The 57,671-nt window shown below is 43.0% G+C and carries 50 protein-coding genes and 1 pseudogene (1 of these 51 running past the window's edge); 21 read left to right on the top strand and 30 right to left on the bottom strand.

Annotated features, from left to right (window positions below; translation table 11 throughout):
* Window positions 1–443: the 5' portion of a beta-lactamase regulator AmpE gene (gene ampE, locus ACGF7G_RS09150; RefSeq protein WP_387464895.1), read on the bottom strand. It extends 412 nt beyond the left edge of the window; only the first 443 of its 855 coding nucleotides appear in the window; its start codon is at window positions 441–443; its stop codon lies off the left edge, out of view.
* A 316-nt stretch (window positions 444–759) separates the two neighbouring features.
* On the opposite strand from ampE, the gene nadC reads away from it, so the two are divergent.
* The 7 genes from nadC (at window position 760) to yacG (ending at window position 6,651) form a co-directional block, all read left to right on the top strand.
* Window positions 760–1,650 carry a carboxylating nicotinate-nucleotide diphosphorylase gene (nadC, locus tag ACGF7G_RS09145; protein WP_387464894.1) on the top strand — a complete coding sequence of 297 codons (891 nt, stop codon included), beginning with the start codon at window positions 760–762 and terminating at the stop codon, window positions 1,648–1,650.
* 201 nt (window positions 1,651–1,851) lie between these two features.
* Window positions 1,852–2,277, top strand: a complete 426-nt coding sequence (gene ppdD / locus ACGF7G_RS09140; protein ID WP_133814813.1) for a prepilin peptidase-dependent pilin — start codon at window positions 1,852–1,854, stop codon at window positions 2,275–2,277.
* 41 nt (window positions 2,278–2,318) lie between these two features.
* On the top strand, window positions 2,319–3,764 hold the full coding sequence (gene gspE / locus ACGF7G_RS09135) for a type II secretion system protein GspE (RefSeq protein WP_387464892.1): 1,446 nt from the start codon (window positions 2,319–2,321) through the stop codon (window positions 3,762–3,764).
* Window positions 3,764–4,963 carry a protein transport protein HofC gene (hofC, locus tag ACGF7G_RS09130; protein ID WP_387464891.1) on the top strand — a complete coding sequence of 400 codons (1,200 nt, stop codon included), beginning with the start codon at window positions 3,764–3,766 and terminating at the stop codon, window positions 4,961–4,963. The genes gspE and hofC overlap by 1 nt, the downstream gene beginning before the upstream one ends.
* 91 nt (window positions 4,964–5,054) lie before the next feature.
* Window positions 5,055–5,678, top strand: a complete 624-nt coding sequence (gene coaE, locus ACGF7G_RS09125) for a dephospho-CoA kinase (RefSeq protein WP_387464889.1) — start codon at window positions 5,055–5,057, stop codon at window positions 5,676–5,678.
* Window positions 5,671–6,423: a cell division protein ZapD gene (zapD, locus tag ACGF7G_RS09120; RefSeq protein WP_387464888.1), complete on the top strand. Its 753-nt coding sequence runs from the start codon at window positions 5,671–5,673 to the stop codon at window positions 6,421–6,423. Before coaE ends, zapD begins: the two co-directional genes overlap by 8 nt.
* A 30-nt stretch (window positions 6,424–6,453) precedes the next feature.
* Window positions 6,454–6,651 carry a DNA gyrase inhibitor YacG gene (gene yacG, locus ACGF7G_RS09115; protein WP_133814816.1) on the top strand — a complete coding sequence of 66 codons (198 nt, stop codon included), beginning with the start codon at window positions 6,454–6,456 and terminating at the stop codon, window positions 6,649–6,651.
* Window positions 6,652–6,689: 38 nt separating this feature from the next.
* On the opposite strand, the gene mutT is transcribed toward yacG, so the two are convergent.
* From mutT to secM, 3 genes are all read right to left on the bottom strand, one after another.
* Window positions 6,690–7,082, bottom strand: coding sequence for an 8-oxo-dGTP diphosphatase MutT (gene mutT, locus ACGF7G_RS09110; protein WP_036842761.1), 393 nt, complete (start codon window positions 7,080–7,082; stop codon window positions 6,690–6,692).
* 117 nt (window positions 7,083–7,199) lie between these two features.
* Window positions 7,200–9,911, bottom strand: a complete 2,712-nt coding sequence (gene secA / locus ACGF7G_RS09105) for a preprotein translocase subunit SecA (RefSeq protein ID WP_387464886.1) — start codon at window positions 9,909–9,911, stop codon at window positions 7,200–7,202.
* Window positions 9,912–9,991: 80 nt separating this feature from the next.
* Window positions 9,992–10,516: a secA translation cis-regulator SecM gene (secM, locus tag ACGF7G_RS09100; RefSeq protein WP_387464885.1), complete on the bottom strand. Its 525-nt coding sequence runs from the start codon at window positions 10,514–10,516 to the stop codon at window positions 9,992–9,994.
* 32 nt (window positions 10,517–10,548) lie between these two features.
* Here secM and ACGF7G_RS09095 point away from each other — a divergent pair, with 32 nt between their 5' ends.
* A complete protein-coding gene (locus tag ACGF7G_RS09095; protein ID WP_387464883.1) occupies window positions 10,549–11,073 on the top strand; it encodes a DUF721 domain-containing protein in 525 nt (174 codons plus the stop codon).
* Between the two features lie 92 nt (window positions 11,074–11,165).
* Here ACGF7G_RS09095 and lpxC read toward each other — a convergent pair whose 3' ends face one another.
* From lpxC to leuO, 23 genes and pseudogenes are all read right to left on the bottom strand, one after another.
* Complete coding sequence (gene lpxC, locus ACGF7G_RS09090) at window positions 11,166–12,083, bottom strand: UDP-3-O-acyl-N-acetylglucosamine deacetylase (RefSeq protein WP_036839045.1); 918 nt, start codon at window positions 12,081–12,083, stop codon at window positions 11,166–11,168.
* Window positions 12,084–12,181: 98 nt separating this feature from the next.
* Window positions 12,182–13,342, bottom strand: coding sequence for a cell division protein FtsZ (ftsZ, locus tag ACGF7G_RS09085; protein ID WP_036842753.1), 1,161 nt, complete (start codon window positions 13,340–13,342; stop codon window positions 12,182–12,184).
* 63 nt (window positions 13,343–13,405) lie between these two features.
* On the bottom strand, window positions 13,406–14,662 hold the full coding sequence (gene ftsA / locus ACGF7G_RS09080) for a cell division protein FtsA (RefSeq protein WP_012777290.1): 1,257 nt from the start codon (window positions 14,660–14,662) through the stop codon (window positions 13,406–13,408).
* A gap of 39 nt (window positions 14,663–14,701) precedes the next feature.
* On the bottom strand, window positions 14,702–15,508 hold the full coding sequence (ftsQ, locus tag ACGF7G_RS09075) for a cell division protein FtsQ (protein WP_387464881.1): 807 nt from the start codon (window positions 15,506–15,508) through the stop codon (window positions 14,702–14,704).
* Window position 15,509: 1 nt separating this feature from the next.
* Entirely contained in the window at window positions 15,510–16,430 is a 921-nt protein-coding gene (locus ACGF7G_RS09070; RefSeq protein WP_133814821.1) for a D-alanine--D-alanine ligase, read from the bottom strand.
* The gene (gene murC / locus ACGF7G_RS09065) at window positions 16,423–17,898 is read right to left on the bottom strand and encodes a UDP-N-acetylmuramate--L-alanine ligase (protein WP_387464935.1); all 1,476 of its coding nucleotides are present in this window, start codon (window positions 17,896–17,898) and stop codon (window positions 16,423–16,425) included. The genes ACGF7G_RS09070 and murC overlap by 8 nt, the downstream gene beginning before the upstream one ends.
* Before the next feature lie 55 nt (window positions 17,899–17,953).
* A complete protein-coding gene (gene murG, locus ACGF7G_RS09060; RefSeq protein WP_387464880.1) occupies window positions 17,954–19,036 on the bottom strand; it encodes an undecaprenyldiphospho-muramoylpentapeptide beta-N-acetylglucosaminyltransferase in 1,083 nt (360 codons plus the stop codon).
* Entirely contained in the window at window positions 19,033–20,226 is a 1,194-nt protein-coding gene (ftsW, locus tag ACGF7G_RS09055; RefSeq protein ID WP_387464878.1) for a cell division protein FtsW, read from the bottom strand. The genes murG and ftsW overlap by 4 nt, the downstream gene beginning before the upstream one ends.
* Window positions 20,226–21,536 carry a UDP-N-acetylmuramoyl-L-alanine--D-glutamate ligase gene (gene murD, locus ACGF7G_RS09050; protein ID WP_387464876.1) on the bottom strand — a complete coding sequence of 437 codons (1,311 nt, stop codon included), beginning with the start codon at window positions 21,534–21,536 and terminating at the stop codon, window positions 20,226–20,228. The genes ftsW and murD overlap by 1 nt, the downstream gene beginning before the upstream one ends.
* Window positions 21,537–21,538: 2 nt before the next feature.
* Window positions 21,539–22,621, bottom strand: a complete 1,083-nt coding sequence (gene mraY / locus ACGF7G_RS09045) for a phospho-N-acetylmuramoyl-pentapeptide-transferase (RefSeq protein ID WP_387464875.1) — start codon at window positions 22,619–22,621, stop codon at window positions 21,539–21,541.
* A complete protein-coding gene (murF, locus tag ACGF7G_RS09040) occupies window positions 22,615–23,994 on the bottom strand; it encodes a UDP-N-acetylmuramoyl-tripeptide--D-alanyl-D-alanine ligase (protein ID WP_387464873.1) in 1,380 nt (459 codons plus the stop codon). Before murF ends, mraY begins: the two co-directional genes overlap by 7 nt.
* Window positions 23,991–25,478: a UDP-N-acetylmuramoyl-L-alanyl-D-glutamate--2,6-diaminopimelate ligase gene (murE, locus tag ACGF7G_RS09035; protein ID WP_387464871.1), complete on the bottom strand. Its 1,488-nt coding sequence runs from the start codon at window positions 25,476–25,478 to the stop codon at window positions 23,991–23,993. The genes murF and murE overlap by 4 nt, the downstream gene beginning before the upstream one ends.
* Window positions 25,465–27,231 carry a peptidoglycan glycosyltransferase FtsI gene (locus tag ACGF7G_RS09030; RefSeq protein ID WP_387464870.1) on the bottom strand — a complete coding sequence of 589 codons (1,767 nt, stop codon included), beginning with the start codon at window positions 27,229–27,231 and terminating at the stop codon, window positions 25,465–25,467. The genes murE and ACGF7G_RS09030 overlap by 14 nt, the downstream gene beginning before the upstream one ends.
* Window positions 27,232–27,258: 27 nt before the next feature.
* A complete protein-coding gene (gene ftsL, locus ACGF7G_RS09025; RefSeq protein ID WP_387464934.1) occupies window positions 27,259–27,579 on the bottom strand; it encodes a cell division protein FtsL in 321 nt (106 codons plus the stop codon).
* On the bottom strand, window positions 27,576–28,520 hold the full coding sequence (gene rsmH, locus ACGF7G_RS09020) for a 16S rRNA (cytosine(1402)-N(4))-methyltransferase RsmH (RefSeq protein WP_387464868.1): 945 nt from the start codon (window positions 28,518–28,520) through the stop codon (window positions 27,576–27,578). The genes ftsL and rsmH overlap by 4 nt, the downstream gene beginning before the upstream one ends.
* Window positions 28,521–28,522: 2 nt before the next feature.
* Window positions 28,523–28,981 (bottom strand): division/cell wall cluster transcriptional repressor MraZ, encoded by a 459-nt coding sequence (gene mraZ, locus ACGF7G_RS09015; protein ID WP_133814832.1) that lies wholly within the window; start codon window positions 28,979–28,981, stop codon window positions 28,523–28,525.
* Window positions 28,982–29,609: 628 nt separating this feature from the next.
* On the bottom strand, window positions 29,610–30,614 hold the full coding sequence (gene cra / locus ACGF7G_RS09010) for a catabolite repressor/activator (RefSeq protein ID WP_387464866.1): 1,005 nt from the start codon (window positions 30,612–30,614) through the stop codon (window positions 29,610–29,612).
* A gap of 88 nt (window positions 30,615–30,702) precedes the next feature.
* Window positions 30,703–31,194, bottom strand: coding sequence for an acetolactate synthase small subunit (gene ilvN, locus ACGF7G_RS09005; RefSeq protein ID WP_387464933.1), 492 nt, complete (start codon window positions 31,192–31,194; stop codon window positions 30,703–30,705).
* Window positions 31,195–31,196: 2 nt separating this feature from the next.
* Window positions 31,197–32,924 (bottom strand): acetolactate synthase 3 large subunit, encoded by a 1,728-nt coding sequence (gene ilvI, locus ACGF7G_RS09000; RefSeq protein WP_387464865.1) that lies wholly within the window; start codon window positions 32,922–32,924, stop codon window positions 31,197–31,199.
* Between the two features lie 1,757 nt (window positions 32,925–34,681).
* Window positions 34,682–35,709 (bottom strand): annotated as a pseudogene (locus tag ACGF7G_RS08995) (IS30 family transposase).
* Window positions 35,710–36,108: 399 nt separating this feature from the next.
* Window positions 36,109–36,675, bottom strand: a complete 567-nt coding sequence (locus tag ACGF7G_RS08990) for an RBBP9/YdeN family alpha/beta hydrolase (RefSeq protein ID WP_387464863.1) — start codon at window positions 36,673–36,675, stop codon at window positions 36,109–36,111.
* Between the two features lie 330 nt (window positions 36,676–37,005).
* The gene (locus ACGF7G_RS08985; protein WP_387464932.1) at window positions 37,006–38,805 is read right to left on the bottom strand and encodes an AMP-dependent synthetase/ligase; all 1,800 of its coding nucleotides are present in this window, start codon (window positions 38,803–38,805) and stop codon (window positions 37,006–37,008) included.
* A gap of 238 nt (window positions 38,806–39,043) precedes the next feature.
* A complete protein-coding gene (gene leuO / locus ACGF7G_RS08980) occupies window positions 39,044–39,988 on the bottom strand; it encodes a transcriptional regulator LeuO (RefSeq protein WP_387464861.1) in 945 nt (314 codons plus the stop codon).
* Window positions 39,989–40,926: 938 nt separating this feature from the next.
* On the opposite strand from leuO, the gene leuA reads away from it, so the two are divergent.
* From leuA to ACGF7G_RS08925, 11 genes are all read left to right on the top strand, one after another.
* A complete protein-coding gene (gene leuA / locus ACGF7G_RS08975) occupies window positions 40,927–42,489 on the top strand; it encodes a 2-isopropylmalate synthase (RefSeq protein WP_387464859.1) in 1,563 nt (520 codons plus the stop codon).
* A gap of 2 nt (window positions 42,490–42,491) precedes the next feature.
* Window positions 42,492–43,583, top strand: coding sequence for a 3-isopropylmalate dehydrogenase (leuB, locus tag ACGF7G_RS08970; protein ID WP_387464857.1), 1,092 nt, complete (start codon window positions 42,492–42,494; stop codon window positions 43,581–43,583).
* 1 nt (window position 43,584) lies between these two features.
* Window positions 43,585–44,994, top strand: a complete 1,410-nt coding sequence (gene leuC / locus ACGF7G_RS08965) for a 3-isopropylmalate dehydratase large subunit (RefSeq protein ID WP_387464855.1) — start codon at window positions 43,585–43,587, stop codon at window positions 44,992–44,994.
* Window positions 44,995–45,001: 7 nt separating this feature from the next.
* The gene (gene leuD / locus ACGF7G_RS08960) at window positions 45,002–45,607 is read left to right on the top strand and encodes a 3-isopropylmalate dehydratase small subunit (protein WP_387464931.1); all 606 of its coding nucleotides are present in this window, start codon (window positions 45,002–45,004) and stop codon (window positions 45,605–45,607) included.
* Between the two features lie 307 nt (window positions 45,608–45,914).
* Complete coding sequence (locus ACGF7G_RS08955) at window positions 45,915–46,340, top strand: hypothetical protein (protein ID WP_387464853.1); 426 nt, start codon at window positions 45,915–45,917, stop codon at window positions 46,338–46,340.
* Complete coding sequence (locus ACGF7G_RS08950) at window positions 46,321–46,503, top strand: hypothetical protein (protein ID WP_133814842.1); 183 nt, start codon at window positions 46,321–46,323, stop codon at window positions 46,501–46,503. The genes ACGF7G_RS08955 and ACGF7G_RS08950 overlap by 20 nt, the downstream gene beginning before the upstream one ends.
* A 629-nt stretch (window positions 46,504–47,132) precedes the next feature.
* Window positions 47,133–48,803: an HTH-type transcriptional regulator SgrR gene (gene sgrR, locus ACGF7G_RS08945; RefSeq protein WP_387464852.1), complete on the top strand. Its 1,671-nt coding sequence runs from the start codon at window positions 47,133–47,135 to the stop codon at window positions 48,801–48,803.
* A 622-nt stretch (window positions 48,804–49,425) separates the two neighbouring features.
* Window positions 49,426–50,112 carry a DNA mismatch repair endonuclease MutH gene (gene mutH, locus ACGF7G_RS08940; protein ID WP_387464850.1) on the top strand — a complete coding sequence of 229 codons (687 nt, stop codon included), beginning with the start codon at window positions 49,426–49,428 and terminating at the stop codon, window positions 50,110–50,112.
* 92 nt (window positions 50,113–50,204) lie between these two features.
* A complete protein-coding gene (locus tag ACGF7G_RS08935; protein ID WP_387464849.1) occupies window positions 50,205–50,924 on the top strand; it encodes a TerC family protein in 720 nt (239 codons plus the stop codon).
* 114 nt (window positions 50,925–51,038) lie between these two features.
* On the top strand, window positions 51,039–51,272 hold the full coding sequence (locus ACGF7G_RS08930; RefSeq protein WP_133814846.1) for a type II toxin-antitoxin system Phd/YefM family antitoxin: 234 nt from the start codon (window positions 51,039–51,041) through the stop codon (window positions 51,270–51,272).
* Window positions 51,269–51,655, top strand: coding sequence for a type II toxin-antitoxin system VapC family toxin (locus ACGF7G_RS08925; RefSeq protein WP_387464848.1), 387 nt, complete (start codon window positions 51,269–51,271; stop codon window positions 51,653–51,655). Before ACGF7G_RS08930 ends, ACGF7G_RS08925 begins: the two co-directional genes overlap by 4 nt.
* A gap of 150 nt (window positions 51,656–51,805) precedes the next feature.
* Here the strand turns inward: ACGF7G_RS08925 and speB are convergent, their stop codons facing one another.
* Window positions 51,806–52,732: an agmatinase gene (gene speB, locus ACGF7G_RS08920; protein ID WP_133814848.1), complete on the bottom strand. Its 927-nt coding sequence runs from the start codon at window positions 52,730–52,732 to the stop codon at window positions 51,806–51,808.
* 174 nt (window positions 52,733–52,906) lie between these two features.
* Complete coding sequence (speA, locus tag ACGF7G_RS08915) at window positions 52,907–54,811, bottom strand: biosynthetic arginine decarboxylase (protein WP_387464846.1); 1,905 nt, start codon at window positions 54,809–54,811, stop codon at window positions 52,907–52,909.
* Between the two features lie 635 nt (window positions 54,812–55,446).
* Between speA and metK the strand changes: the two genes are divergently transcribed.
* Both metK and ACGF7G_RS08905 read left to right on the top strand, forming a co-directional pair.
* Complete coding sequence (metK, locus tag ACGF7G_RS08910; protein WP_133814850.1) at window positions 55,447–56,619, top strand: methionine adenosyltransferase; 1,173 nt, start codon at window positions 55,447–55,449, stop codon at window positions 56,617–56,619.
* Between the two features lie 149 nt (window positions 56,620–56,768).
* Window positions 56,769–57,293: a SprT family zinc-dependent metalloprotease gene (locus ACGF7G_RS08905; RefSeq protein ID WP_387464844.1), complete on the top strand. Its 525-nt coding sequence runs from the start codon at window positions 56,769–56,771 to the stop codon at window positions 57,291–57,293.
* A 183-nt stretch (window positions 57,294–57,476) separates the two neighbouring features.
* On the opposite strand, the gene ACGF7G_RS08900 is transcribed toward ACGF7G_RS08905, so the two are convergent.
* On the bottom strand, window positions 57,477–57,671 hold a 195-nt coding region (locus ACGF7G_RS08900), incomplete at its 5' end, for a transposase (protein WP_387464842.1).

The raw sequence follows: 57,671 nt of genomic DNA, 5'->3' as shown, positions 1-57,671 counted from the left end.
ATCGGTGCCAGGTAATAACGAAAATTTATCCACAGAAGCGCATTTTGCAGCTCTCGTAACTTATTTTCTTTGCTGGCATCAGAGGGTAAGCCATGAATGATGGCGAGACGAACGAGATGTTCTCTTAACTGCGCCCTGTCACCCTGATGAACAATACGAAAATATTCACGATAATCATGTCGTAAGCGCCCCGCGCCTATGCACAGCAAACAAATCAACACCCATAAAATCAGCTCAAAGATCCCAAATATAAGATCATCAAGCATTTCAACCAGTAGCCATGTAAGTAGCATGACTATTAACGTCATCAATAGGCTTTTGCGTAGTGAAAAAGATTTCATATTGATAAAAAATGGCTCAAGGCGATGATCCAATTGCCAATGTTCACCCATTTTAAACACTCGTTCCCACGCCAACACTAACAACAGTATAAAGAGGGTCATTCTTTCCTACTCCTGCAACAATTGCTGATAATGTGTCCAATCGAAATAAGGCCCCGGTTCTGTTTTTCTCCCTAGAACAATATCATTGTGACCCGTGATATGCCCTTTTATATCCGGCTATTCCTGCATAAGTCACCTGCTGTATTCAATGTTCCAGTAGAGCTGATCAAGATAAAATCCACCAAACTTCACCCCGTATGCAACCGCATTTTTTACTCATTCAATCTGATGACAAAACCAAGATAGTAGTTGTTCACTGCACAACAGGGTAGCATGTTAAGACCATCAATATTGTTATCACTTCCGGAGCTTTTTAATGACAAAACAAAATTACAGTGTAGATCAGCGTCGTGCTGTTTTGATGGAACGCTTACAGAACGACATTCCTGCCAGTGTCACCCTCGCACTAAAAGAAGATCTGGGTGGCAACACCGATTTCACTGCTGATATTACCGGTCAGTTAATTCCGGTAGATAAACAAGCCACCGCAATAATTATTACCCGGGAAGAGGGTATTTTCTGTGGGCGACAATGGCTGAATGAAGTTTTCACTCAATTAGGTGACCAAACCTCCATTGAATGGTTGGTAAAAGACAGTGATGCAATTACAGCCAACCAAAAACTCTGTGTATTACGAGGCCCTGCATCTGTATTGTTGACCGGTGAACGCACCGCCCTTAACTTTATTCAGACTCTCTCTGGTGTTGCAACAGAAGTCAGTCATTATGTCCGCCTTCTTACTGGTTTAAAAACCCAGTTACTCGATACCCGTAAAACATTGCCAGGATTACGCACAGCCCTAAAGTATGCGGTACTTTGCGGCGGGGGCAATAATCACCGCCTTGGGTTATTTGATGCTTTCCTTATTAAAGAGAACCACATTATTGCCAATGGTTCTATTAAACAGGCAGTAGATAAAGCCCGTTATTCTCACCCTGATGTCCCTGTTGAAGTCGAGGTCGAAACCCTGGATGAATTGATCCTAGCACTGAAAGCCAATGTTGATATTATTATGTTAGATAATTTTACTATTCCAATGATGAAAGAAGCCGTCGCCATCACATCAGGTAAAGCCGCTTTAGAAGTATCAGGTAATATAACCTTGGATACCCTGCGCAGCTATGCCGAAACAGGCATTAACTTCATTTCCGTTGGAGCATTAACCAAACATATCAAAGCATTAGATCTATCTATGCGCTTTCAGTAAACATCAACAATAATATTGATGGTGGTGTAAATCCGCAATTCATCACTAACAGATTTGCGAGCACCACCGTAAATATTTCTGAAAATATTGCAATCCAAAAGTCTTTTTTCGAGCCAATTCCATAATCTCTCTATATCCTATTTTATTTTTTTCCTTTTCCTTCATTATTTATGGAGCAGTACAACAACACGGAGAAAAAACATGAGCCAACAACAAGGATTCACATTAATGGAAATTATGGTTGCTATTGCCATTATTTCCATTTTAAGTGCTATTGGTATTCCCAGTTATCAGGGATATATTCAGAAGGCCGCCTTAACCGATATGTTACAAGCTATTGTACCTTACAAATCAGGCATAGAACTTTGCAGTTTTGAAACTGAAGATTTTAAAGGTTGCAATTCAGGGGCAGTATCAATTCCCAATAACCATAATAGCAGATATATCGGAAGCATTTCAGTTAAAGATGGAGAAGTCACCATTAATGGTCAGCAAAGCCTGAAAAATATCCGGGTTATTTTGAGTCCGACACAAAATATACAAACAGGTACGATCAGATGGATGAATAAATGTGAGTCAGCAAGTGTGTCATTAAAGAACCGGTGTCAGGAAGTATTCAAGTTTTAATTCATCATTCTTATAAACATATATTTACGCAGGAAACAATAATGAACTCACCTTCGGAAACAGAAAATACATTGATGGAAAGAGAAATTCATGATATTTGTCAGCGTCATCAATCTATTGTGATAAAAAAAGATGATAATACGATAACAATTGCCAGCAGCGAATTACCTAATGATGATTTATTATCAGCATTACGCTTTATTTCCGGACGCATCGTTAATGTAGAGATTTGGCCACGGGCAAAAATTGAATCAGTATTGCATCAAAATATTTCACTCAATCACTTACCCGAGGAGGAGGCATCTTTATTACCCCTCACAACTGATATCAATGCAGATGGGAATGATGCACCCGTCATTCAATTGATTAATCAAACTTTATTAACTGCAATTCAACGGCGTGCATCTGATATTCATTTTGAACCATTCCAGCAAGGTTATCGTATTCGTATTCGGGTTGATGGTGCATTACATCTCTTGTCCTCTCCATCGCCTCAGATGAATGCAAGTATTGCCGCACGTCTTAAGATAATGGCGAAATTGAATATTGCTGAAAAACGACTGCCGCAGGATGGACAATTTGATTGGTATGACGCACGGCACAACTACGCTATCCGTATGGCTACCCTGCCAACAATACACGGAGAAAAAGTTGTGCTCAGGATCTTAAATACCATGCGGCAACTGTCACTGGATCAATTAGGTATTCCTGATCAATTATTAAAGCAGCTCCAACAAAAATTAGAATTACCACAAGGAATGATTTTAGTGACCGGCCCGACGGGCAGTGGAAAAACAGTGACTTTATATAGCTGTTTACAATATCTAAATCAGAATAAAAAGAATATTTGCAGTGTAGAGGACCCGGTTGAAATCCCACTTAATGGCATTAATCAGACACAGACGAACAGTAAAATTGAACTCAATTTTGCCAAAGTATTACGGGCATTATTACGACAAGATCCCGATGTCATTATGGTAGGAGAAATACGTGATAGCGAAACAGCCGAAATCTCAGTGAAAGCGGCACAAACAGGCCATTTAGTGCTTTCTACATTACATACTAATTCTACTGTAGATACATTATCCCGCCTACAGAATCTGGGTATTTCAGGTTATATGGCAGCGTCTTGTATCAAATTAATTATCGCTCAACGGCTTGTCAGAAAATTATGTCTTCATTGCCGCAATCAACAAACAGAAGAGACGATTGTTAGTATTGGAAATAATTCTTTATTTATCAAGCAATGGCTAGCCGTCGGTTGTGAACATTGCTTTTCTGGTTATTATGGCCGAACCGCTATTTATGAATTTTTAGAAATAACATATGAAATTCAACAAATATTATCAGAAAATAACCCTAAAAATGTAAAAAAAATTATTATGAATCAAAGAAAAGACACCTTACTTTCATCCGGTATTTCATTAGTAGAACAAGGGATTACTACACTGGAAGAAATTTATCAGGTCACAGGGCAGGAAGAGTAATGAAAGTTCATTATCTTTATAATTGGCAAGCAGTTAACAACAAAGGTGAAATATCAAAAGGTAAATCATTATGTGATAGCCGGAAAGTTTTATATCAGCAACTTATCCATGCCGGATTGCAACCTTATAATATAAAATGTGAGAAATGGATATTTTACCACCAACAACAAATTGGCTACCGTCTGAACTTTATTCGTCAATTGGCAACACTATTATCATCAGGAATGCCATTATTGAATTGCTTGAATATTCTTATTCGTGAATGTGGCAATCCATTATGGCATTGTGTATTGTCAGATATTAGTAAGAAAATTACCCGCGGAGAATCGTTCTCTGCCTCATTAAAAAATTATCCATTTCTCTTTCCACCTTTATTTTGCCAACTTATTGCTGTTGGAGAATTAACAGGGCAATTAGAAATCTGCTGTCAATTGTTGGTTAAACAACAGGAACAGCAAGACACGTTGCAGAAAAAAATAACAAAAGCACTACGCTATCCTCTGATTATTACTGTTGTTGCCATCATCATTATTTTATTAATGCTGATTTTTGTCTTACCTGAATTTGAACATATTTATCATTCATTTGACGCACAGCTTCCTCTGCTAACTCGCACTTTACTAATGGTTTCCAATTGGCTGATCCAATATGGTGTCTATAGCACTATTGGGTTAATAGCACTATTCCTATTTTATCTGCAATTACGCCAACGTTATACGATATGGATTATCCGTGAGAAAAATCTGATTTTACATTTACCCGTTATTGCAAAATTAATTAGCTGTCAGCAATTAGGGCAACTTTTTCATATTTTGTTTATGACACAAAAAGCCGGCCTGACACTCACCGCAGGGTTAGACAGTGCTATTGCATCAATAAATCACCCGGTCTTTTTAAAAGCGACTAAATTCTTACGAGTCCAAATTAATCAAGGGATACCAATGAGCGAAACACTGAAGCAACAATCTTGTTTTCCTGCATTGTGTCAACAGTTTGTCAGTGTTGGCGAAGAATCGGGTAATCTGGAACTGTTATTGGGAAATCTCGCTAACTGGTACCAACAACAAGCATTGGAAATTTCTGATAATATGACTCAGTTACTAGAACCAATACTTATAGTCATAATAGCCGCTATTGTCGGCATACTATTGCTCGCAATGTATTTACCTATTTTTCAGCTGGGTACGGTACTCACTTGAAGTAAAAACGATTCTCTGGTTTTGCCTCTAGGTCATCTGCCCCCTTTCGGTTACAATCCTGAAATACTATCAAGTAATATGAAGGGATAGGATGACTTATATTATTGCACTCACAGGTGGGATTGGCAGCGGTAAGACGACTATCGCCAACGCTTTTGCAGCTCTCAGTGTTCCTCTTGTTGATGCAGATATTATTGCCAGAGAAGTCGTTGCACCTGGAACGTCTGCTTTACAAGCCATCACAGAACACTTTGGTCATGACATATTGATACCAGATGGTAGCCTTAATCGAGCACTGTTACGCCAGAAAATATTCACAAATAAACAAGAAAAACAATGGATTAACCAGCTTCTTCATCCTCTGATACATCAAGAAACCAGACGGCAATTAGAACAGATAATTGCACCTTATGTTATTTGGGCTATCCCATTATTAGTCGAAAATAATTTGGGGCATCTGGCAGATCGGATCCTGGTCGTTGACACTCCACCTGAAATACAAATTAGCCGGGTAGCCATCCGTGATGGTATTAGCTATCAACAAGTCGAAAATATTTTGGCTGCACAAGCATCTCGTAGTGAAAGACTGGCTTATGCTGATGACGTTATCTCAAATCATGATAACGCACAGGCAATTGCTCCTCGTGTTGCCGAACTACATCAACAATATTTAAGATTAGCTGAATCAGTCAGACAGGATAATCATGATGAGTGACACAACTTCTACAATCATTTTTGAACACCCACTGAATGAAAAGATGCGATCATGGTTGCGGATTGAATCCTCCCTGCAACAACTCACCAGCCAGCGTCATTTAGACTCGCTGGCAAGCAGCCTCGCCTTCTTCCGCACGGTTGCTGAACTACTTGAAGTTCTTGAACGAGGGGAAGTACGTTCAGAATTGCTAAAAGAGTTAGAACGCCAACAGGCAAAATTAAAACAATGGGCTGAACTACCTGATGTTGATGTTAATATCGTCAATAGTTTCAGATTAAGATTGAAAGAGCGAGCTGCTGCATTAAGCAAAGCACCACGGCTAGGGCAATCCCTTAAAGAAGATAAAATTATCAGTATGGTGCGCCAGCGCCTCAGTATTCCAAGTGGCTGTTGTGGTTTTGATCTACCCACCTTGCATTTATGGCTTCACTTGCCACAGTCAGAAAGAGATAAAATGGTTTCCTTCTGGATTGATAGCTTGCTACCACTCCAACAAGCGCTGGAAAGTATTTTAGAACTCATTCGCCAATCTGCTATTTTCCGTTCTGAGGTCAGTAAAAACGGTTTTCATCAGGATACGGCAGAAGGTGCAGATTTACTGAGATTACGTTTACCATTAAAACCTTTACTGTTTCCTCAAATTTCCGGTCACAAGACCCGCTTTGCTATCCGCTTCTTACCATTGGATAGTGAACAAGGAGGTGTGCCCATTCATTTACCATTTGAACTAGCATGCTGCTAACATGACAAGCGAGTTATCAGGAGAGTGATTATGTCTGAATTATTGACGATTGAGTGCCCAACATGCGGTAAAAGTGTGGTTTGGGGAGAAGTAAGTCCATACCGTCCATTTTGTAGTAAACGCTGCCAGTTAATTGATTTAGGCAAGTGGGCAAATGAAGAGAAACGGATACCGAGCCAAAGTGAAAATTCCGATAGTGACGATTGGAGTGAACAACCGGAACAATAATAAGTAGCCGCGTTAATCATAATGCGGCTATTTGCAATTTAAGCAGTAAGTAATGCAACAATACTGCGATTAGCGGGTGGGAATTCGTCAGCAATTAAATCTTTCTGTAATACCCACCGGGAAAGTTGCCCTTCTTTGCCGAAAGGTTCATTCTCCCATCCATCCACCAAGAAGAAATACAGGGTAATCAACCTGTCAGGAAAATCATGTTCAACCGTTTTTACCAATTCATAATGAGTAGCAGTAATACCAACTTCTTCCTGTAACTCACGCACTAAAGCCTGTTCAGATGTTTCCTTTTTTTCGACTTTCCCGCCAGGAAATTCCCAAAAACCGCCCATATGAGTATCGGCATGACGCTGAGTAATAAAAATTTCATGTCGTGAGTTTCTAATAATCCCAGCGGCTATATACAGGTGTTTCTTTTCCATATTACTATCATCTTCATTTATTCGTTTCAGTTATTAAGCAACCAACAATCAAGGTTCATATTCAAAGTCACCCGCTTAAAGCCAACAGTAAAAAGGCGGTTTCCCGCCTTTTTATCATTACTGCAAGCGCCCGTGGCAATGTTTATACTTTTTACCCGACTCACAAGGACAAGGATCATTACGACCTACTTTACGGGTACCATTGGCAATCTGAGCTTCTGTTTTAGACATCAAAGCACCTTTTTCCACTTCATGGCTTAATTGTTGTTGTCTTGCCAAACGTTCAGCTTCCGCACGACGTTGCTGCTCTAGAGCCTCGACTTCTTCAGGTAATCTCACCTGAACTTTGCTCAATGTGCTAATCACTTCATATTTCAGTGACTCCAGCATGTTTGCAAACATGGCGAAAGATTCTCGTTTATATTCCTGTTTTGGATCTTTCTGAGCATAGCCACGCAGGTGGATACCTTGACGCAGGTAATCCATTGCTGCCAGATGCTCTTTCCACAACATATCCAAAGTCTGCAACATGATACCTTTCTCGAAGTTACGCATCATTTCAGGGCTGACAATCTCTTCTTTACGTTTATAGATTTCAACAGCCTGTTCAAAGATACGCTCACGCAAAGTTTCTTCGTGTAGCTCAGGCTCTTTATCCAGCCACTCTTTGATCGACAGTTCCAAATCAAAATCGGCCATTAAACGCTGCTGCAAACCTTCTACATCCCACATCTCTTCTAAAGATTGAGGCGGAATATAAGTATCAATAGTTGCTTTAAAGACATCTTCACGGATACTGTTGATAGTTTCACTAACATCACTGACATCCAGCAAATCGTTACGTTGGGCATAAATAGCACGGCGCTGATCGTTAGCAACATCATCGTATTCCAACAATTGCTTACGGATATCAAAGTTACGGCTTTCTACTTTACGTTGAGCATTGGCAATGGCTTTGGTCACCCACGGATGTTCAATCGCCTCGCCGGGTTTCATACCAAGTTTACGCATCATGCCGGTGACGCGATCAGATGCAAAAATACGCATCAGTGAATCTTCCATTGATAAATAGAAACGGGATGAGCCGGCATCCCCCTGACGACCAGAACGACCACGTAACTGATTATCAATACGACGGGATTCATGACGCTCGGTACCAATAATGTGTAAACCACCCGCCGCCAGAACGATATCATGACGCTCCTGCCATGCAGCTTTAATCTCTTCAATCTGAATTTCTGTTGGTTCCGGCAATTTAGCAATTTCTGCCTGCCAACTACCACCCAGCACAATGTCAGTACCGCGACCAGCCATGTTAGTCGCAATAGTTACTGCACTTGCCTGACCCGCTTGAGCAATGATATCTGCTTCCATTGCGTGGAATTTAGCGTTAAGCACGTTGTGCTCAATACCGGCTTTAGTCAGCTCACAGGAAACCAGTTCAGATTTCTCAATAGAAATCGTTCCCACCAATACTGGCTGCCCCTTACTGGTACATTCGCGGATATCTTCAATGATAGCTTCAATTTTTTCCGCTTCAGTCATATACACCAGATCCGGCAAATCACTGCGGATCATTGGGCGATTTGTCGGCACCACAATGGTGTCGAGCTTATAAATCGAGCTGAATTCAAATGCTTCTGTATCTGCCGTACCGGTCATGCCAGCCAGTTTTTCATACAGACGGAAATAGTTTTGGAAAGTGATTGAAGCTAGAGTTTGGTTTTCATTCTGAATTTCTACGCCTTCTTTCGCTTCAACAGCCTGATGCAACCCATCAGACCAACGACGCCCCTGCATAGTACGGCCAGTATGCTCATCGACAATAATAACTTCACCTTCTTTCACGATGTAGTCAACATCACGGGTAAACAGAACATGGGCACGCAGGGCAGCAGTAACATGGTGCATCAACATGATGTTAGTTGGGGAGTACAGAGATTCACCTTCTTCCATCAATTTCGCTTCCACCAACAATTGTTCAACCAGAACCAGACCGCGTTCCGTTAAGTTAACCTGACGGGATTTCTCATCAACAGAAAAGTGGCCTTCTCCCTGGAAAGTATCTGAATCTTCTTTTTCCTGGCGAATCAGTTTAGGGATCAGCTTATTGACCTTGATATAAAGTTCAGAACTGTCTTCAGCCGGGCCGGAAATAATCAATGGAGTACGCGCTTCGTCAATCAGAATGGAGTCAACTTCATCCACCAGCGCATAATGCAGTTTACGCTGAACACGTTCTTCCGGGCTAAATGCCATGTTGTCACGAAGATAATCAAAGCCATATTCGTTGTTAGTGCCGTAGGTAATATCCGCCGCATATGCTCCGCGTTTAGCGGGTGCGGGCATACCTGGCAGGTTGATACCCACACTCAACCCCAGAAATTCAAATAATGGACGGTTATTTTCAGCGTCACGCTGTGCCAGATAATCATTCACGGTGACTACGTGAACACCACGTCCAGTTAGTGCATTCAAATAAGCAGGCAAAGTCGCTGTGAGTGTTTTACCTTCACCGGTACGCATTTCAGCAATACAACGCTCATTCAGAACCATACCACCCAGTAACTGAACGTCAAAATGACGCATAGCAAACACACGCTTACTCGATTCACGTACTGTTGCAAATGCTTCAGGTAACAAATTCTCCAGCGATTCACCTTGTTCCAAACGAGCACGGAATTCGACTGTTTTACCCTTCAATTCTTCATCAGACAATTTTTCAAATTCGGGTTCCATGCGGTTGATGACATCAACAACTTTACGCATACGACGCAGTGTACGATCATTACGACTACCAAAAACCTTAGTTAATAATTTAATCAGCATAGTTAATTACATCTCAGATAAGGCCGTTATTTCGCAGCCAGCAAATAGTTATTTATTTCGAAATTTGTAAAAAAGAAGATTCAGAGGTAAGCAGCAGGGCCTGCACGAATACCTTGAGCTTTGGCAATCCAAAACACTGGGGTATGAGAAGATTGTGGTGCAACAGTCAGAAACTGTATATCTGAAACCGGCTCAGGTGGCTCAGGTTTCCTAATTAACAATGCATTCAGCGTTTCCAGCACAAGCTGCTGAATACTGGAAGAACTTAACCGGGTACTTTGTTTTGCTGTTTCATTGCTCATAGGCAGGGAAACAGAAAAAGCAAAAGAAAGCTGCCGGATAACATTGCGCACAGCATGTTGTTGCCAGTAATTAACCCCATTGGTAGGCTGACGTTGAACATTTTGCAATGAGAACAGGTTATCAAAAGCCGATAAAGCCTGATTTTGCCAATTCTGGCTGGATGACGTATTAGCTTGTGCAATATTCGCCGTAACACCCGCGAAAACGGTAGGAACGCCAATACTTGCTGCAACCACACCCAATAATAGATGTGACCAGAAATAACGTCTGCCAAATTGTCGCCAAAGATTTAGAATACCCATTAATCCTTCATTATATCGGAGCTATTTTTATTATGCGCGATAGCCGCCCACAATCATTAGATGTTCTTTTTGAAGACGCCGCTGCCGTTGAGAAAAACCCGCTACATGTTATCCAGCAACGTGCCGTCGCTTTGTTAAAACTTAACCGTGCCGTTACCAGCTTGCTTCCCGCACAGTTACATCCTTGGTGCCGGGTCGCCAATTATCGCAAACAAATTCTGGTACTGGAAGCAGGAAACGCCAGTTGGATGACTAGATTACGTTACGAGCTGCCAATGTTACTCTCTGCGTTAAGAAGCGAAATTCTACCATCATTGTCTTCCATCGACATCAGGATTAATCCATCACTAATGATTAAGCATAACAATAGTGCGCAGAGCTTCGCAAAAACAACGAGTGATAAGCATAAAACCTTACCGGTACGTCAATTAAGTCAGGAAAGCGCCAAGGAACTCATTATATTAGCGAATCGTAGTCCCAAGAAGCTGAAGGAAAGATTAGAACGATTAGCTGCACTGGCCGGAGAGAGTGCCAGCACAGCTAGGAAGAAATGTTAACGCTGAGTAAAAGATTATCAGCGAGAACTAAATCACTGATAGCATAACCCACTGAGATGCATCATTGAGTTATTCTCTGGCACACTAAAGCGTTATGCCATTACAGTCGATGGAGCACGAAAAGCCAGCGGCATTTCAGCTTCATCTTCGAAAGTGATGAGTTCCCATGCACTTTCTTGAGCCAGAACTGCTTGCAGCAGTTTATTGTTCAGCGCGTGACCCGATTTGAACGCAGTAAATGCACCAATGATGTTATAACCACACATGAACAGATCACCGATTGCATCCAGCATTTTATGACGGACAAATTCGTCTTCAAAACGCAAGCCATCTTCATTAAGTACGCGATAGTCATCAACAACAATCGCACAATCAAAGCTGCCGCCTAAACATAAGCCTTTAGATTGTAAGTACTCAATATCACGCATAAAGCCGAAAGTACGCGCACGACTGATTTGGCGAACAAACGCTTCCGCTGAAAAATCCAGACAGTAACGTTGAGAACTTGAATCAATCGCAGGGTGATTAAAGTCAATAGTGAAATCCAGACTGAAACCATTATAAGGTGTCATCTCTGCCCACTTATCGCCCTCTTGCACACGTACAGCTTCTTTAATGCGCAGGAATTTTTTAGATGTGTTCAGCTCTTCAATACCCGCATCCAACAGCAGGAAGACAAACGGGCTGGCACTGCCATCCATAATAGGAATTTCTGGCGCGTCAACTTCGATAATAATATTATCAATACCCAGCCCTGCAAGCGCTGCATTCAGGTGCTCGACCGTTGAGATTCGCACGTCATGCTCATTTACCAGACAAGTACAGAGCATAGTATCACGCACGGATTTTGCATCTGCCGGAAAATCAACCGGTGGATTCAAGTCAGTGCGGCGATAGATGACCCCGGTATTAGCCGGTGCTGGGCGCATTGTCAGCGTGACTTTCTTACCGGTGTGCAAACCGACGCCAGTCGCCTGAACAATACGTTTAAGTGTCCTTTGTTTGATCATCATTTTATCTCGCAATGTTATCCATCCTGCCAACCACTATACACTATGGCTGGCGGGGAAGTTTAGCACAAAAAGCGGAGAATCCAATTTTTTAGCTATTAATCGGCCTGTTTACGCAAAAATGCAGGAATATCCAAGTAATCGGGTTCTTTGCTAGTTTGTGCGCTTTGGTCATTCACCACTTTTGCAGCGGGTTTATTTTCTTCTGACAGCGAAGACATACCGCCAGATATTTGCTGATGACGGTGTTCCATGACGCTTGACTGAGATGCTTTATTGGTAACCAGCGTAATTTCAGGGCGCTTATCCATACCAATACCAGTGGCAACCACGGTCACACGCAACTCATCATTCATGTCTGGATCCAGAGAGGTGCCGATAACGACGGTTGCATTATCAGATGCAAATGCCCGAATAGTGTTACCCACAGTTTCGAACTCATCCAAACGCAGATCAAAGCCAGCCGTAATGTTAACCAGAACACCACGAGCACCTGACAAATCGATATCTTCCAGCAGTGGGCTGGAAATCGCCATTTCAGCCGCTTCTTCCGCACGGTCTTCACCCTGCGCAATACCCGAACCCATCATCGCGTAGCCCATTTCAGACATCACGGTACGCACGTCAGCAAAGTCAACATTCATCAAACCTGGACGTGTGATCAGTTCAGCGATACCCTGAACTGCTCCTTTCAAGACGTCATTCGCTGCCCCGAAAGCATCCAGTAGTGAAATGCCGCGGCCAAGCACTTTCAGCAGTTTGTCATTAGGAATGGTAATCAATGAATCCACATGTTTGGACAGTTCAGTGATCCCTTGTTCAGCAAACGCCATACGTTTCTTACCTTCAAAATTGAAAGGCTTGGTAACGACGGCAACAGTCAAAATCCCAAGTTCTTTTGCGATTTCAGCTACTACAGGTGCTGCACCAGTGCCAGTACCACCGCCCATACCCGCAGCGATAAATACCATATCCGCACCATCAAGAGCAGTGCGCAATGCATCACGATCCTCTTGCGCAGCAGTACGACCAACTTCCGGGTTTGCACCAGCCCCCAGACCTTTAGTAATACCATTACCAATCTGGATAGTCTGGCCGACAGCAGTTTTACGCAATGCCTGAGCATCCGTATTTACTGCAAAGAATTCAACACCTTCGATGCGCTCACGCACCATGTGCTCAACAGCGTTACCGCCGCCACCGCCGACGCCGATGACCTTAATCACCGCGTCATTGGTTAATTCTATTGGTTCAAACATAGTTTCTCTCCGCTTTGTGCCTTTATAGCGAGACCAAAAAACAGATGCAGTCTCTGTATAAAATTAAAACTCTTTTTTCAGCCAGCTACTGACTTTTTTAAACCAGCGACTCACTGAAGCATGTTTTTCAATATCCGCATCACCATTAAGGTGAGAGGCTTTTCCGTAATGCAACAACCCTACTGCTGTTGAATAATAGGGCTCCTGCGCATAGTCCGTCAGACCAGTAATATTAAGAGGTTGACCAATACGCACCTGAGCGTGGAATACACGCTGGGCACATTCAGCCAAACCATCAATCTGAGCACCACCACCGGTCAGGACAATACCCGCAGCCAGATGGTGTTTAACACCCTGCTGGCGTAACTGTTCCTGCAATCGCAGGATTTCATCATTCACTAAATTCAGTAATTCGATGTAACGTGGCTCAATGACCTCAGCCAGCGTCTGGCGCTGTAAGCTACGTGGTGGGCGTCCACCGACACTTGGTACCTCCACACTTTCATCTTTGCTGACCAACGAACCTAGCGCACAACCGTGGCGTACTTTTATCGTTTCTGCATCGCTTGGTGGAGTACCAAAGGCATAAGCAATATCGCTGGTGACGACGTTACCTGCATAAGGGATGACTTTGGTATGACGCAGCGCTCCGCCGGTATACACCGCAATATCCATCGTCCCGCCTCCAATATCTACCACACAGACGCCCAGTTCACGCTCGTCTTCAGTCAAAACAGCATAGCTGGCAGCCAGCCCGGAAAAAATAAGCTGGTCGACTTTCAAACCACAGCGCTCAACGGCTTTTGCAATATTTTTCGCCATATCATTATGGCAAGTAATCAAGTGAACTTTCGCCTGCATACGCACGCCGGAAAGCCCCACCGGATTTTTAATGCCTTCCTGATAATCAATAGCGTATTCTTGAGGAATAACATGCAGTATCCGGTATTCATCACGTACACGAACGGATTTGGCAGTGTGAACAACATTGTCTACATCTTCTTGGGTGACTTCCTCTTCAGAAATAGGAACCATCCCGATTTCATTCTGACAACTGATATGTTTTCCAGATAACGCTAGATAAACAGAAGAAATTTGACAATCTGCCATCAATTCAGCCTGATCGATAGCCCGCTGTACACATTTAACAACCGATTCCAGGTCGTTTACACCGCCTTTATCCATACCGCGGGATGGACAGCTTCCCACCCCGATAATATTAACCATACCATCGGGCAGAATTTCACCAACAAGGGCAGATACCTTTGCTGTGCCAATCTCAAGGCCAACTACTAATTTTCTGTCCGTCGATTTGATCATTGTTGTTCTGCCTGCCTCTATATTATTGCTAGTAACTGTTTATTGCCCATTGACCCGGGCATTAGGAACATCAATTGGTAAAGGTGCCCAACCTACAGCGGCACCACTGTCATAACGCAAATCCACATAATCTACTCTTTTCTTTGTGTTCTGCTGTAGCAGCGGATAAAGCTCGATAAAACGTTTAATACGGCCTGTTGTATCCATTCTTCCCAGCTTCAGCCTGATATCATTATCCAGTGTCAGTTGCCAGGAACGACGCGCAGTCATTGCCGCCACTTTCAATTTCAGTTTATTGGCAGCAAGAAGTTTAGCCATAGCCCGATAGCCATCAAGTACCTCTTTCTCGCTGCCTTGTGGACCATAAAGCATCGGGAAATTGCCTTTAGCTTCCCATTCAGCCGGTATACTAAATACCAGCCCTTCTGCATCCAGCATCTGTGAATCATTCCAACGCGCATAAGGAACATATTCTACCAGATGAATTCTCAGTTCATCAGGCCACTGTTTACGAACAGTGACTTGTCTTATCCACGGCATCCGTTCAATACGTTGCTGAATAATATTCACATCCTGCGTCATGAAAGTTCCCGGTTGCCCTAATGACAAAATTGCCTGCCGGATATCATCATTGGTAGTGTAGTGACGCTCACCCGTTACCACCAATTTTGAAATAGGCAATCTATTAGCATCTTTCATCCAGTTCAGGACGGCCAAGCCACCCCAAACAATGGTCCCAATGACCATCAGGAAGAAAATAAGCCCTGCCAAATAAGAGCCGTTACTGGGGCGGGAACTGTTATTTTCATTATCCCGCTCCCTTACTTTCAGGGCCGCTTGAGACATATCAATCAGCCAACTCCAAAATCTTTACCACCAACTGTGAAAAACTTAATCCAGCCTGACGCGCTGCTATCGGCACTAAGCTGTGACTGGTCATCCCTGGAGAGGTATTCACTTCCAGCAGATAGAAACCGCCATCAGTATCCATCATGACATCCACCCGTCCCCAACCGCTGCATCCAACTGATTTATAAGCTTTAAGTGCTATTTCTGTCAGTTGTTGCTCTTTTTCATCACTTAAGCCACTTGGACAAAAATACTTTGTTTCTTCAGACAGATATTTTGCATCATAGTCATAAAAAACAGCAGCGGGTTGAATACGAATAGAAGGTAAAGCCGTATCACCGAGGATAGCTACTGTGTATTCCGGGCCGTACAGCCATTTTTCTACCAGTAAGTCAGTGTCAAAATGAAATGCCGTTTCCAGAGCACCACGTAACTCTGAAATCTCATTCACTTTAGTCATTCCAACACTGGAACCCTCCAGGCTTGGCTTAACAATTAATGGCAAACCTAAATCGGCCACATACTCTTTGAGTTGCAAATCAGTAAATTGTTCAAATTGCTTAGAATTAATTGGAACATAAGGTGAAACAGTTAGCCCGATCCCTTGCCATAACTGTTTTGTCCGTAATTTATCCATCGACAATGCAGAAGCCATCACGCCACTACCGGTATAAGGCAGCTGCAAAAATTCTAAGACACCTTGCAAAGTACCATCTTCCCCACCACGCCCATGAAGCGCGATAAAGACTTTTTCAAATCCCGCCTCTTTCAACTGAGTTACAGGAAAATCCTTTGTATCAACCGGATGTGCATTAATACCTGCTTCTTTCAATCCAGCCAGCACGGCTTGTCCCGATAACAGTGAAACTTCACGTTCAGCGGAAGTTCCTCCCAACAGTACCGCGACTTTCTCAGCCATTGTGTTTTTCCTCATCCAAAGATGGTTGTAATTTTGTTTCAGCCAGATTACGCGCTATTTTGCCTATATTTCCGGCGCCCTGAACCAGAACTAAATCATTACCGTCCAGTACTTGTGCCAACACAGCAGTCACCTTTTCCGGATCAGATACCAGAATGGGATCCAACTTACCGCGGCTACGGATTGTACGGCACAACGAACGGCTATCGGCCCCTGGAATAACGGCTTCGCCAGCAGAGTAAACATCCAGCATCAGTAATACATCTACCTGATTCAATACATTGGCAAAGTCGTCATACAGATCACGAGTCCGGGTATAACGATGAGGCTGAAATACCATCACAATACGTTTATCCGGCCAGCCAGCACGGGCAGCTTTAACGGTTGCATCCACTTCCGTTGGATGATGACCATAATCATCAACCAGCATTGCACTGCCTTCTTTGCCGTTAACATGTTCCAGAGAGAAATTCCCCAGAAAATCAAAACGACGCCCGGTTCCTTGAAAACCTGCCAACGCAGCCAGAATATGGTTGCCAGCAATGCCTTCCTCAGTCGCAACAGCAACTGCTGCCGCTGCATTCAGCGCATTATGGCGGCCCGGTGCGTTCAATACGACTTTCAGATCAGCCATATCTTGACGACTGACAGTAAAATACCCCTGTGCACCTTTTTGCTCATAATGAGTAATACGTACGTCTGCTTCCTCACTAAAGCCATAAGTCGTGATATAGCGTCCCACGCGAGGGATTAACTCTTTGACAACCGGATCATCAATACACATCACCGCACGCCCGTAGAAAGGCAGGTTATGCAGGAAGTTAATAAATGTCTGTTTCAGGTTTTCAAAGTCACCATGATAGGTATCCATATGGTCCGCTTCGATATTGGTAATTACCGCCACCATCGGCTGTAAATGCAGGAAAGAAGCATCACTTTCATCAGCTTCCGCAATTAAATAACGGCTGCTGCCAAGACGGGCGTGTGTTCCTGCGGCTTTAACTAAACCACCATTAACAAAAGTGGGATCTAAGCCAGCCTGTGCATAGATGCTGGAAATCATCGCTGTTGTTGTTGTTTTGCCATGAGTGCCGGCAATAGCAATACCATGACGGTAACGCATTAGTTCTGCCAGCATCTCCGCTCTGCGAATGACCGGGATTCGGGCTTCACGCGCAGCGATAATTTCCGGGTTATCCACCTGTATTGCGGTTGAAGCCACAACAACACTGGCATCCAGTACATTTTCAGGACGATGGTTAAAGTAAATCTGAGCGCCCAGTTTAGTGAGTTGCCGAGTTACCGGATTTGGTGCCAAATCAGATCCACTAATCTGATAACCTTCATTAGCTAACACTTCGGCGATCCCCCCCATGCCAGCACCACCAATGCCGACAAAGTGGATATGCCTGACTTTTCTCATCTCAGGCACGAAAGCTCTTAATTTCGCCAATTGTTGTGTATTCACGTTTTTTTCTTCACTATATAGGTTTACTTCATCGTCCTGTTTAAGACGATCGGAATTATTTTTTCGCTGCATTGCTCAATGCCGCCGATACTCGCTCAGTTGCATCAACAATTGCTGCTGAACGGGCTTTCTCTGCCATTTTCAACAATTGTGGACGCTGCCACTGAATTAATAATTCGATTACTGCATCAACCGTAAATTGAGGTTGCTCCAGTATTTTTGCCGCGCCAGCCTTTTCCAGCGGTAACGCATTCCAGTATTGCTGGCGATCTTTATGCTGAAATGGGACAAAAATTCCAGGTAATCCAGCCGCTGCCATTTCGCTGACCGTCAACGCGCCAGAACGGCAAATCACCAGATCAGCCCAAGCATAAGCTTGCGCCATATCATCAATAAATTCAGTAATCTTATGTTCGCATTTAACTGAGTTGTGATGGGAATTATTGTTATAGGCATTCCGGACATTTTCTTCAGCCCCTTTACCTGTCTGATGCCAAACCGTAATTTTATCACCCATACGGGCAGCAATTTCAGGCATTGTCTGGTTCAGAATTCTCGCCCCCTGACTGCCACCAACAACCAAAATCCGAATTGGGCCTTCACGCTCTGCCAAACGTTGCTCAGGTGTGGGTAATGCCAGCACATCTTCGCGAACAGGGTTCCCAACAACAGGCGCTTTTGGGAACGCCCCGGGAAATGCCTGTAAAACCGTTGTCGCGATTTTCGCCAACCACTGGTTTGTCAACCCGGCAATGCCATTCTGTTCATGCAGGACAACCGGAACACCACACATCCACGCAGCAATGCCACCCGGACCAGAAACATATCCTCCCATTCCGAGCACAACATCTGGTTGATAGCGACGCATAATCACCTTTGCCTGATGGATCGCTTTGAAAATTCGTGCCGGAGCGACTAACAGTGCTTTGAGCCCTTTACCTCGCAGGCCAGAAATCTGAATAAATTCAATCTCAATGCCATGTTTTGGCACTAAATCGGCTTCCATGCGATCTGCTGTTCCCAGCCAGCGAACTTCCCAGCCCTGGTCTTTTAAATGATGTGCCACAGCCAGGCCTGGAAAGACATGCCCTCCGGTTCCACCTGCCATCACCATTAAACGTCGGGTTTTTCCACTCATCGTGGACTCCTTACAAACGCCTGTGCTTTTGCCAGGCGTGTTTCAAAATCAATTCTTAATAGCAATACGATAGCTGTTGACATAATCAGCAAACTTGAGCCACCGTAACTAATCAGAGGTAAAGTCAACCCTTTAGTCGGCAGCATACCCGCAGCTGCTCCAACGTTAACCAGAGCTTGAAAACTGAACCAGATACCAACCGAACAAGCCAGAAAACCGGAAAAACGCTGATCTATCTGCAATGCGCGACGACCTATAGTCATCGCGCGAAAAGCGACGAAGAATATCATTAACAACACCAAAACCACACCTACGTAACCCAATTCTTCTGCCAAAACAGAGAAAATAAAGTCAGTATGTGCTTCCGGCAGATATTCCAGCTTCTGAACTGAATTCCCTAACCCTTGCCCTAAAAACTCCCCTCGACCAAAAGCCATCAAAGATTGCGTTAACTGATAACCTTTGCCATACGGATCTTCCCAGGGATCCAGAAAAGAAGTGACACGGCGTATACGGTAAGGTTCAGCAATAATCAGCAAAACTACCGCAAATACCCCTGAACCAATAATCGCCAGAAATTGCCATAGTTTTGCTCCCGCCAGAAATAACATGGCTAATGTTGTTACAAACAGCACAACCACAGTTCCCAAGTCAGGCTGGGCCAGAAGTAGTACAGCCAACACGACCATCACTCCCATTGGCTTACAGAATCCCCAGAAGTTATTCCGTACTTCTTCTACTTTGCGCACCAAATAACTGGCGAGATAACAAAACAAAGAAAGTTTCGATAATTCAGCAGGCTGAATTCTCAAAGGCCCCAACGCAATCCAACGTGATGCACCGTTTACTGAGCTTCCTACCACCAGCACAACCAGCAGCAGAATAACGGAAATAAGCAGCATCAGGTTACTATAGCGTTGCCAGAAATCCATCGGAATACGCAGTGTGATTAATGACAATCCGAAAGCCAGCAATAGATAAATCGCATCACGTTTGGCAAACAGAAAAGGATCTTCTGCAAGACGCTGCCCAACCGGCATTGACGCCGAAGTCACCATGACAAAGCCGATAATCCCCAATCCGAGAGTCAGCCAAACCAGTGTGCGATCGTACAACACCATATTGGTGACATCAGTTTCACGACCACCAATAACCCAGTCTTTTAATCTACTGAACCCCGGAATAGACATCAGCCCAACTCCTCTGCCAAACGGGCAAACTCATGACCGCGCTGTTCAAAATTACGAAACTGATCAAGGCTTGCACAAGCGGGAGATAACAGCACCATGTCGCCAGCAACCAATCGCGGTGCAATATCACGTATCGCCTGTTCCATCGTTTCAGTCAATGTCGCCATTTCTGGATGTAGTTGCGCCAATCGTTTCCCATCACGGCCAAAGCAGTAAAGCCGAACTTTATTTCCACTAAGGAAAGGCTTGAGCGGAGAAAAGTCTGCCGATTTACCATCGCCGCCCAACAACAAATAAAGCGTGCCATCCAGCTTCAGACCATTAAGCGCCGCTTCTGTACTGCCAACATTGGTCGCTTTAGAATCGTTAATCCAGCGCACCCCATTCTTCATATGGACAAGTTGGAAACGATGGTCAAGCCCCGGATAAACTTTCAATGCCGCCAAACTGGCTTTACGGGGGATCCCAACCGTATCGGCTAATGCCAGTGCAGCCAATCCATTTACGTAGTTATGCCGCCCTGTCAGTTTGATTTCATTTGTCGCCAGTAGTGATTGGTTGTGAACTTTTAAAAGAACACTTTTACTATCAAGCTGGTAGTCGCCACAATCAACACCAAAGCTGACACAACGGTTATCCATACCCATTTCAGGCAATGTCAGAGGATCCTGAGCATTCACCACGCATCTCTTCGCCTGATGATAAATTCTCAATTTAGCTGCCCGGTACTGAGATAACCCCTGCGGATAACGGTCCATATGATCCTCAGTCACATTAAGCACAGTGGCTGCCGCTGCTTTCAGGCTATATGTGGTTTCCAACTGGAAGCTGGAAAGTTCTAAGACATAAAGCTGACAGGATTTCTTCAATAATTCCAATGCAGGAAGGCCAATATTACCGCCCACCCCTACCTGCCAATTAGCCGCTTTCGCCATTTCACCAACCAGGTTGGTGACAGTACTTTTACCATTAGAACCTGTAATTGCGACTATCGGTGCTGTTGCTTCACGACAAAACAACTCGATATCACCAACAATTTCAATGCCTGCATTAGCCGCAGCCTGCAACTCAACTGTTGTCAGAGCAATCCCTGGGCTTGCAACAATCAAATCAGCATCCATCAACCAGCCAGCATTCAGACTGCCACTATGACACTCAACATCATCAGGCAATTTATCTCCGCCAGGTGGTGCTGAACGGGTATCCATTACACGGGGGATCACACCTCGCGCCATAAAAAAGTCAACACAGGAGAGGCCAGTCAGCCCCAAACCGATAATGACGACTTTTTTACCCAAATAATTTGCCATGATTAACGTACCTTCAATGTTGCCAGGCCAATCAGTACTAATATCAGAGAAATAATCCAAAAACGCACGATAACACGCGGTTCCGGCCAACCTTTCAATTCATAATGATGGTGAATAGGTGCCATACGGAAAATACGCTGTCCACGCAGTTTAAAAGACCCTACCTGTAAGATGACTGACAGGGTTTCTACCACGAATACTCCACCCATAATGACCAGCAAAAATTCCTGACGCAGCAACACCGCAATGGTCCCAAGCGCACCACCTAGTGCCAAAGAACCCACATCACCCATGAAAACCTGAGCCGGATAAGTGTTGAACCACAGGAAACCTAATCCAGCGCCAACAATCGCAGTACAGACGATAACCAGTTCACCAGCATGGTTTAGGTAAGGAATATGCAGATAGTTGGCAAAATTGACGTTACCGGTTGCCCATGCCACCAAGGCAAAACCAGCCGCAACAAAAACGGTTGGCATAATTGCCAAACCATCCAACCCGTCAGTTAGATTCACCGCGTTGCTGGTTCCGACAATCACGAAGTAGGTCAACAGAATGTAAAGCACACCCAGTTGTGGCATCACATCTTTAAAGAATGGCACGACTAATTGTGTTGCCGGGGTATCTTTCCCGACGCTGTACATCGCAAATGCCACAGCCAATGCCAGAGCGGACTGCCAGAAATACTTCCAACGGGCAATCAACCCTTTAGTATCTTTGCGCACAACTTTGCGGTAATCATCCACGAAACCAACGATACCGTAACCAATCAGAACAATCAGCACACACCAGACATAGGGGTTATTCAGGCGTGCCCACAACAGTACAGAAATCGTGATTGAAAACAGGATCAACAGACCACCCATGGTCGGTGTACCACGTTTGCTAAAGTGAGATTCCGGCCCATCATTGCGAACAACCTGCCCAATTTGTAATTTTTGCAGGAAGGCGATTAAGCGCGGCCCCATCCACAATGCGATAGCCAGTGCAGTCAGCAGGCTGACGATAGCCCTAAACGTCAGGTAAGAAAAGACGTTAAAGCCGGTATGATACTTGATCAGATATTCGGCCAGCCAAACTAACATGTGAAGCTCTCCTGTAATGCGCTGACGACATCTTCCATTGCAGTACTGCGCGAACCTTTAACTAAAACTGAAATCACTTTGTGTTGTTGTAATAGTGGAACCAATGCTGCAACCAACGCAGTCTTATCCACAAAATGCTGACCACAACCACTCGCTTCACTAATATGAGCACTTGATGTACCCACACTAAATACGCTGTCGATACCACCAGAAGCTATAGCTTCACCAACCTGACGATGGTAGTCTTTTGATTGTTCACCCAACGCGCCCATATCGCCAACGACCATCGCTTTGTAACCTGGCATCTGTGATAATACTTGAGCCGCAACGGTCATCGAACCGACATTGGCGTTATAAGTGTCATCAAGTAGCAATTTTCCTTCTGCCAGTTTGATTGGAAACAACCGACCTGGTACAGGTTTCAGCTCGGATAAGCCAAGACGGATATCTTTTAGCGTTGCGCCAACAGAAATTGCCAACGCACTAGCAGCTAACGCATTGGCAACATTATGTTTTCCAGGTAATGGCAACGCGATTTCTGTGCTGCCAACTGGGGTATGCAGACAAAAGTTAGTCGTTAGCTGTTTGACCTGAATATCTGTCGCGTAAAAATTAGTGTCTGATGCTTGTTGTATGGAAAAACGCTGTACTGTTTTGTCACCGATAGCTTGTTGCCAGTGCGCCCAGTCATTACTTTCCATATTGATAATGGCAGTACCATTTTCTGGAAGACCGACAAAAATTTCTCCTTTCGCTTTTGCAATACCCGCCAGAGAACCAAAATCTTCCAGGTGTGCAGTAGATAGGTTATTTACCAGTGCCGTTTCTGGTCGGGTCATTTCCGTGGTATAGGCGATCTCACCAATATGGCTTGCGCCTAATTCAATCACAGCAAACTCATGTTGTTCTGTCAGTCTGAACAATGTCAGCGGCACGCCAATATCATTATTCAGGTTGCCCGCAGTATAGAGCGTATTACCGCACTGACGCAGAATCGCAGCGGTCATCTCTTTCACCGATGTTTTACCGGATGACCCCGTCAGCGCAACGACACGGGCGTTACTCTGTTGACGAACCCAACCAGCCAATTGCCCCATAGCCAGACGAGTATCTTTGACCACAACTTGCGGACAATTAACATCCAGTACACGGCTGACCAGCAAAGCACTGGTACCCGCTTTTACTGCATCAACAGAAAAATCATGGGCATCAAAACGTTCACCCTTTAATGCAATAAACAGACTGCCATTTCCAACTTTACGGCTGTCAGTAGTAACATCACTGATACAGATATCTGCGGCCTGCTGCTCGGTAACCTGTTTCAGCGTGCCATCAGTGATTTGCACTAGTTGTTGCAGTGTGAGGGAAATCATGCGATCACCCCCAGTAACCGGGCAGCAGTCAATCGATCTGAGTAATCAAGGCGACGATGACCTACCAATTGATAATCTTCATGGCCTTTACCTGCAATCAATACAACATCATCTGCTCTTGCCTGCATAATGGCACTGGTTACCGCTTCAACACGGCTATGAATCGCTATCGCGCGGCCCGGATCAATAAAACCCGTCAGAATGTCAGCAACAATTGTCTGAGGCTCTTCACTGCGCGGGTTATCATCAGTAACAATCACATAATCAGCCCACTGTTCTGCCACACCTCCCATCAGAGGACGTTTGCCTTTATCGCGATCGCCACCACAACCAAAAACGCACCAAAGTTTACCTTTACAATGCAAGCGTGCAGCCGCCAACGCTTTCTCCAGCGCATCAGGTGTATGAGCATAATCGACAACCACCACCGGTTTGCCTGGTGCAGTGAATACTTCCATCCGCCCACAGACCGGCGACAGGCAGGAAGCAGTTTCAAGCAGCTTTTCCAGTGGATAGTCCAAAGCTAATAAGGTGGAAAGTGCCAACAACAAGTTGCTGACGTTAAATGCTCCCATCAGGGAACTATCAATTGTACCGCCTCCCCAACTGGACTCGAAAGTAATAGAGACACCTTTACCGTAATATTTTATTTCACGAGCCGCCAACCAACGCCCCTGCCAGTTTTCCGGCAGACGGTTTTCCATCGTCACAGCAACTGCTTGTGGTAAACGGGATAACCACTTCAGGCCAATATCATCATCAGCATTAATGATTTGCTGTTTCACATTGTGAGTAGCGAATAACAACCACTTAGCTGCTTCGTAGTGCTCCATATCACCGTGGTAATCAAGATGATCACGGCTCAAATTGGTAAATATCGCCGCCTCAAATGGCAGCGCGGCCACCCGCCCCTGAATCAGCCCGTGAGAAGAAACCTCCATTGCCGCAAAGGTCGCTCCTTGCCGAACAAGTTGTTGCAGATCCAGTTGAATATCAACGGCTGAACCGGTGGTATTTTCACTCGGTGCCACTCGCCCCAGTAATCCATTACCAACAGTTCCCATTACTGCACTGGTTTCACCCAATCCGTGACTCCACTGAGCAATTAATTGAGTAGTGGTTGTTTTTCCATTGGTTCCAGTGACACCAATCAGACGCAATTTATTACCAGGATGGCGATAAAACTCACCGGCTAATTGTGATAACTTATTATTCAAATCGCTCACATAAACAACCGGAACACCGTGCATAACCTGCACAGTCCCGTTATCAGCCTCGCCCTGGGCTTCTGCAATAACCGCCGCAACACCTTGTGCGATGGCCTGAGGAATGTAGTGTCGACCATCTGCCTGATGCCCTTCAATGGCAACAAACAGATCTCCGGCAGCCGATTTACGGCTGTCCAATGTCATTTCGCGTAACGCGCACTCTGGGGCATCAATACCCAATGGCGCGAGTAAATCGCGTAGATTACGATCTGCCACCTGTATCCTCTTTTTTATTAACCACAAATTCATTTTTATCACCTGCTGCCAAAGCATCCGGCTCCACATTCATGATGCGCAGAACACCGCCCATAATGGCACCAAATACCGGCGCAGAAACCGCACCGCCGTAATACTTACCTGCTTGTGGATCATTAATGATCACAACCAGTGCAAATCTTGGATTACTTGCAGGAGCAACACCTGCGGTGTAAGAGATATATCGATCAACATATTTGCCATCCGCCCCGACTTTCCTCGCAGTGCCGGTTTTGATTGCAATCCGATAACCTTTTATCGCGGCCGATGTTCCACCGCCACCGGGCAAAGCCACACTTTCCATCATATGAACCACCGTGCGCATAATTGGCTCAGGAAATACTCTTGTGCCTGGCACGGGTGGATCAACTTTGGTTATCGACAGGGGGCGATAAACGCCCATGCTGCCAATCGTTGCATAGACCCGCGCTAACTGTAACGGTGTTACCATCAGCCCATAGCCGTAAGAAAAGGTGGCCCTATCAAGATCTGACCACCGTTGTTTTTTTATTGGGTATAAGCCACTACTTTCTCCGACCAACCCCAGATTGGTCGGTTTTCCCAACCCAAAGCGTGAATAAACATCCACTAACTCTGTAGCAGGCATCGCTAACGCTAGCCTGGAAACACCGACATTACTCGATTTCTGTAAGATACCCGTGATAGATAATTCTGAATAACGGCCCACATCCCTGATTTCCTTGCCGCTGATCCTATAAGGTACTGTATTAATAACGGTATTTTCTTTAACAATACCATCATTCAGCGCAGCCATGACCACCATAGGTTTAACTGTTGAAGCTGGCTCGAAAATATCGGTAATAGCACGGTTACGCATCGCTTCCTTTGACGTATTGATGCGATTATTTGGGTTATAAGATGGGCTGTTCGCCATTGCCAATACTTCGCCGGTATTAACATCCACCAATACCGCTGTGCCGGATTCTGCTTTATTAAAGGCGACTGCGTTGGTTAATTCGCGATAAACCAGCGACTGCAAACGTTCATCAATACTCAATACCAGATTGTGTGCCGCCAGACTATCAACAGAAGAAATATCTTCGATGACACGGCCAAAGCGATCTTTGCGTACCGTCCGCTCACCTGGCTGACCAGTCAGCCAGCGATCAAAACTTTTTTCGACACCTTCAATGCCCTGACCGTCAACGTTAGTCACACCAATAATATGGGCAGTTACCTGACCTGACGGGTAATAACGCCGGGATTCCTGCCGCAAATAAATTCCCGGCAATTTCAGTTTATGAATATAATCACCAACTGATGGGTTAACCTGACGCGCCAGATAAACAAAGCGGCCTTTAGGATTAGTAATAATTTTACTGGTGAGTTGTTCAACCGGCAGATTAATCGCATCAGACAAGGCTTTCCATCGGGTATCATCAGTAATTCCCCCTTTTTCAAATACCTCTTTTGGATCTGCCCAGACAGCATTTACCGGAACACTGACAGCCAGAGGTCGCCCCAGACGATCGCTAATCATCCCGCGTGCAGTCGGAATTGACTGCACGCGCAGGGAACGCAAATCTCCTTCTTTAACCAATTGCTCCGGATTGATGACTTGCAAGTAAGCCACTCTCAGCAACAAGCAAATTAAAGCAAGAGCAATACCTCCACACAGCAAGGCAAAACGCCAGCTAACAAAACTGGCTTTATCTTCTTGCCGTTTCAACTTCGCAAAGCGTACTGCTTTCATCGCTTACCTTATAATCATCAAATTGACTCACTGTGAAACAACAATGTTTTCCTGTGCAGGATTAACATGCTGCATATGCATTTTTTCAACGGCTATCCGTTCAACCCGGCTGTGATCACCAAGGGCGTTTTCTTCAAGGATCAAATTACGCCACTCGATATCCAACGCATCACGTTCCAATACCAAATGTTCTCTTTCAGCCGTCAACAAACGGGTTTCATGTGTCGTAGTAACAACACTTATGGCTGAAACCATAACAACTATTAGAAGCAACAACGGTATTTTGGCATTCCTAAACAAATCGCTGCCAATAATACCGGTTAACCCATGACGTTCACCTGCCATTATTCGCTAATTTTTTCAGCAAAACGTAGAACAGAACTACGGGCCCGTGGGTTATCAGCCACTTCTTCCTCCGAAGGTTTCATCTTGCCGATAGATTTCAGGCTACGGCCACCTTGCGCTTTCAGTTGCTCTTCTGTCAGTGGCAATCCTGCCGGTACTTGTGGCCCACGACTGTTATGGCGGATAAAGCGCTTAACAATGCGATCTTCCAGTGAATGAAAACTGATAACTGAAAGCCGCCCTTGTGGTGCAAGCGCCTGTAATGCACCATCCAGCGCCTGCTCAATCTCTTCCAGCTCACTGTTGATATAAATCCTGATAGCCTGGAAGCTCCTTGTCGCAGGATGCTTATGCTTCTCTTTCACCGGACTGGCCTGAGCAATCAAATCGGCCAGCGCTTTTGTCCGGGTAATTGGCTCTTCCTGATTACGTGTAACAATGGCTCTGGCAATACGTTTAGCGAAACGTTCTTCACCAAACGTTTTCAACACCCATGCAATATCATCCGCTTCTGCTTTCATTAGCCATTCGGCTGCTGATTGCCCGCGAGTCGGATCCATCCGCATATCCAGTGGCCCGTCACGCATAAAAGAAAAACCACGCTCCGGGTCATCCAGTTGAGGTGAAGAAACACCTAAATCCAGTAATACACCATTGATTTTGCCGGTCAGCCCGACCTCTTCCACATGGTGAGCCAAAGCAGAAAACGGGCCATGTATTATTGAAAAACGCGGATCTGTGATCGCTTTTGCCGCTTCAATTGCCTGCGGATCACGATCAATTGCAATTAAACGACCTGCTGCCCCCAGTTGCGACAAAATCAGACGCGAATGCCCACCACGGCCAAATGTGCCATCAATATAGATTCCATTTTCACGAATATTCAGTCCATTGACTGCTTCATCCAGCAATACACTGGTATGTTTAAAATGACTGTTTGCCATGTTTATAGTGATAAGTCCTGTAGCCGTACTGATAAAGGTTCCTGAGTAGATCGCTCAGTCGCAATGTCATCCTTAACCTGTTGATACCAAGTCTGCTCATTCCACAGTTCAAATTTGTTGAACTGACCAACCAGCATGACCTCTTTGGCTAGCCCTGCGTGCTGGCGCAGTGTATTAGCTAACAAAAGACGTCCTGCACTATCCATTTGGCATTCACTGGCATGACCTAAGAGCAAACGTTGTACCCGGCGCTCCGCCGGATTCATGCTGGATAAGCGGGAGAGCTTTTCTTCAATAATTTCCCATTCAGGTAGTGTATAAAGCAACAGGCATGGCTGATGGAGGTCAATGGTACAAACCATTTGCCCTTGTGATTCCTCGTTTAGCATAACCCGGTATCGGGTAGGTACGGCGAGCCGTCCCTTGCTATCGAGATTAACCAACGTTGCTCCACGAAACATCTCAAGTTGCCTTAGGCGATCAAAAATTACCACTTTATCCCACTAATCCCCACAATAAGGAGTTTACGGATGGGACGAAAACCTTGTCAAGCCAGAGCCGATGCGCTTTAGCTATATTTTGTAGAAGAATTTTGGCAGTTAAGGGGGATAACTATTAAATTTAGCAATATCAATAATAATTAAAGCTATGATAATTTTGAATAATTTTACAAGCAAAGGAGAATAAAGGTTGACGATAAAATAATGAAAAAATAATTGTGTTATTAATTTATTTACATAATTTACATTTCATTACTGTTTGACAACTGTACAGCAATATTTGTCATTTCATTTGATGCATTCAACGTTAAAACCAATTGGCAATAAAAATACCGTACGATAAATATTATTAAAATCAATTTAATGTATAAATAGTAGTAAAAATAAAGTAGAAAATAGATAAACACCAATCTGAAAAGACGTTGCTACCTGCCCTTCCTTCTACTAAATAATTTATGTATGAACGAAATTGCATTTGAGGACGCTGAAACACTCAAATAAACATTGTCTTAAAGTTGCCCTTGTATATTTTTTTACAAATCTGGTAGCAAAAGCGCCCCATCAAAGAATTAATGAGGCGCTTTTATCATCATTTCCGACTCAAACTTCCTCGCCGGCATAAGTCACGGTGTATCCGTGTGATACCGGGTTCTGGCTTCTGCTTTTCATCCAGACTCGCCAATACTAGTTCCAATACCCGTTCTGCCACTTCACGATGACGCTGCGCTACAGAAAGCACCGGACACTCGAGGAAATCCAATAATTCATGATCACCAAAAGTCGCAATGACCAATTGATTGGGTAACCGGCCACTGTGTTTAAGCGTAACATCCATGACTCCCTGTAACAGAGCAAAAGAGGTAGTGAATAACGCCTGTGGCATTGGGTGAGTTTCCAACCACTTGGCAAACACTTCAGCCGCGGTATCACGCTCATAACTGTTTGAGTAAAGGTACATAACCTTACGAGGATCATCTTTCCATGCTTCACGAAATCCCTGTTCACGCAGAAAACTGACTGACAGTTCGGGTAATGCGCCGAGATACAGCACAGATTCAGCAGGAAATTGACGAAACTCTTGTGCCAACATTTTGGCATCTTCAAAGTCATCGCCCACTACGCTGATAAAATGTTCATTTTCTAATGCACGATCAAGCGCAACAATAGGTAAAGAGCGGTTTGCCCAGCGCTGATAAAAAGGATGCTCCGGCGGTAATGCGGTAGAAACAATAATTGCGTCTACCTGCCGTTGTAACAAGTGCTCAACGCAGCGCATTTCATTATCAGGCTGATCTTCAGAACAGGCTATCAATAATTGATAACCACGCTGACGAGCCTTGCGTTCAAGATAATTCGCAATGCGGGTATAGCTGGTATTTTCTAAATCTGGGATAACCAGACCAATAGAACGGGTGCGTCCTGCACGGAGACCGGCTGCCACAGCATTAGGATGGTAATTATGCTCTTTGACCACTGCCATCACTTTTTCTACCGTTTTATCACTGACACGGTATTGTTTGGCTTTACCATTAATCACATAACTGGCCGTTGTGCGTGAAACACCTGCAAGGCGGGCGATTTCATCCAGTTTCACATTAACTCCTTCATAGACACCAAAAAAGGCCCTACTTTATCGCAGAGCCTCATAAATGTATGTATATTGCCCCGCAGTTTGCGATTTTTCATCGCATAATTTTATCCCCACGAGATACACCAACAATACCGGAACGAGCAACTTCAGCAATTTCAGCAACGTCACGAACGGCATCCAGAAATGCATCCAGTTTATCGCTGGTTCCTACCAGTTGTACGGTATACAAGGTAGAAGTCACATCCACGATCTGCCCACGGAAAATATCGGTACTGCGCTTAATCTCTTCTCGTCCATACCCACTGGCCTGCAATTTCACCAGCATAATCTCACGTTCTACATGAGAACCCGATACCAACTCGCTGACTCGTAGTACATCCACCAGCTTGTGCAACTGTTTTTCAATCTGTTCAAGTACCCTGGCATCGCCCTTAGTCTGAATTGTCATCCGCGATAATGTTGGATCGTCAGTTGGTGCCACAGTTAAGCTTTCAATATTGTAGCCACGCTGAGAAAACAGACCAACAACACGGGACAAAGCCCCTGATTCGTTTTCAAGTAATACAGATAAAATCCGGCGCATAATCAGGTTCTCTCCGTTTTGCTTAACCACATCTCATCCATTGCTCCTCCACGGATCTGCATAGGATATACGTGTTCAGTTTCATCCACTGTGACATCAACAAATACCAGCCGCTGATTTTCAGTCACCTCTTTCAAGGCTTCTGCCAATTTACCTTCCAGCTCGTCATAACTCTGGATAGAAATGCCAACATGACCATAAGCCTCAGCCAGTTTGACAAAATCAGGCAAAGATTCCATATAGGACTGAGAGTGGCGGCCTGCATAAATCATGTCTTGCCATTGTTTTATCATCCCCAGGAAACGGTTATTCAAGTTCAGAACCAGTACCGGCAACCCATATTGCAACGCCGTGGACAATTCCTGAATATTCATCTGAATACTACCATCCCCCGTAACACAGACTACCATTGCTTCCGGTTTCACCAGTTTGACCCCCAATGCAGCCGGTAAGCCAAATCCCATCGTCCCTAAACCACCGGAACTGATCCAACGTCTTGGCTTGTCAAATGGGTAATGCAATGCAACAAACATCTGATGTTGTCCAACATCTGAAGTGACATAAGCTTCACCTTTAGTCAGACGATAGAGAACCTCGATAGCCGCTTGCGGTTTAATCTTTTCACTACTGCGATCAAAATTGAGACATTTACGGCTACGCCATTGCTGAATAGATAACCACCAATCTTTCAGCGCATCCGGGTCCTGTGTATCTTCCACTGTCTCCAACAGTTCCAACATTTGCCGCAGCACCTGTTTAGCATCACCAACAATAGGTATATCTGCGGCAACCGTTTTCGAAATTGATGTTGGATCGATATCAATATGCAAAACAGTTGCTTCCGGACAATATTTCGCCAAGTTATTGGTTGTACGATCATCAAAACGTACACCAACAGCAAAAATCACATCGGAATTATGCATTGCTTTGTTAGCTTCAAATGTACCGTGCATACCGAGCATTCCCAGGCTTTGCTGGTGAGTTGCCGGAAAACTGCCTAACCCCATCAGGGAGCTTACAACCGGAATATTGAATTTTTCTGCCAATACCAGCAATTCTGCTGAACAATCCGCATTAATTGCCCCACCGCCCACATATATGATTGGTTTCTTCGCATTCAACAGTTTTCTTAATGCCCGTTTAATCTGCCCTTTATGCCCTTGCACCGTCGGATTATAAGAACGCATACTTATCTGCTCAGGATAAACATAAGCGTGTTTTACTGCCGGATTTACCGTATCTTTTGGTAAATCAATGACTACCGGCCCCGGGCGACCACTGGCGGCCAAATAGAAGGCTTTTTTCAGTACTTTCGGAATATCTTCCGCTTTTTTCACTAAAAAGCTGTGTTTCACAATTGGGCGGGAGATCCCCACCATGTCACATTCCTGGAATGCATCATTACCAATCAGGGAACTGGCTACCTGACCGGACAATACAACCATTGGAATTGAATCCATATAAGCTGTCGCAATGCCCGTGATGGCATTGGTCGCCCCCGGCCCGGAAGTGACCAATACCACACCAACCTTTCCCGTGGAACGAGCATAGCCGTCAGCCATATGAACCGCACCCTGCTCATGGCGTACCAGGATATGTTCAATTCCCCCAACCGTATGCAAGGCATCGTAAATATCCAGTACTGCGCCGCCTGGATAACCGAATACATGTTCAACGCCCTGATCAATTAACGATCGGACGACTATTTCAGCTCCTGATAACATCTCCATAGGTTTTCCTCCAGGCTCTGTTTGCAAGTTAATAAATCGGAAGTTCCTTCCACTTTTATTTTAGTAAGGCGAATGGCCTCTCAGCGATATATTGATGCTGAGTTAATTAACATAACGCTAGAAACAGGTGTTAGCAATGCGAATAAAGGCAGAATAGCAACTTTATGGCAGTTCTAAATGCCTTCTGTAAGCGTTATCTTACTATCAAGAAGCTAAAAGTAAGTAGAATATGAGTGGCTATACCTGAAAAGAACGACAATATATAGGTATTATCCGGTATATATACGATAAAAAACTAAAAAACAGTTTTCAAAATCGTTTAAGTCACCACAGCATAAATCTGATAAAGGAAGTGTGGACGAATACCTCAAATAATTTAATGATAATTTCATCGTGTCTGAATAACTATTATGAATAATTCATTTAGGCAAAATCTATTTACTTCATTTTAATTAGAGAATAAGATAGAAGTGATTATTTTCCCTTGGAAGACTAACTCCATACATTTAATATTTACCTGAATACATAAATATTCATTTTCATAATTCAACAACCAAATGTAATAATCAGTGAAAATGAATTTATTTCTTATTAGTCATACGCCATATTCATTAAAATAGCCAAGTTATGAATATAAGTAAACTTGGCATATCTACAAAACAGCAAGACATTTATTTATAACATTAAATTGTCTTTTAATATCTTCTCTAAATACACCCTCCACTAGCCATCAGTAAAACTGTATCATGACGTGGATTTACGATTTATTAAAACAACCACAATTATGGTTAAAAAAATACCTATAAATGTTGTAAAAAAAACGATGCTTATGGAAAAAAATAAGATATTGTGGAACCTATCAAAGGGCCAAAAAACATGGAAAAACCAACAGAAATTGACGTTAAGCCAAATATTTTAGCCGAGTTATCATTAGTTGCGAATTTCTGCATATAAATGGTAACAATAATATTATTCATAGACGATCCTATTCCTATTATTACCATTGCTAAAAATATAAAAAACAAATTGATTTTATCAGAAAATAAATCGTTAAATTGATTTGTTATTCCTATTAAAAGATACCCCGAACCAGGGCGAGAGCATGAAAGGCTTTATTTTGAACGAATCGCTCAAATAAAACACTTGCCAATGCTTGAACAAGGCCAAATTGAGCGTTTTTTATCCACATATGGATTTCATTACATACAATTTAAGCTCAAAAAACGTTCGCGCTCTAGCCCTGTACCCCGAACCCCACAAAAAGAATGAAGATAACATAATATTTAACGATGTGTTAATCTTAGACTTTCCAAATACTAAACCAATTAGAACACCTGAAATACCTGAAAGACACATAGCAAAACTATAATGGCTTCCATTTAATCCCCGCTTCATAAAGCTAAGAGCTATTAGACCATCTGATAGATAGCCAAAACAAGTTAAAATGGAAATAACAATAAATGAAAACAATATTCTATTATCTTTCATTATATTAAAGTAATTAATTAGTGATATTTTGTTTTTTTTGCGGTTAACATTAATCAATGGTTCTGAAACGAAAATATATAAGACTGCCGAAATAAAATAAAGCACTGATATTAAAATAAGAATTTGTTTTACTGAGTAATAGATAAGAATAAAACCTAAAAATAACGGGGCCGACATTTTGTATATTTGAAATGAAATCTGCCAATAACTAAATTTTTTTTCAAATTGGTTGATTGATATGTTTTTTAATATTAAAAAATTGGAGGGTCCTAAAAATAAACGAAGGATGTTTTTAATAAAATAATAAAGGGTGGGTTCACATGATAAGTGCAACATCGTTCATCTGGAAGTAAACAGGTTCGTATTCCTTTAAATAATTCATTCGGCGTTTTCCCACCCCGTGTTTTTCGGGGGCGATTATTTAATCGATTTACCACAAAATTTATTTCCTGATCAGAGACTTCATTAAAATCAGTTCCCTTTGGAAAGTATTGTCTGATTAACCCATTGATATTCTCATTGATCCCTCTTTCCCAAGGCGAATAAGGATGCGCAAAGTCAATTTGGGTTTCTAACTTTTCACTGATGATTTCATGATCTGCAAACTCCAAACCGTTATCGAATGTGATGGTCTTAACCTTTTGTTTTAACGGGTATAATACTTTCACTGCCTCTTTTGCGACTTCTGATGCCCGCTTGCTATCAAGTTTAACGATAATTGTATACAGTGTCTTGCGATCAACCAACGTTAATAAGACACTTTTTTTATCTTTTCCTATTATCGTATCTCCTTCCCAGTCGCCAATACGTTCTTTTTTATCAACAATTTCCGGGCGCTCATCAATACTGACCCGATTTTTAATTTTGCCTCTCCTTTCATAGCGACCATAACGTTTGCGATAGGGTTTTCTGGCAATTCGCAGATGTTGCCATAAATCACCCCCCTCTATTTTATCTTTATAAATCAGCCTATAAATCGTCTCATGATGCAAAGATATCCCTTTATGTTGTTTCAAATAATCAACCACCTGTTCAGGGCTTAAGTCTTTCCAAATTAACCGTTTTATCCATTTTCTTACTACCGGCGTTATTTTCACGGCTTTCTTAGCAAAATGACGACGTGCCAATCCCTTCAAATGAGCCTGTTCAGGACAGTATGTCTGGACCTCTTGAATTCTCTGCTGATGGTCGACGGACTTCGCTTAAGTGACTCAGCAATGAAAAGCGGTGAAAAACCCGCTTCTTTTAAGCTGGAAACCTGATATCTTTCTGTTTCGGTCAGTTGTGTATAGGCCATAGTGCATTTTCCTTTGGCGAGAAAGATGCCTACTATAGCAACTGACCGCCCTTCTGAAAAATTGCACTTATTAGTCGAATCCGCCATAGTTAATTATTTGTGGGAACCATCACAACTAAAAATGTAACTTGTTGAAAAAATTGTACATTATTTGTTGATTTTTGTGATAAAAATTATATCAAGCTTGGTATGTTTTTCAATAGGTTAATTTGATGTAATCATTTGAATTTATTGTCATTATTTTTTCGGTCATATATTCAATGCGGTTATCATCTCATTAATCACCGACTTTAGTCGGTGGTTGTTGAGTTTTTATTAGTCATAAGCCATATTGATTTAAATAGCCAAGTTATGAATATAAATAAACTTGGCATATCTACAAAACAACAAGACATTTATTTATAACATTGAATTGTCTTTTAATGCCTTTTCTAAGTTAGGAAAAACAGTAAAACCGTCGCTATCTAAGAAATGCCCACCATTAGGGAAACCATACAATTCAGCCCGGAGCTGCTGACTTAAATTTAATGTAAACTGTGGAGGTACAATCTCATCATTAAGCGATAATATTACTATTCGTTGGTTTATTCTGTGTATAAGCGGGTGAAAATCCAAGTTCCCCTCAGTAAATATACTTAATTCGGGTAAAGTCGATAATTTTTCGTAAAATCCTGCAATTAATACAATCCCCCCAATATTTACATTATTAGGTAAAGATGAAATATAACGGAGTGTGGCAATACAACCCAAGCTATGCCCAATAAAAAGCGTTTTTTCATTAGGATTAGGTACACTCTCCTGCAACTTTTCTTGCCATAAATGAGGTGAAGGAGCGTGAGATTCAGGCATATCCGGCACAATTACATGGGCATTTAACCGTTCATATTGACCTTTAAGCCAAGGAAACCAATGATGATCAGGAGTCGCCATAAGGCCATGAACAATAACTACATTATCAAAATTCATCAATTTACCTCATTATACAAAACGTGTCTTATTTACTATGCGCACAAGTATAAAATACTATCATTTAATTTTTATAACTATCTTTTTCGTCATGTCGTTTAAAGTCAGATAATTATACCTTGCTCTAACCTATTAAATAACAAGTGCTCTATTCTAGGCATAGAATGATATCGGTGAATATAATTTTTAAAATTAAACTACAGCTTATTCATCTAATATTGAAATCTTTAAAACCGGATACTCCTGAGATAAATTTAAAGTAGAATATTACTGCAATACCACCTTAAATTTCCCTTGAATAACCGGTCACGCCATATAAAGCTCCAGAAATCAATCCCAATACATAGATTCAATTTCTTCATGGTAACGCTGCATAATAATTTTCCGCCGCAGTTTCAGTGTCGGTGTTAATTCACCCGTTTCCATTGAAAATGGCTGTGGCAGTAATATAAAGCGTTTTACCTGATCGAAGTGAGCAAAGTTTTTCTGAATTTCTTTCAAGCGTTGCTCAAACATATCGATAATCTGATTATGACGCAGTAATTCAACCCGATCATGATATTTGAGATTAATTGATCTTGCATATTCTTCTAATGCTTCATAACAAGGCACGATAAGAGCGGATACAAATTTACGGGTATCAGCAATAACAGCAATATGCTCAATAAAACGATCTTGCCCTAGCCTACTTTCAATCATTTGAGGGGCAATATATTTACCATTCGATGTTTTCATCAAATCTTTCAGACGTTCAGTAATAAATAAATTACCATTTTCATCCAGCTTACCGGCATCACCTGTACGTAACCAGCCATCTTGCGTAAATGTCTGAATGGTTTCTTGCTGATTATTGAAATAGCCTTTCATCACAATTGGGCCACGCACCTGTATCTCATTTTCTTCACTGATACGGACGTCAATCCCAGGTAATGGTGTACCAATAGAGCCAAGCACATAACCTTGCTCTTGCCAACAGGAAACCGTGGCACAGGTTTCTGTCATCCCATAGCCATATTTGATATTTACCCCAACAGCAAGGAAAAACAGGATAATCGTTTCATCCAGATGTGCGCCGGCTGCGGGTAAAAAACGAACCCGGCCACCCAAGATATTACGCAGTTTGCTCAATACCAATTTATCGGCCAACTGATACATCGTAGTTGACCAAGGACAGCTTTTTTTACCTTGCAATTTACGTAAAAACTGACGTTCACCACATTTAATCGCCCAGTTAAATAATTTTCTCCGATGCCAGGGTGCCTGAGCAACCTTTTCAAAAATCGCACTGTAAATTTTTTCGTAAAATCTCGGCACTGCACACATCACTGTCGGGCGAACATCTGCCATAGCTTGACGAACAAAGTTAGTGTCAGTCAGATAAACATTTTGTGCGCCTGTATGCATCACATAAAAGCTCCATGCGCGTTCGAAAACATGGGATAGCGGCAGGAAACTTAAGGAAACATCCTGATCAGTTAACGTCAGACGATGGTCATGTGAATACAACTGATAAGCTAAATTACGGTAATCAAGCATGACACCTTTAGGTTCACCGGTTGTACCAGATGTATATATAAGCGTAAAAAGATCGTCCAGATTGTGGTGAGCAATACGGGTTTCCAATTCAGACTGATGTTGTGACTTATTATCAGTCATAAAGTCAGATAAATGCAGTGCTAATGAACAATCGCGCAAATCAACTGATTCATCTAATACGATGATGTGACTTAACTGAGGACACAGTTCTGGCAAAGTGACCGCGACATCATACTGCGCCTGCCCACCAGCAAACAAAATACGCACACCTGCATCATTAAGAATGAAACCAGCTTGTTCCTGGCTGCTGGTTGCATACAAAGGAACAGTGACTGCCCTGAGTTGTAATACTGCGATATCTGTCAGAGACCACGCCATGCTGTTATGTGCAAAAAGGCCAATTTTTTCCTGTACATCAACCCCAATCTCCAGCAGTGCCCGGCTAATGGCTTTTGTCTTTTTGTCAATATCATGCCAGCTTAATTCGAGTTGTTCATCTGGAGACCATTGACGAAAAGCAATTCTCTCTGGGTATTGTTTGATTTGTTGCTGCAACCGGTTTATCACGTGATAAGGATGTAAATTTTCAGTTATCACAACTCTTTTCCTGTTCGAAAAATTTTCTTCTTATCAGAGAAAAAACAGTGATTTTATTCTCTGATAATGCTTTTTTGCATCACTGATTCGCTTTTCAGCTTACAGGTGTTAGCTATTTTCCTTGCAGTCTACCTATTCCTGAACAACAGGAAAAGAATATTTATCAAAAGTTGATAAATTTGTGATAAAACAAAAAACTCACTACCTGTTTATCCAGTAGTGAGTTTCAAATTAATTAACTGTTGCTAAGTTGGCTCAACAGCGATTTCATCCACTGATGCCCTTTATCTTTTGTTGTAGATTCGTGCCAAATCAAATAGCACGGACGGCTTACCTTATCCCATGGTAATGAAACAGCTCTTATTGCTAATTGTTCGCTGTAGTGTTCAACCAACCATCTTGGAGTAACCGCAACCAAATAGGTTTGAGATACAATATGCAGCACGCTATTCAAGTCAGTTCCCTGATAAACCACAGAACGCAGACGTTCTCCATTTTCATAATAGGGAGCACTGAATGAACCTACATTATCCAATGATACAACTGCATGATGTTCCTCATACAATTGCTGTTCACTAATGCTATTTTCAATTCTTGGATGATTATTGGAAACGGCCAGGACCAACTCATCATTGAATAACGGGTAATGATGAAAATCCATACGTTCCAGCTGTGTATAGCTAATGACAAACTCAGTTTCCTGATACCTGAGCTGATGTTCAATATTATCATGCAGATATGATCGAATCGTAACACCCAGATTTGGTGTATTTTGTTTTACCTGCGCCACTATTTTTGCTGCCAGTCTAATATCTAAAGGGCTGCAAATTGAGAGATTAAAAACCCTGTCGCTATTATCAGGCTCAAAACCAACCCCAGGTAACTCATTATATACTAGTTGTAATGCCTGACGGACAGGACCAAATAATTGATGAGCCCTTGCCGTCGGTTGTATTCCACGCCCATAACGTACAAATAATTCGTCATTGAACATTAACTTCAAGCGAGAAACTGCATTACTAACAGCAGGTTGTGACATTCCCAATATCTGTGCCGCACGTGTTACATTCTGCATTTGCATCACCGCATCAAAAACAGTCAGCAGATTTAGATCCACATTACGTAAATGAATTTCACTTGGATCTTTTTTGGTTGCAGTTACTGAGGTGTATTCAGCCATTGTTTAACTCCACTAAACTCATTCAGATGACCCCGGCTAATAACAAAACATCGGAAATACCTTCATTCATTGCTCAGATATTACGATGACTTTTACTATTAACGAGATCAATTCTCTTAATCATTTTGATGATAAATAATTAAGACTCGTCCTTGTACAAATCTGAATACGCATAGCTAACCAGCGCATCCCCTTATTAATGTTAAAAATATATAATCTCAGTTAGTAGAAAATGTAGATGCTCATTATTCATTCACAAAAAAGTACATTGTGTTAACAATTTATTCACCCTAGTATTCCGTATGTGATGATAAATCAAAGAATGACTCAATTCATAATAAAATTACTGATTTATTATTATTAAACAATTTTATCAGAGTCATTATATTATGAAATTATTTTTTCAACGATATATAACATAACTTCCTATTTATACCTATTTGTCAATGACAAACGATGTTTTTCAGAAAAATACAAATCCACTTCCAGCTCCCGGCACGAAAATACTTAATTTTAATTAATCAGTATAATGCGCTGTTTTTTATATAAATCTGAGTTTATCACTCAAGCCCAACCCAAACATAAAAGGACAAAATAAAATCTTTTTAAATATAAACAGATCAACACTTCAATTTGCAGTCATAGGAAAAGCAAAACCAAGAATCATATGCCTAAATGAATTCTTGACATCACTTTTAAGATAACGTATCAATAAAAGCATCCGAATACCAAACACTCATTAATACTATTGAAAGGTTGGATCAGTATGATTCACTCAATTTGTCTACTAAGCCTACTACTAATCGTATCTAATATGCGCGGTATGCTGGTGGACAGAAAACAGAGTTGATCCAAACCAGACATAAACAAGAACCCGCGCCTTGCGCGGGTTTTTTTTACCTGCTGGGCGCCAAAAATAACCACGAGAGGAGCATGATATGAGCCAGCAAGTTATTATCTTCGATACCACATTACGTGATGGAGAACAGGCATTACAAGCCAGTTTAAGTGTGAAAGAGAAGCTCCAGATTGCATTGGCTTTGGAGAGAATGGGTGTTGATGTTATGGAAGTTGGTTTTCCGGTTTCCTCTCCTGGTGACTTTGAATCTGTACAGACGATCGCCAGGCAGATAAAAGACAGCCGTGTTTGCGCCTTAGCCCGTTGTGTAGAAAAAGACATTGATGTTGCCGCTGAAGCATTAAAAGTTGCGGAAGCTTTTCGAATTCACGTTTTCCTGGCTACCTCCAACTTACATATTGAATCCAAGCTGAAAAAAACATTCGAAAATGTTATGGAGATGGCCGCTCAATCGATCAAGCGGGCACGTCGTTACACTGATGATGTTGAATTCTCCTGTGAAGATGCCGGCCGAACACCGATTGATAATCTGTGCCGGATTGTTGAAAATGCCATCAAAGCAGGGGCAACGACGATTAACATTCCAGATACTGTCGGTTACACCACACCCTATCAATTTGGCGGCATCATCACTAACTTGATCGAACGTGTTCCTAATATTGACAAGGCGATATTATCCGTACATTGCCACGATGATTTGGGGATGTCTGTCGCCAACTCTATCACTGCGGTGCAATCGGGTGCCCGTCAGATAGAGGGAACGATGAATGGTCTGGGTGAACGTGCCGGCAACTGCTCGCTGGAAGAAGTGATCATGGCAATTAAAGTTCGTCAGCAAATGTTAGGCGTTTATACTCATATCAATCATCAAGAAATTTACCGTACCAGTCAGTTAGTTAGCCAGTTATGTAATATGCCGATCCCAGCGAATAAAGCGGTTGTTGGTAGCAATGCATTTGCCCACTCATCCGGTATTCATCAGGATGGCGTACTGAAAAATCGCGAAACTTACGAAATTATGACGCCGGAATCCATCGGCCTGAAAGAAATTCAATTGAATCTGACTTCCCGCTCCGGTCGCGCAGCCGTGAAACACCGTATGGAAGAGATGGGATATCAGGACAAAGATTACGATCTGGATAGCTTATACGAAGCCTTTTTGCGTCTGGCAGATAAGAAAGGCCAGGTATTTGACTATGATTTGGAGGCGTTAGCTTTCATCAATCTGCAACATCAAGAGCCAGAATTTTTCCGTCTGGATAACTTTAATATCCAATCTGGCTCCAACGTGATAGCAACAGCAGCGATACGTTTAGCGTGTGGTAAAGAGATAAAATCAGAAGCTGCCACCGGTAATGGTCCGGTAGATGCTGTCTATCAGGCAATCAGCCGAATGACTGAATACCCCATTGAGCTGGTTTCTTATCAGTTATCAGGTAAAGGGCAAGGGAAAAATGCGCTGGGTCAGGTCAATATCGTTGTCGAATGCTTTGGACGTCGTTTCCACGGCATGGGACTGGAAACAGATATTGTTGAATCCTCTGCTAAGGCAATGATTCATGCGCTGAATTGTATCTGGCGCGCAGAACAAGTGAAGAAAGAGAAACAACGCATACAGCGAAATACAAAGGAAATAGTGTGAACATGTCGAACAGTTATCATATTGCAATTTTGCCCGGTGATGGTATCGGTCCTGAAATTATGACTCAAGCCCATAAGATATTGGATGCCATCCGTCAGCGTTTCAATATCCGTATCACCACTAGCGAATATGATGTGGGTGGGATTGCTATCGATCGTCACGGTTGCCCATTGCCGTTAGAAACCGTAACCGGCTGTGAACAAGCTGATGCTATATTGTTCGGCTCCGTAGGTGGCCCTAAATGGGAACATTTACCACCAGCAAAACAACCTGAGCGCGGCGCACTTCTGCCATTACGCAAACATTTCAAACTGTTCAGCAACTTACGCCCTGCCCGCTTATATGCCGGATTAGAAGTATTTTGTCCTTTACGCAGTGATATTGCCGCCAAAGGCTTTGATATTTTATGTGTCCGTGAACTAACAGGCGGTATCTATTTTGGTCAACCCAAAGGACGTGAAGGCCAGGGTAAATATGAGCGTGCATTTGATACTGAAATTTATCACCGCTTTGAAATTGAACGTATCGCCCGTATCGCCTTTGAATCTGCCCGCAAACGCCGTAATAAAGTGACGTCTATTGATAAAGCAAACGTGTTGCAGAGCTCCGTATTGTGGCGGGAAGTGGTTACTGAGATTGCAAAAGAGTATCCAGATGTAGTAATCAACCACATGTATATTGATAATGCCACCATGCAGTTGATTAAAGATCCGTCTCAGTTTGATGTGATGCTGTGCTCCAATATTTTCGGTGATATTTTATCCGATGAATGCGCTATGATTACCGGTTCCATGGGAATGCTTCCTTCCGCCAGCTTGAACGAAAAAAGTTTTGGCCTGTATGAACCGGCGGGTGGCTCTGCACCGGATATTGCCGGAAAAGGCATTGCTAACCCGATAGCCCAGATCCTATCTGCTGCTTTACTGTTGCGTTACAGCTTAGGTCATCATGATGCGGCTAATGCGATTGAACAGGCGGTTAACCATGTGCTGGAACAGGGCTATCGCACAACCGATTTGGCCGGAAATGGCAAAGCAATCAGCACTGATGAAATGGGCAGCGTTATCGCCCGTTATGTAGCCGAGGGTATTTAACATGGCTAAGACTTTATATCAGAAATTATATGACGCTCATATTGTCCGGGAAGTCCCGAATGAAACCCCGTTGCTCTATATTGATCGCCATTTGGTTCATGAAGTGACCTCCCCGCAGGCGTTTGATGGTTTGCGTACGAAAGGCCGACCGGTGCACCAGCCGGATAAAACGTTCGCAACAATGGATCATAACGTATCCACGCAGACAAAAGATATTAACGCCTGTGGTGACATGGCGCGTATTCAAATGCAGGAGTTGATGAAAAACTGTGCCGAATTCGGTATCACATTATATGATCTGAACCATCCCTATCAGGGAATTGTTCATGTAATCGGACCGGAACAAGGCATGACCCTGCCAGGAATGACGATCGTTTGTGGTGATTCCCATACCGCCACGCATGGCGCATTCGGTTCACTGGCTTTCGGTATTGGTACTTCTGAAGTTGAACACGTACTGGCCACCCAAACCCTGAAACAAGCCCGTGCTAAGACGATGAAAATCGAAGTGGTTGGTGACGTCGGTAATGCAATTACCGCCAAAGATATCGTTCTGGCAATCATTGGCAAAACAGGCAGTGCGGGTGGTACAGGTTATGTGGTTGAATTCTGTGGTAAGGCGATTGAAGCGCTGAGTATGGAAGGCCGTATGACCTTATGTAATATGGCAATTGAAATGGGCGCTAAAGCGGGGTTAGTCGCGCCAGATGAAACCACATTTACTTATATAAAAGGCCGTCAATTCTCACCAAAAGGAGAACTGTGGGAACAAGCTGTTGCTTACTGGAAGACACTGAAATCCGATCCTGCTGCACAATATGACACCGTTATTACTATTAACGCGGAAGAGATCTCGCCACAGGTCACATGGGGAACAAACCCAGGGCAAGTCATTGCTATTGATCAAACCATTCCCGCACCGGAATCTTTCAGTGATCCTGTTGAACGTGCATCGGCTGAAAAAGCACTGGCTTATATGGATTTAAAACCGGGTATTAAATTGACAGATGTGAAGATCGATAAAGTCTTCATTGGCTCCTGTACCAACTCCCGCATTGAAGATTTACGGGCTGCGGCAGCCATCGCACAAGGCCATAAAGTTGCACCAGGCGTTCAGGCAATCGTCGTTCCAGGATCGGGCCCCGTTCAGGCGCAAGCAGAAGCAGAAGGTTTAGATAAGATTTTCATAAGTGCTGGTTTTGAATGGCGCTTACCGGGGTGTTCAATGTGTCTGGCAATGAATAATGACCGTCTGCAACCCGGTGAACGTTGCGCTTCTACTAGTAACCGTAACTTCGAAGGGCGTCAGGGGCGTGGTGGACGCACGCATTTGGTCAGCCCGGCGATGGCAGCAGCAGCAGCGATTAATGGTCATTTTATCGACATACGTCATCCAGCACAGAAGCCATAAAGGAGGAATTATGGAAAAGTTTATTCAACATACTGGGTTGGTCGCTCCTTTAGATGCTGCAAACGTTGATACCGATGCCATTATTCCAAAACAATTTTTGCAGAAAGTTACCCGTACCGGGTTTGGTCAGCACCTGTTTCATGACTGGCGTTTCCTTGATGATACGGGACAAAAACCCAATCCTGACTTCATATTAAACCAGCCCAGTTATCAGGGTGCCAGTATCCTTCTGGCGCGTGAAAACTTTGGTTGTGGTTCCTCCCGTGAACACGCCCCCTGGGCATTGACGGATTATGGTTTTAAAGTGGTTATTGCACCAAGTTTTGCCGATATTTTCTATGGTAACGCCTTCAACAACCAGTTACTGCCAGTGAAATTAGATGATAAAGATGTTGATGAACTATTTGAATTGGTTCAGCAAAACACAATTTGTCATTTTACCGTCGATCTGGAACAACAGAAAGTACACGCCGGCAATAAAAGCTACGATTTTGAAATCGATGGCTTCCGACGTCACTGTATGATGAATGGTCTGGACAGTATCGGCCTGACATTGCAACACCTGGACGCCATAATCGCCTATGAGCAGGAACAGCCGGTTTTCCTGCGTTGACCTTTCCCTTTATTTATTCATCCCGTAGTTTTGTACTACGGGATTTTTTTAGATCTGACCTATGGATATGTGGATAAGTTTTTTCTTCGGCCTAACGTGTGAAAAATAAGCAAAGTGCAACATGAAATATCCCTGACAAAAGGGCTGTGAATAAAATGTTTATTATCAGATTCCCGTGTGTTCTAATAAATAATATCTGCAACATAAAATTTAATAATTTAAGGCGCGTTAGATGAAGTTAAATATAACCGTCAATACATATCCATCGATTTAATGCGATATAGAGAAATACGATTATGAAGTGACGGTGGTAAAGGGAAACAAAAAGGCATCGTACATAGTTTCTTTCTCTCTACTGGATGAGCCTCTCAAGGCACTTTTTGAGCCTATTTATGAAGATGAGCATACTTTGAACGGCATCTTCTCAGTGAATTTCTTTGATGTTGAGGCTATTTACTCTGGAGCTCAGGATTATCGCTTTGACGCATATTCTGATATGAACTATTCAAGAGCTGAACTGGAATATTTCTTTGTGCGTGGCATTGGAAAAGCAATATTAGATTTTTGCGCTTCACATAAAAACAAAGTTAAGGTTATTATTTACTTCCCAATGAAACCAATATTGGCTCAATATTATGAGCGCTTGTTGAAAAAACACTCAGATGGCGTAAAATATATCTACCGAAAAGATCTGGCTGATGAGGAATCCTTATATGTCATTGAAATCTTATAATCGGCCACAGTTGTCAGCGGCGGCTTTGGCCCGCAGAGAAACACTTATGGCTTTTCAGAACCGAGTTGCAGAATCCGTTAAAAATGATGTCTTGAAAAAGCGTCAGGGTTCCGGAAACGTCACCGAACAGGTTCCCGCTAAAAAAGAGCATCCGCTACCCTGATAAATCATGAATTTAAAAGATCTTGCCCAATCTCCAGTAACGAATAGGTCTTCTGGGGATCGGGCCACTGTCCTATTATCTCCGGTATGACAGCCCTTTGGGCTGTTGGCTATCCATCTCCCCCTAATCCTAAAAGTTCGCTTCGCTCTCAATAAGAATTTAGGTGGGAGAATTCCACAATTTTATTAAAGTAGAAAATAAAGGTCACCCTGCCCTACCTAACACGGACTCAGACCGCCATCTTTTTCAGTTTTGAGAAGTTTTTAGCTGATCCGAGGCCAGTCGCTGAATCCTTACCCCCCAGAAATAGAGGTTAACCTAGCATATTGAGGAAATTAATAGTCATGAATCGCAACAGTAGCTGGACAAATCTCTATCAATACCAGATTATGACTCATTTTGAACTGATACGTAAAAAAGAGGCGGTATAGAAGGACGGTACACACAATGTACAGTAAGAAAAAAAGCCAGTAAGGTTTCTTACTGGCTGGCAAATCACCATTACTCAAGAAAATTGGGGGAGAAGCCAGATTTCGTTCTGGCCTATTGAGCTACTTTCAATATGGATAATTATCGGCTAAATATAAGGAGATAAAAATTGATCAATAATACTGCGGAGTTCCTCTTTTATGCCCAGCCCACGTTTACAACAACAATTCATCCGATTATGGCAGCACCATCAAGGAAAAGAGGCTGAAACAACGTTACAAGAGCTGGCAAATGTATTGCACTGTTCAAAGCGCCATATCCGTTCACTGCTCAACAATATGCAGAAAGCTGGCTGGTTACAGTGGCAGGCTGAGTCCGGTCGGGGGAAACGTTCTCAACTGAATTTCCTGCAAGATGGGAGGAAACTCCAGCAACAACGGGCTGAAGAGCTGCTTGAGCAACAGAACATTGAGAAACTGGTTCAGCTGGTTGGCGATAAAAATACCGTCCGTCAGATGGTGCTATCCCAGATTGAACGCCGTTTCCGCCAAGGAAAAAACTTACTGCGGATACTCTACTACCGCCCTTTCCCTAACCTGTTACCTGGATCACCTTTACGCCGTTCTGAAATTCACCTGGTCAGGCAGATATTTAATAGTCTGACACGTATAAATGAGGAAAATGGGGAACCAGAAGCTGATTTAGCTCATCACTGGCAACAGCTATCTCCAAATCATTGGCGCTTTTATCTGCGACCTGCCATCCATTTTCACCATGGCAGAGAATTACAGATGGAGGATGTCATCACTTCGATACAAAGGTTACGTCACCTGCCTCTCTTTTCCCATATTGATAAAGTCACCACCCCGACACCACACGTAATTGATATCTTTCTTTTAGAACCCGATCACTGGCTCCCTTTATTGATTGGCAGCCCACACGCCATGATTTTGCCTCAAGAGTGGCAGCAACTACCGAACTTCTCTCGCACGCCAATAGGAACCGGCCCTTACCAGGTAATAAAAAACAGCTCACAGAAACTACAAATTCGTGCCTTTGATAATTACTTTGGCTTTCGGGCGCTGATTGATGAGGTAAATATCTGGATTCTGCCAGAATTAGCCGAGAAACTGGTTTGTACAACCCTGCATCTGGAAAGTGACAGCGCGGGTAATAACTCGTTAGAAAGCAGGATGGAAGAAGGCTGTTATTTCCTGCTGCATGATCACCGTTCGGCTCAATGCAGGCGAGAAGATGTTCGCCAATGGTTATGTAGCCTGCTAACACCAATAAATCTGTTAGCGCATTGCGACCCTTTTTATCAACGCCACTGGTCACCCGCATATGGCCTGTTACTGCGCTGGCATCACAGTAAACTGATACCCGAGTTGAGCAAACCAGAAGACATTACTCATCTGACCGTCACTCTTTATCATCAACATCACGAATACCACACAATCAGCCAGATCCTTCAGACCATACTGACCAAGTGTGGTGTCGAATTGAAAATCAATATTGTGGATTATGACACATGGTTCAATGGCGACGCCGAAAGTGACTTTTGGCTTTCTACCGCCAATTTTTATAATCCTCTGGAATTTTCACTGTTCGCTACATTGTATGAAATACCATTATTGAAAAAATGCCTCGGTGATAACTTGAATCAAGAAGTATCACAATGGCGACGACAAGAATTATCCCTTGAAGAGTGGTGTGAAAAAATAGTTGATGAACACTGGCTGTATCCACTATTTCACCACTGGCTTGAGTTACAAGGACAGCGAAGTATGCGAGGCGTCAAAATGAACACTTTTGGTTGGTTTGATTTCAAATCTGCTTGGTTTAACCCATTTGACTACCCCTCTTCCTAAAGGAAGAGGATTCCCAGAGGCTGGCTAATAAGGGGTAATTCACAGAAAAAGCCAGAGTTATGAACATACACAGGTGTACAAACCCGCTTTTATTCACTTTTTCTGTGGATATCTATGTGAAAAAGGCAGGGGTAATTCAAGTATAGCTTTATGTTATGAATTATCAGTCTATAGACAAAAAATGAAATAGTATTTATTTTTCATTGAAATAGCAGCTATTTACCCTGCTATCTCAAACATCCATCACCGCCATAATGAACAACACCAGTTGTGGCGAACAAAAAATAATCAATAACAATGTTATCCACACGTTATGCTTTTTAGTTAAGCAAAAAACAGGGTTTTTGTAGAAAAAAGTGTTAGTCAAATCTGTAAATCAAACCGGTGATCTCATTTTTGTCTACTTATCCCATAAAACTGTGGATAACATGGTGTAAGATCCTGTTCATTATTACCAGCAATAGGTGAACAACAGAGTCACTCAATCTTACAATACTTGAAACAGCAATAAAAAATGTTTGTATATCATGCTATTATCACTTTATTAGTTATTACGTAAAACCCAGATTTATTATTCACAGAGACTAAGGCTGTTTTTTGACCTAAAAAGCGGATATCCCAAATGAACACACTTTTTTCCTCTCCTCTTCCACCGGATAATGAACAACAGTTGTTTGAATGCGCCCAACTCCTGGCGGGTTTATCAATGGGAGAATTGGCGGCAAAAGCAGATTTACCTATCCCTCCCAATCTGAAACGGGATAAAGGCTGGGTAGGCATGTTATTAGAATATTATCTCGGTGCCAGTGCCGGCAGTAAACCAGAGCAGGATTTCGAACATATCGGTGTTGAACTTAAAACTATTCCTGTAGACAGAAGAGGTTACCCATTGGAAACAACATTTGTCTGCGTTGCACCCTTGACAGGGAACAGCGGTATTACTTGGGAACGCTGTCATGTCCGGCGCAAACTATCCCGTGTGCTGTGGATACCCGTTGAAGGTGAACGGGAAATTCCTTTAGCTAAACGCCGGGTCGGCTCCCCTTTGCTGTGGAGTCCCAATAAAGAAGAGGAAGAGTTACTACGCCATGACTGGGAGGAATTGATGGATCTTATCGTACTTGGCAAAGTAGAGAGCGTTACGGCCCGTCATGGTGAAGTACTACAGTTACGCCCTAAAGCAGCCAACAGCAAGGCATTAACCGAGGCAATCGGAGCACACGGACAACCTATTATGACTCTGCCCCGGGGGTTCTATCTGAGGAAAAACTTTACTGCCCCGCTACTGGCCCGCCATTTCCTGATTTAACATTGATCTCTGACAGGTTTTTTCATTGATATACTTACCTTGCATTCAATCGCGCGTATAATTAAGTCTTTACCTTAAGGTTTTAATAAGCAATGTTAGAATGGATTGTTGATCCTCATGCTTGGATGGCACTTGCCACCCTGACAATTCTGGAAATCGTTTTAGGGATTGATAACATTATCTTTTTGTCGCTTGTTGTGGCAAAACTCCCTCCCCATCAACAAAATAAAGCACGCAAAATTGGGCTGATGGGCGCGATGCTAATGCGTCTGGGGCTGCTGGCATCTATTGCCTGGGTTATCCGGCTGACCTACCCGATCTTAACGGTTTTTGAACATGATGTTTCTGCCCGGGACCTAATCTTATTCTTTGGCGGCCTGTTCCTGATATGGAAAGCCAGTAAAGAGATTCACGAAGTCATCGAAGGGGGCAATGAAGAAGGCTTAAAACGTCCTGTTCACTCTTTCTTAGGCGCTATTATCCAAATTATGCTGTTGGATATTATTTTCAGCCTGGATTCCGTCATCACCGCCGTTGGTCTCTCTGATCATCTGTTTATTATGATGGCCGCGGTTATCATAGCCGTCGCTGTTATGATGTTGGCCGCTCGTCCTATCGGCGAATTCGTTGACCGTCACCCCTCAGTAAAAATGCTGGCACTGTCATTCCTGATCCTTGTGGGCTTTACCCTTATTCTGGAAGGCGTACAGGTGCACATACCTAAAGGTTATATCTATTTTGCGATGTTCTTCTCAATGGCAGTAGAAACACTGAATCTGATGCGTGGGAAAAAGAAGAAGAAAGAAAATTAGTTATGGCTCTGCAATAGCGCTAAAAATATCATTTTCTATGTAGCAAAAAATCGCCGGTTATTCCGGCGTTTTTTGTTATACTTAGCTAATCTAGCCAAGTATAGGAATCTCATTATGACTGTCCAAGCAAATATGCATGAAGCTAAAAGTAACCTAAGCCAGTTAGCAGATAAGGCTGTCGGTGGTGAAGTTGTCATTATAGCCAAAGCTGGAAAACCTTATGTCCAGCTTGTACCAATCACCCAACAAAACAGAGTTCCTGGAGGATTCGAAGATCTTATTACGATAGAAGAGGATTTTTTTAATGCAGATCGGGAAATTCAGTTCATGTTTGAAGGTGACAAATGAAACGTTTGCTGCTCGATACACATGTTTTCATCTGGTGGCTTACCAATGACCCGAAACTAGGACCGATTACGCGGAACATTTTGTCCAAAGGGACAAACACTGTATATGTCAGTGCTGTTACACCTTGGGAGATATCTATTAAACGCTCTATCGGTAAACTGGACTTCAGAGCCGACTTTGAAATTGCTATGGAGAAAAACAGCTTCTTCCCGCTATCTATATCACATGCCCATGCGGAACATGCTGGAAACTTACCACGCCATCATGGTGATCCTTTTGACAGGATGCTAATTGTTCAATCTTCTATGGAAGGACTAACACTGATTTCAGCTGATAGTATTTTCTCTCAATATGGCATTCGGTTAATTGATGCTCGTATGTGAAAAATGATGAAAAATGATGAAAAATATTCAGAAAAGTGCATATATAAGATTACGCTGATTCAAATAATACCAGAGCTTTAGGGAATAAATTTACAACTCGCTATAAGTTTATTGACTATCCCCTAAAGCTATTATCAGAGCAGAAGAATTTTAGACCGTCTTCTTAGCCGCTTGTAAATAAAGCATCTCCAGCGCAATAGTCGCACCTGCCAGAGCGGTAATCTCGGACTGGTCATAAGCTGGCGCAACTTCCACCACATCCATACCCACAATATTCAGCGGCTGCAAACCACGCAATAATTTCAATGCACGATCGGTTGTCAAACCACCAATTACCGGTGTACCGGTACCGGGTGCAAAAGCAGGATCAAGACAATCGATATCAAAAGTCAGATAAACCGGCATATCGCCAACAGTCTCTTTTATCTGAACAACCAAATCATTCACATCACGGTCATTAACCTGAGCGGCATCCAGCACCGTGAAGCCATCATCCTGACCATGTTCAGTACGGATACCAATCTGTACTGAATGATGTGGGTCGATCAACCCTTCGTTTGGCGCATGATAGAACATGGTGCCGTGATCAAATTTGCTACCATTTGGATAGGTATCAGAATGAGCGTCGAAATGAATCAGAGCCATTTTACCGAAATGTTTGGCATGAGCGCGCAATAAAGGCAAAGTAATGAAGTGGTCACCGCCAAAAGAGAGCATACGCTTACCGGAAGCCAGCAATTTTTCAGCATGAGCCTGTAACTTATCACTCATATTCTGAGCATCACCAAAGTCGAAGACCAAATCACCACAATCCACAACGTTCAGGCGATTGCGTAATTTAAAATCCCACGGCCAACGGCTGCTTTCCCACGCTAGGTTGGTCGAAACCTGACGAATAGCCGCAGGCCCATGGCGACTGCCTGAACGGCCTGATGTTGCCATATCAAATGGCACTCCGGTAATCACCCACTCTGCATCGCTGGAATACGGCTGGAAGTTCAGCGGAAAGCGCAGGAAACCGAAGGCATTAGAAACCAAAGAGTTATCTTGTTGGTTGCCCAAGGTATTTATTGTCATGATATATCCTCAACAATCTCCCGACAGAACAAGGCTATTTCATTACAGAATAAATACGCAAAGCCATGACAAGATGGGGTATCGCTGAAAGAACCCCATATTCATGTATCCTTGATATTTAACTGATATCAATAACCTTATCTGTATATAAGAAGCTTAATTAACGCCAGAAGATTATTCATCTTCCAGATATGTGTAGCCATAAAGACCACTTTCAAATTCCAGTAAAAATTGCTCTTGCAAACCTGCATCCAGATCTGCGCCTTTTACCTGATCACGGAAACGAGCCATCAATACATTAGGGTCCAGTTTCACATATTGCAACATATCAGCGACTGAATCCCCTTCTTCACTTTGGTTATAAGTGACTTCGCCATTATCGAATACATAAACATCAATAGCCGCAGTATCCCCAAACAGATTATGCATATTGCCCAGAATTTCCTGATATGCCCCCACCATAAAGAAACCAATCATTGGCGGGTAATCAGGATCATAAGCAGGCATAGGCATGGTTGTTGCCACACCATCACCATCCACATAATGATCAATGATGCCATCGGAATCGCAGGTGATATCTAACAATACAGCACGACGATCCAACGGCTTATCCAGCCCTTCAATCGGTAAAACAGGAAACAATTGGTCGATACCCCATGCATCAGGCATAGACTGGAACAGAGAGAAATTCACATAGAATTTATCTGCCATACGCTCTTGCAGCTCATCAATAATTGGCCGGTGAGCACGATTGCTGGGATCAAGATCCTGCTGAATACGACGACAGATATTCAGATAAAGTTCTTCCGCCCAAGCCCGTTCCGTCAAATCCAGCATTCCATGCGCATATTGTGTATGAACATCATGCAGATCAAGCTGACTGTCATGCAACGATTCACGTAAAGAACGTCTATTCCCTTCGGAATGCATCTCCTGCCAGGTCTCCCACAGGCTGGCGATCGGGCGGGAAGCATCCTCTGCCGGTGGCGTCGTCTGCGTAAATTCATTACGTTCAACCCCGATAACATTGGATACCAACACCGTATGATGAGCCGTCAGGGCGCGACCAGATTCGGTGATAACGGTCGGGTGTGGTAAACCATGCTCATCACAGGCATCACCAATACCCCAAATGACATTGTTGGCGTATTCATTCAACCCATAGTTCACAGAACAATCAGATTGAGAACGGGTTCCTTCATAATCGACACCCAATCCACCACCAACGTCAAAGCACTCAATATTGACACCGAGTTTATGTAACTCGACATAAAAACGAGCTGATTCACGAACACCTGTTGCGATATCACGAATATTCGCCAACTGTGAGCCAAGGTGAAAATGCAGTAATTGCAAGCTATCAAGCCGGCCTGCTTCACGCAGGATCTCAACTAATTGCAGTACCTGAGTCGCAGCTAGCCCAAACTTCGATTTTTCACCGCCACTGGCTTGCCATTTACCCGAACCCTGAGATGCTAAACGGGCACGGACACCCAAACGAGGGATGACATTCAGCCGTTCAGCCTCTTCCAGTACCTGAGCAATTTCAGACATTTTCTCGATCACCAGATAAACCTTGTGGCCGAGCTTTTCACCGATTAGCGCCAGACGAATATATTCACGATCTTTATATCCATTACATACGATTACGGTACGCGTCATACCCGCGTGTGCCAACACTGCCATGAGTTCCGCTTTGGAACCTGCTTCAAGCCCTAAAGGCTCACCGGAACTGGCCAGTGATTCAATGACACGGCGTTGTTGGTTAACTTTAATGGGATAAACTAAAAAGTAGTCGCCTTTATAACCATATGACTCTCTGGCGCGTTTAAATGCCGCGTTAATTGAACGCAGACGATGTTGTAGGATTTGAGGAAAACAAAAGAGCGCCGGCAAGCGTAAATGTTCCTGTTCCTCCTGAACTTTTTTCACCAATCCCGCAAGATCAATTCTTGCCCCTGGCAAATCAGGGTTTGGACAAACACTGACATTGCCGAGATCATTGACGTAGTAGTAACTCCCTCCCCAATATGCAATATTGTAAGTCTGTTGCATTTTACGAGCGATATTATCATTCATGGCAGTCTCCTTTAATGGAGTTAGAGTTTCGCCTTCGCCTGTAATTAATAAATAACTCAAAACACCATCATTTTACGTGTTGAGAAATATCAGGGAACAGCATGCTCTTAAGGTTGTAAAAAGCGTTTAGTTACTACTAAACAACGACAAAATTACCGAGTGACAATACGCCTGTGCGACATATCCGACCTATTTGTTGGCAACAGATAACATCGAATTAAAGACATATTGAAAAGAAAGGAAAAAGACGCGGATATATCCGACGACAAGTGTGGCTGTTGGCCATTAGCAATCAGCAGATAATGGTTCATTACCCCATTCACCCCCACACATGACTCATACCAAGGAGCCATTTTCTCAATTGAGAAACAGAAGCTATTAATATAGCTCTCTGCGAGTCTGTAGCACAAAGAATCCAACTACGGCCGCTGTTTATACTCGCAATTACACAAAATTGCAAAATGAAATTGAACAAAACTCACATATAAGCAAAGAAATTATTTGTCAGCAGATGAAAATTACCATTTGAACTAAAAAAATCTGGAATATGGATAAGAATTACCCTAGAATAGCCGTCTAGATGTTAATCCATCCGTTTCCAAACTGAAATTATATTTTTAAGGTAACGTTATATAATGACCACATACCTTTTCACTTCTGAATCTGTTTCCGAAGGGCATCCTGATAAAATCGCAGACCAAATTTCTGATGCTGTTCTTGACGCTATTTTGGAACAAGATCCAAAAGCCCGCGTTGCGTGCGAAACCTATGTTAAAACCGGCATGGTTATGGTTGGTGGTGAAATTACTACCAGCGCCTGGGTTGATATTGAAGAAATTACGCGGCAAACAGTTCGAGAGATTGGTTATGTTAATTCTGAGATGGGTTTTGATGCAAACTCATGCGCAGTATTAAGTGCGATTGGCAAACAGTCACCGGATATTAATCAAGGTGTTGACCGCGAAGATCCGCTACAACAAGGTGCTGGTGACCAAGGGCTAATGTTCGGTTATGCAACCAACGAAACTGATGTACTGATGCCTGCGCCTATCACCTATGCACACCGTCTGGTTCAGCGTCAGGCTGAGGTCCGGAAAAATGGTGTATTGCCGTGGCTGCGTCCCGATGCTAAAAGCCAGGTAACTTTCCAATACAATAACAACAAAATTGTCGGTGTTGACGCAGTTGTCCTTTCAACACAGCATTCTGAAGCGATTAATCAGAAAGATCTGCAAGAAGCCGTCATGGAAGAGATCATCAAGCCGGTTCTGCCTGCTGAGTGGTTAACTCCAACAACCAAATATTTCATCAACCCAACCGGCCGTTTCGTCATTGGTGGCCCAATGGGTGATTGTGGCCTGACTGGCCGTAAAATTATCGTAGATACTTACGGTGGCATGGCTCGTCATGGTGGCGGTGCATTCTCCGGTAAAGATCCATCCAAAGTTGACCGTTCAGCGGCTTATGCTGCACGTTATGTCGCAAAAAATATTGTTGCCGCAGGCTTGGCTGATCGCTGTGAAATTCAAGTTTCCTACGCTATCGGCGTTGCAGAGCCAACTTCCATTATGGTGGAAACGTTTGGTACGGAAAAAGTTTCAACAGCAACCCTGACTCTGCTGGTGCGTGAATTCTTCGATCTGCGCCCTCATGGCTTGATTCAGATGTTGGATCTGTTACATCCAATCTACCGTGATACTGCTGCATACGGACATTTTGGTCGCCCACAATTCCCGTGGGAAGCGACAGATAAAGCAGAAATCCTGCGTGACGCTGCGGGCTTGAAGCAATCAGCGGTCAATATATAAAAGCAAAAAGCCCGGTTTGGATAACTGAACCCGGCTTTTCTTAACATTAGCGGGTTATTGAAGAAATCCTGAAATTGCTATTTTTATCTGGCTTATTTAAGGATTTCTATTAATATTCGATTATCCTCGCCTTCTTCAATTTTCAACACATGCAATCAACCAGAATTCCTGTTGCCTTACAACAAGCTGTCATGCGTACTTTGCGGCAAAAGCTGCAACAGGCAAACTTATATCTCAATTGTGATTTTCCAGAACCTACAATAAATTACCGCCAGCGTAGTACCTCCGCAGGCAGTGCATATATAAAAGATTGGCAAATACGCCTTAATCCGGTGCTATTGATTGAAAACCAACAGGCTTTTATTGATGAAGTTGTTCCCCACGAACTGGCTCACCTATTGGTTTACCGCTATTTTGGCAAAGTATCTCCACATGGAAAACAATGGCGTTGGATGATGGAAGAAGTATTAGGTTCTACGGCTAGCCGAACACATAAGTTTGAAGTCGATTCAGTGCGTAGTAAAACTTTTACTTACTACTGTCGCTGCCAACAACATGAGCTGACTCTGCGACGTCATAATAAGATATTACGGGAAGAGAGCCATTATATCTGTAAGAAATGTGGAGAAAAGCTTATTGCTAAATCAATTGTTTCTTTTAATTCTGATTTATAAATATTTATAAAAAAATGGGATTAAATTATTTTACTATCTAAGTGAGTATTATCTGCATTTTAACCTCACTAAAAAAGTAAAAAAAGTGATTAAGGATTTTTTAAAGCGAGTAAAAGATTCGATGTTCTGCCGATAATAGAAAGAGAAAGCAGTAGGAAAAACAAGTTTTATACCCAAGAAACTTCAAGATGCAGTTTTTAGCACCTGAAAATGGTCGTTAATTCTAGACATCAGCGAGTCCGCTATATCAGGTAGCGTTGTGGTGAGAAATTTAAATACTTTGTCTCGAAATTCATGTTTATTAGCGAAATAACGGTTATTTCGAACATGTTCATTCATGACCTTCCATAATCGCTCTATCGGGTTTAAATTTGGGCT

This window comes from Photorhabdus sp. RM323S (genome assembly GCF_042879375.1).
In the GTDB taxonomy this organism is placed as follows: domain Bacteria; phylum Pseudomonadota; class Gammaproteobacteria; order Enterobacterales; family Enterobacteriaceae; genus Photorhabdus; species Photorhabdus tasmaniensis.
The sequence above is the reverse complement of the archived record's forward strand: the minus strand, read 5'-3'. Positions and strand labels throughout refer to the sequence as shown.

What these genes read in the sequence shown, in the direction of transcription:
- nadC (WP_387464894.1), top strand. Translation starts at nt 760, where the DNA reads ATGACAAAACAAAATTACAGTGTAGATCAGCGTCGTGCTGTTTTGATG.
- sgrR (WP_387464852.1), top strand. Translation starts at nt 47,133, where the DNA reads ATGCCCAGCCCACGTTTACAACAACAATTCATCCGATTATGGCAGCAC.
- ftsA (WP_012777290.1), bottom strand. Translation starts at nt 14,662, where the DNA reads ATGATCAAATCGACGGACAGAAAATTAGTAGTTGGCCTTGAGATTGGC.
- ACGF7G_RS08990 (WP_387464863.1), bottom strand. Translation starts at nt 36,675, where the DNA reads ATGAATTTTGATAATGTAGTTATTGTTCATGGCCTTATGGCGACTCCT.
- ACGF7G_RS08930 (WP_133814846.1), top strand. Translation starts at nt 51,039, where the DNA reads ATGACTGTCCAAGCAAATATGCATGAAGCTAAAAGTAACCTAAGCCAG.
- coaE (WP_387464889.1), top strand. Translation starts at nt 5,055, where the DNA reads ATGACTTATATTATTGCACTCACAGGTGGGATTGGCAGCGGTAAGACG.
- ACGF7G_RS08905 (WP_387464844.1), top strand. Translation starts at nt 56,769, where the DNA reads ATGCAATCAACCAGAATTCCTGTTGCCTTACAACAAGCTGTCATGCGT.
- secA (WP_387464886.1), bottom strand. Translation starts at nt 9,911, where the DNA reads ATGCTGATTAAATTATTAACTAAGGTTTTTGGTAGTCGTAATGATCGT.
- murF (WP_387464873.1), bottom strand. Translation starts at nt 23,994, where the DNA reads ATGATTTCCCTCACACTGCAACAACTAGTGCAAATCACTGATGGCACG.
- murD (WP_387464876.1), bottom strand. Translation starts at nt 21,536, where the DNA reads ATGGCAAATTATTTGGGTAAAAAAGTCGTCATTATCGGTTTGGGGCTG.
- speA (WP_387464846.1), bottom strand. Translation starts at nt 54,811, where the DNA reads ATGAATGATAATATCGCTCGTAAAATGCAACAGACTTACAATATTGCA.
- ftsZ (WP_036842753.1), bottom strand. Translation starts at nt 13,342, where the DNA reads ATGTTTGAACCAATAGAATTAACCAATGACGCGGTGATTAAGGTCATC.
- mutH (WP_387464850.1), top strand. Translation starts at nt 49,426, where the DNA reads ATGAACACACTTTTTTCCTCTCCTCTTCCACCGGATAATGAACAACAG.
- leuA (WP_387464859.1), top strand. Translation starts at nt 40,927, where the DNA reads ATGAGCCAGCAAGTTATTATCTTCGATACCACATTACGTGATGGAGAA.
- ACGF7G_RS08925 (WP_387464848.1), top strand. Translation starts at nt 51,269, where the DNA reads ATGAAACGTTTGCTGCTCGATACACATGTTTTCATCTGGTGGCTTACC.
- ACGF7G_RS08950 (WP_133814842.1), top strand. Translation starts at nt 46,321, where the DNA reads ATGTCATTGAAATCTTATAATCGGCCACAGTTGTCAGCGGCGGCTTTG.
- lpxC (WP_036839045.1), bottom strand. Translation starts at nt 12,083, where the DNA reads ATGATCAAACAAAGGACACTTAAACGTATTGTTCAGGCGACTGGCGTC.
- secM (WP_387464885.1), bottom strand. Translation starts at nt 10,516, where the DNA reads ATGGGTATTCTAAATCTTTGGCGACAATTTGGCAGACGTTATTTCTGG.
- ilvN (WP_387464933.1), bottom strand. Translation starts at nt 31,194, where the DNA reads ATGCGCCGGATTTTATCTGTATTACTTGAAAACGAATCAGGGGCTTTG.
- ACGF7G_RS09070 (WP_133814821.1), bottom strand. Translation starts at nt 16,430, where the DNA reads ATGGCTGAGAAAGTCGCGGTACTGTTGGGAGGAACTTCCGCTGAACGT.
- ilvI (WP_387464865.1), bottom strand. Translation starts at nt 32,924, where the DNA reads ATGGAGATGTTATCAGGAGCTGAAATAGTCGTCCGATCGTTAATTGAT.
- ftsW (WP_387464878.1), bottom strand. Translation starts at nt 20,226, where the DNA reads ATGTCTATTCCGGGGTTCAGTAGATTAAAAGACTGGGTTATTGGTGGT.
- mutT (WP_036842761.1), bottom strand. Translation starts at nt 7,082, where the DNA reads ATGGAAAAGAAACACCTGTATATAGCCGCTGGGATTATTAGAAACTCA.
- yacG (WP_133814816.1), top strand. Translation starts at nt 6,454, where the DNA reads ATGTCTGAATTATTGACGATTGAGTGCCCAACATGCGGTAAAAGTGTG.
- mraY (WP_387464875.1), bottom strand. Translation starts at nt 22,621, where the DNA reads ATGTTAGTTTGGCTGGCCGAATATCTGATCAAGTATCATACCGGCTTT.
- ACGF7G_RS08935 (WP_387464849.1), top strand. Translation starts at nt 50,205, where the DNA reads ATGTTAGAATGGATTGTTGATCCTCATGCTTGGATGGCACTTGCCACC.
- metK (WP_133814850.1), top strand. Translation starts at nt 55,447, where the DNA reads ATGACCACATACCTTTTCACTTCTGAATCTGTTTCCGAAGGGCATCCT.
- leuO (WP_387464861.1), bottom strand. Translation starts at nt 39,988, where the DNA reads ATGGCTGAATACACCTCAGTAACTGCAACCAAAAAAGATCCAAGTGAA.
- speB (WP_133814848.1), bottom strand. Translation starts at nt 52,732, where the DNA reads ATGACAATAAATACCTTGGGCAACCAACAAGATAACTCTTTGGTTTCT.
- ftsQ (WP_387464881.1), bottom strand. Translation starts at nt 15,508, where the DNA reads ATGTCTCAAGCGGCCCTGAAAGTAAGGGAGCGGGATAATGAAAATAAC.
- murG (WP_387464880.1), bottom strand. Translation starts at nt 19,036, where the DNA reads ATGAGTGGAAAAACCCGACGTTTAATGGTGATGGCAGGTGGAACCGGA.
- ACGF7G_RS09095 (WP_387464883.1), top strand. Translation starts at nt 10,549, where the DNA reads ATGCGCGATAGCCGCCCACAATCATTAGATGTTCTTTTTGAAGACGCC.
- mraZ (WP_133814832.1), bottom strand. Translation starts at nt 28,981, where the DNA reads ATGTTTCGTGGAGCAACGTTGGTTAATCTCGATAGCAAGGGACGGCTC.
- rsmH (WP_387464868.1), bottom strand. Translation starts at nt 28,520, where the DNA reads ATGGCAAACAGTCATTTTAAACATACCAGTGTATTGCTGGATGAAGCA.
- leuB (WP_387464857.1), top strand. Translation starts at nt 42,492, where the DNA reads ATGTCGAACAGTTATCATATTGCAATTTTGCCCGGTGATGGTATCGGT.
- hofC (WP_387464891.1), top strand. Translation starts at nt 3,764, where the DNA reads ATGAAAGTTCATTATCTTTATAATTGGCAAGCAGTTAACAACAAAGGT.
- gspE (WP_387464892.1), top strand. Translation starts at nt 2,319, where the DNA reads ATGAACTCACCTTCGGAAACAGAAAATACATTGATGGAAAGAGAAATT.
- ACGF7G_RS09030 (WP_387464870.1), bottom strand. Translation starts at nt 27,231, where the DNA reads ATGAAAGCAGTACGCTTTGCGAAGTTGAAACGGCAAGAAGATAAAGCC.
- ppdD (WP_133814813.1), top strand. Translation starts at nt 1,852, where the DNA reads ATGAGCCAACAACAAGGATTCACATTAATGGAAATTATGGTTGCTATT.
- leuC (WP_387464855.1), top strand. Translation starts at nt 43,585, where the DNA reads ATGGCTAAGACTTTATATCAGAAATTATATGACGCTCATATTGTCCGG.
- zapD (WP_387464888.1), top strand. Translation starts at nt 5,671, where the DNA reads ATGAGTGACACAACTTCTACAATCATTTTTGAACACCCACTGAATGAA.